This window comes from Citrobacter sp. Cpo065, assembly GCF_030332805.1.
Classification (GTDB): domain Bacteria; phylum Pseudomonadota; class Gammaproteobacteria; order Enterobacterales; family Enterobacteriaceae; genus Citrobacter; species Citrobacter portucalensis.
In genome coordinates this window covers 115,344-157,691 of record NZ_JAOWHC010000032.1, presented here as the reverse complement: position 1 = coordinate 157,691, position 42,348 = coordinate 115,344, and the positions used below count along the sequence as shown (strand labels likewise).

Below are 42,348 nucleotides of genomic sequence, written 5' to 3'. Positions count from 1 at the left end.
CATCCGTAGCTCAGCTGGATAGAGTACTCGGCTACGAACCGAGCGGTCGGAGGTTCGAATCCTCCCGGATGCACCATCTTGTCCCTCTCTCTAAATCATTTCCACATACTCTCTGAACACCCCTCAATTCGCTGTCAGCGACAAAATCAATCAATTACGATAAAATAACGTCTGGTCACTCGGCTTGTGAGAAGACGATGTACGAACGTTATGCGGGTTTGATTTTTGATATGGATGGTACCATCCTGGATACCGAGCCTACGCATCGTAAGGCGTGGCATGAGGTATTGGGGCATTATGGACTACGGTTTGATGAACATGCCATGGTCGCTCTCAATGGTTCCCCAACGTGGCGTATTGCGCAGTCGGTAATTGAATTGAACCATGCCGATCTTGATCCTCATGCACTGGCACGTGAAAAAACCGACAAGGTGAGAAGCATGCTGCTGGATAGCGTCCAGCCTTTGCCGTTGTTTGATGTCGTGAAAGCCTGGCATGGTCGTCGTCCTATGTCGGTAGGTACGGGTAGTGAAAGCGCAATTGCAGAAGCGCTGCTCGCTCACCTTGGTCTGCGTCGCTATTTTGATGCTGTAGTCGCAGCCGATCACGTACAACACCATAAACCGGCTCCTGATACGTTTTTGCTTTGTGCCGAACGTATGGGGGTTGTTCCGGCTCGTTGCGTCGTGTTTGAAGATGCCGATTTTGGAATACAGGCGGCGCATGCCGCGGGAATGGATGCCGTGGATGTCCGGTTATTGTGAGTGATGGACTGTCGCTCCTGTCACTGTTTGCCAGCAGTTTTCTCAGTGCCACGCTATTACCCGGCAATTCTGAAGTTGTTCTGGTTGCTTTGTTGGTTTCCGGGGTCAGTCATCCCTGGGTCTTAGTCTTAACAGCAACAATGGGTAATAGCCTTGGAGGGTTAACTAACGTTATCCTTGGGCGTTTCTTTCCATTGCGTAAAACATCGCGCTGGCAAGAAAAAGCCACAGGCTGGTTGCGGCGCTATGGCGCTGTCACACTATTATTAAGCTGGATGCCGGTTGTGGGGGATTTGCTGTGCCTGTTAGCCGGGTGGATGCGCATCTCGTGGGGCCCAGTTCTCTTTTTCTTATGCCTTGGCAAGGCGCTGCGCTATGTTGTTGTCGCAGCGGTTACGACACAAGGCATTATGTGGTGGCACTAATTGTGTTGTGGGATAGCCTTCAGGGTAACCAATACCATTATGCTAATTAAAACGATTTTGACAGGCGGGAGGTCAATTTGATCCCGGACGTATCACAGGCGCTGGCCTGGCTGGAAAACCATCCTCAGGCGTTAAAGGGGATTCAACGTGGTCTGGAGCGCGAAACGCTGCGTGTTAATGCAGATGGGTCATTAGCAACGACAGGCCATCCTGAGGTGTTAGGCTCAGCGCTAACGCATAAGTGGATAACCACTGACTTTGCCGAAGCATTGCTGGAGTTCATTACTCCACCCGGTGACGACATTGAGAAAATGCTCACGTTCATGCGCGACTTACATCGTTATACCGCCAGAAATCTTGGCGAGGAGCGTATGTGGCCGTTGAGCATGCCTTGCTATATTGCCGAAGGTCAGGATATCGAACTGGCGCAGTATGGTTCGTCGAATACCGGTCGCCTGAAGACGCTGTACCGTGAAGGCCTCAAAAACCGCTATGGCGCGTTGATGCAGACAATCTCGGGCGTACACTACAACTTCTCGCTGCCTATGGCTTTCTGGCAGGCGAAATGCGGTGTAACCGAAGGTGAGGATGCTAAAGAGAAAATCTCCGCGGGCTACTTCCGTCTGATCCGCAACTACTACCGTTTTGGTTGGGTGATTCCGTATTTGTTTGGTGCCTCCCCGGCCATTTGTTCCTCATTCCTGCAAGGAAAACCAACAACTCTGCCGTTTGAAAAAACCGACTGTGGGATGTATTACCTGCCGTACGCAACGTCGCTGCGTCTGAGTGATTTGGGCTATACCAATAAGTCGCAAAGCAATCTCGGAATTACGTTTAACGATTTGCATGAGTATGTGGCAGGATTAAAGCGCGCGATTAAGACGCCTTCCGAGGAGTACGCGGCGATCGGTCTGGAGAAAGACGGTAAGCGTCTGCAAATTAACAGCAATGTTCTGCAGATTGAAAATGAGCTGTATGCGCCTATTCGCCCGAAACGCGTCACTCGTCGTGGAGAAACGCCATCAGATGCGCTTCTGCGTGGCGGTATCGAGTACATCGAAGTACGCTCGCTGGATATCAACCCGTTCTCGCCTATCGGCGTGGACGAGCAGCAGGTGCGCTTCCTCGATCTGTTTATGGTCTGGTGTGCGCTGGCTGATGCCCCGGAAATGAGCAGCGATGAATTGCTGTGTACGCGTAAAAACTGGAATCGCGTGATTCTCGAAGGGCGTAAGCCTGGGCTGACGTTAGGTATTGGCTGTGAAACAGCCCAGTTCCCGCTGCCGAAGGTTGGGAAAGATTTGTTCCGCGATCTGAAACGCGTGGCACAAACGCTGGACAGCATCGATGGGGGAGAGGAGTATCAGAAGGTCTGTGATGAACTGGTTGCCTGTTTTGACAATCCTGAACTGACTTTCTCTGCCCGGATCCTACGGTCTATGATTGATGAAGGCATTGGCGGCACGGGCAAAGCGTTGGGTGAGGCTTACCGAAATCTGCTGCGTGAAGAGCCGTTAGAAATAGTGCAGGAAGCTGAATTTATTGCTGAAACCGAGGCTTCAAAGCGTCGTCAGCAGGAGATCGAAGCGGCTGATACTGAGTCGTTTAGCGTGTGGCTGGAAAAGCACGCTTGATACAAAAGAAAAAGGCCACTCGGGAGTGGCCAAAATTTCATCTCTGAAAACAGGGATGATGATAACAAATGCGCGTCTTTCATATACTCAGACTCGCCCCGGAACAAAGAGTTCAGATTATTTTTAAAAAATTTATCGGAGGTGGCTAAATGCCGTTGTTAGATAGTTTTACTGTCGATCACACCCGGATGGAAGCTCCCGCGGTCCGGGTTGCAAAAACGATGAACACCCCGCATGGCGACGCAATCACCGTGTTTGATCTGCGTTTCTGCATTCCGAACAAAGAAGTGATGCCTGAGAAAGGTATCCATACGCTGGAACACCTGTTTGCAGGTTTTATGCGTAACCACCTTAACGGTAACGGCGTTGAGATTATCGATATCTCTCCGATGGGATGCCGTACCGGCTTCTACATGAGCCTGATTGGTACGCCGGACGAACAGCGCGTAGCCGACGCATGGAAAGCGGCAATGGCGGACGTGCTGAAAGTACAGGATCAGAACCAGATCCCGGAGCTGAACGTTTACCAGTGCGGTACGTATCAGATGCACTCTCTTAGCGAAGCACAGGATATCGCGCGTCATATTTTGGAGCGTGATGTACGCGTGAACAGCAATGAAGAGCTGGCGCTACCAAAAGAGAAACTGCAGGAACTGCATATTTAGTCTTATTGATTAGCTGTTTCAGTATTTAAATTAACCCCGGCTTATGTCCGGGGTTTTTTATTTCTTAATATAATGTGTGTTTATTATATTTGCGGCGAGAATATATTTTAATTTAAATGATGCTTGACCTGTTAAATAATAAAATGTGATCTGGCAAACAGAAAGAGGTGGATAATTAACGATGCCAGAGTGTATTGATCACATAAACTAAAAAACATAAATAATTAATAGAAAAACATAATGGAATGCGCCAGATATCCGGGTAATAACAAGACTCTTTTAATAGCCGGTAGATAGGGTTTTTATCAAATCTTATCTGGTATACATTAAACTTTAGGGATGAAAATGAAGGCTAAATATTTGGCGCTGATGATCGGTGCTTGCTTTTCTCATAACCTTTGGGCAGCAAATAATATCACTATTGAGCAGCGTCTGGCTGAACTGGAGCAACGTGTTGTTAATGCCGAAAAACGGGCATCCGATGCCGAGGCACAAATTCGCTCGCTGAAGCAGCAGCAGGTCGCCGCTACGCCGACGGTGAATGTCCAGTCTGCCGAGCCGATTGCAGCAGGTGAAACTCCGCCTAAGCTGACATTATCTGGCTTCAGCGATATTAAGTTCTATGGCGATGTCGAATTTAATATGGATGCGGCAAGCCGTTCCGGTAGCCTGACATCGATGAGAACATCAGCGAATAAAGATTGGGTACCAGGAACCAATGAACGCTGGGATATTAACGGACGCCTGTTGCTGGGCTTTGATGGCTACCAGCGGCGGGACAACGGTAATTTTGCAGGGTTCTCGGTACAGCCTCTGGCGGACCTGACCGGAAAAATGAACCTCGATGATGCCGTTTTCTTCTTTGGTCGTGAGAATGACTGGAAAATTAAGGTTGGTCGTTTTGAAGCCTACGATATGTTCCCGCTGAATCAGGATACGTTTGTTGAATATTCGGGGAATACAGCGAACGATCTCTACAGTGACGGTTACGGCTACATCTATATGATGAAAGAAGGACGGGGACGTAGCGACAGCGGGGGTAACTTCCTGCTGAGCAAAACCATCGACAACTGGTATTTCGAAGTTAACACATTGCTGGAAAATGGCAGTACGTTATATACCGAGAAGCAGTACCACGGAATGGATTTAACCAACGATAAAAACGTGGCTTACGTCCGTCCGATTATCGCCTGGCAAAATGGGCGTTTTTCAACGGCGATAGCGATGGAAAGTAACGTCGTTAACAACGCCTACGGTTATTACCAAAATGGGACGTGGATCGATCAGTCAGATCGTACGGGCTATGGTTTTACCATGACCTGGAATGGTCAAAAAACGGACCAGGAAGATGGCGCGGTGATTAACCTGAATACCGCCTATATGGATGCGACCGATGAGACAGATTTTACCGCAGGGGTGAATGCGTTGTGGCATCGATTTGAACTGGGTTATATCTATGCGCATAACAAAATCGAAGCCTTCAATGCTACCAATATCGATGCCGTTTGTGAGGACGATTGCTGGATCACCGATCCCGGCAATTATGACATTCACACTATTCATGCCTCATATTTATTCCCCAATGTGATGGATATGAAAAACTTTAACATCTACCTCGGTGCCTATGCTTCATGGGTAGAGGCCAATCCGAATAATGGTGATAACAGCGAAGATGCGCGTTACGGCGGGCGTCTGAGATTCAAATATTACTTCTGATTGTAGGTCTAATAAAAAAGGGATCCGCAGATCCCTTTTATCAGATAGTTAGTGTGCGCCACCGCCGCCGCCGCCCGCACCGAAGGGCGGTTTGGCGAACCACACCAGGCCAAGCAGGACCAGGAAGATCCCCGCCGACATCCAGAAGATTTCGTTAGCGGAAATAATCAGCCCCTGATTGGTGATCTGCTGAGCTATCCAACCTGAAGCCTGCTGGTGCGTCATCCCTAAATCTTGCAGCTTATCGTACATAGCCTGTGCATTTGGGTTGTAGGGGTTAACAGATTCCGTTAGCTGCGCATGATGCAGCGACTCGCGGTTTGTCCACATTGTCGTCGTAATCGATGTGCCAATGGAACCTGCCAGCGTTCGCGTAAAGTTCGACAAGCTGGATGCCGCCGCCAGACGCTCGGGCGGCAAGCCGGACAACGTAATGGTGGTTAGCGGCATAAAGAAGCAGGCTACCGCGAACCCCTGAATAAACTGCGGCCAGGCCGATGCGCCAAAGTCCATACCCGGCTCGAACGTCCACGCACGCCAGTAGAAACAGACGGCGTACATAATAAAACTGAACGTTACCAACCGACGCATATCCAGCTTGTGCGCGAAGCGGCCGATAATCGGAGACAGGATCACCGGAATCACCCCAACCGGCGCTGACGCCAGACCAGCCCAGGTTGCCGTATAGCCGTATACCTCCTGCAACAGCTGCGGCAACAGGACGATTGCGCCGAAGTAAAGCATATAGGCCAGGCTGATACACAGGCAGCCGATGGTAAAGTTGCGCGACTTAAACAGCGAGAGATCGACAATGGGGTGCTCGTCGGTAAGCTCCCAGACGATCAGGAAGCTGATAGCGACAACGGCGACCACCGTCAGGATGATAATCTCCTGCGAGGCGAACCAGTCCAGCTCTTTGCCGCGGTCGAGCATAATCTGCAAACTGCCGATACCGATGACCAGCAGTGCCAGACCAATGGCGTCAATGCGCCGCTGCTCGGTTTTGGTTTCCCGACCGCGCAGGGTTTGCAGTGTCATCAATACCACCACAGCCCCGATTGGCACGTTGATAAAAAATATCCAGCCCCAGTGATAGTTGTCGCTGATATAGCCCCCAAGAATAGGACCACATATCGGGGCAACAATCACCGTCATCGACCATAGCGCGAGGGCGATGGAACGCTTGGCGGGTGGATAGTTATTCAGCAACAGGCTCTGTGACAGCGGAATTAATGGACCGGCGACAATACCCTGGATTACGCGGAAGAAAATCAGCATGTTCAGGCTGGTGGACATCCCGCATGCCCATGACGCAATGACGAAGGCGATAGTTGACCACATAAAGAGTCTTACTTCGCCAAAGCGTTTTGCCAGCCAGCCGGTGATCGGAATAGAGATAGCGTTCGCCACCCCGAATGAGGTGATCACCCAGGTTCCCTGGCTCAGTGAAGAGCCGAGGTTCCCGGCGATAGTGGGGATCGCCACGTTAGCAATGGTGGAGTCCAGCACCTGCATGAATGTCGCCAGGGACAGCGCGATCGTCATAATGACGAGCTGCGCGCCTTCCAGCGGTTTTTGCTGTTGCATCACACGCACCTTTGAATTAGCCCGCGTTGGCCCGCACGATCTCTTCGATCATCTTATTGACCGGAGCAAGGTTGATTTCACGTGCATTACTTTCTGATACCGGCGTGGTACGAACCTGGCTTGCCAGAATTTGTCCGTCACGATTTGAGGTATCTACCGTAACCAGCGTAGACAAACCAATACGTAATGGATGCTGTGCCAGTTGCTGCGCATCCAGTTCGATACGTACCGGCAGACGCTGGACGACTTTGATCCAGTTGCCGGTTGCGTTCTGCGCTGGCAGCAGGGAGAAAGCGCTGCCCGTACCCATATCGAGACCGACAACTTTACCGGTATATTTTACGTCATCGCCGTAAATATCGCTGATAACGGTCGCCGGTTGGCCGATACGCATGTGCGCGAGCTGTGTTTCTTTGAAGTTGGCATCTACCCACAGGTTAGTGGCCGGAACAACCGCCATCAGCGGCGTGGTTGGGCTAATTTGCGCACCAGGCTGTACGGCGCGACGGGATACATAACCGGTCATTGGGCTGACAATTCTGGTACGTTCCAGCGCCAGCCAGGCATTGCGCACTTCGGTGGCAGCCTGTTGCACAGCGGGCTGATCTTCCAGCTTGCTACCCAGAATCATCGCCTGGTTAGCATTATATTGTTGGATCGCGACATCAAGCTGGGCCTGAGCGCTGGCGACGGCATCACGAGCGTGTTGCAGCTCTTCGCGGCCAATCAGGTTGGCATTGCCCAGCGGAACTCGGCGATTAAAGTCGCTTTGTGCCTGCGCCAGTGCGGTTTTCTGCACTTCAATGCTTGCCTGTAACTGCTTGCTGTTGATCATCAACTGGTGCGTCTGACGCACGCTGGAAGCCAGCGCAGTTTTGGCTTTTTCAAATGCCTGCTTTGCGTCTGTCTGGTCGAGGGTGACCAGCACATCGCCTTGTTTTACAAAGTCAGTGTTATCAGCCCAGACTTTCGTCACGCTGCCTGATACCTGAGCCATGATTTGAACCTGGTTCCCTGCCACGTACGCATCGTCTGTCTCTTCGACATGACGAAGTACTAAAAACCAATAAATCCCATATGCCACGGCAATGATAATAAAGAGCAAGGTCAGAAGGAGCAGCATACTTTTACGTTTGCCATTCTTCTTGACCGGTTGCTGCGGGGTTTGAGTCTCCGCATTTGCGCTCATGTTGTTCTCCACGATCTTATTTTTTTCACATCGGCTGAGCCGACCTGTTTATCAGACAGGCCAGCAGTATGCGTGCTGGCCTGTCGGTTTTTTCATTTATAAATCTGGATTTCTGAGCGAGTCAGCGCGTTAGCGCAGCGCTTCTAACACCGCGCCATCCTGCTCCATCTGATCAAGACGGGTCAGAAGTTTACGGGTAATTTGCTCAAGCTGATCTTTTTCGGTGGTGCTAAGAGACGACCAGAGCTGATGCAGGCAGTTATGCTGAGGCGGTAACACCTCTTGCAAAAAAGCATGGCCTTTCTCGGTCAATTGCAGATGCAGACAGCGGCGATCGTTATCGCTTTCACGACGTTCGATCCAGCCACGTTTTTCTAACTCATCCGCAATGCGGGTAGCGTTAGTGCGTGACGAGCCAAGCGCGCAACTCAGTTCAGAAGGCTGAATACTGTGGTTTTCCTGAGACTCCAGCGTAATCAACGCCATAAACAATGTCTCGTTAATCCCTTGAGCTTTCAGCATCTTATTGCGGTTTTCCAGCAACTTACCCTGCATGTGCATACAGAGGCGAGTCAGAAGCACTTCCTGATAAGGGAACTCTTCGTAGCGGCTGGCGCGAAATTTTAGCATTTGTTCAATGGGCGTAAACGAACTATCCATTTGGGTATAACCTCATTAATTTCAGCCGATATAGTAACGACAGTGACAAATAAAGTAAATGTATTATTTCTTTAAAATGATTGTTTTTATCTATAAGCCAACAAGCATTTTCCAGGCTAATCCATAGCCCAGAGCACTCAGTAACGTTGGAATGATGATGCTGCGGGTCTTATAGAAGCTTGCGCCCAGTATGACAAACCCCACCAGCGTAGGCACGAACCGACGAGCGTCGTGCATAACTTCTGGTGCGGTAGACACCACCAGCAGGGCGCAAATAGATGCAATGCCAATAGTGTCGAGTAGTATGCCCGTCGCGCCGCGCTTCGTCGGGCGAACATTGCCTACCCCAAGACGGAGTGGCAAATAGCGAAAACAGTAATTAACGCAGCCGACCAACAGGCCAAGTAGCAGAACCTCATAGCTCATCAGGACCTCCCTGCCAAAATGACTGGATGAGCGCCGTCAGGCATCCGCAGACAATACCTGCAAGGATAGCGGCAGGTATGGAAAACAGCATGACGCCAGCCAGCGCCCCAGCCAGGGAGGCAGTCACGCAGAGCGCTTGTTTACGTTGGAATGACGCGAGCAGGAAGCTCATAAACAGCGCCGGGAGCATGAATCCCAGTGCCGCTTCAACCGCCGGGTAATCCTTGAGTAAACCACTGCCGGAAAACGCGCCGATCACCGTACCAAACACCCAGGAGGCCCAGGAGCACAGTGCGATGCCGATCATCCAGTTTTCACTCCAGCGCCGATTATCCCGGACCAGTTTTGCCGTTGCGGCGGCAAAGACTTCATCGGTAAGGCCAAAAGCCCACAGTGCACTTTTGGGTTTACTCAGTCGCTGGGCTATTCGACTGCGCAGGGAAGGGCCGTACAAAACATGACGGACATCCATGGCCATGACGGTAAGGGCGGCGACCCACAGCGAACTGCCCGCAGCAAGCATGGTGGTAATGACAAACTGGCTGGCTCCCGCATAGATAATGCAGGAGAAAAAGACGCTTTCAACCGGCGTAAAGCCAAGGCGAGTGGCATTGAGACCAAATGCAAAAGCGACCGGAATATAGCTGATGACTATTGGCAGGCTGTCTTTGAATCCTTCCGTTAACGTTGCCGAACAGGATTCAGACTGGGGTACAGGGCTTTCCATAGGGTTATAGGTTTCATTACCGAAATTAATATAACTTGGTTCAATGAGTTATAACCTTAGCAGACTGATGGGCTCCTTAACACCCTGTGGAGCCCAATCAGCGGTAAACATGCGCTATACGCTTAATTTACGGCTTCCTGACGGTGAAAACCTCGCCACCAGACCACCAGGTTGAGTACGGCAACGGTCGTACCCGCCAGACAAACGCCAGCCCACCCGGCATGCTGCCAGGCAGAGGCTGAAATTAGCGAACCTGCCGCTCCGCCAATAAAATAGCTGGTCATGTATCCGGCGGTCAGGCGATTACGCGCATCCGGATGAATGCGATAGATAACCGTCTGGTTGGTGATGTGTACTCCCTGAACGGTGAGGTCCAACACCAGAATACCGATAATCAGCATGGGGACTGAAGTGTGCCCAAACCAAATAGCAAGCCAGGAGAGCAGCAGTAAGAGCAGCCCCATGGTTGTGGTCAGGTGGGATTTACCTTTATCGGCAAAACCGCCCGCAGGACGTGCGCCTAACGCCCCTGCGGCCCCCGCCAGACCGAACAGACCAATCATTCCTTCCGAATAGTTAAACGGCGGCGCGGCGAGCAAAAACGCCATTGAGGTCCACAGAATACTGAAATTGGCAAAAGTCAGGCAGCCCAGCATCGCGCGGGTACGCAGCAATTTATCGTGAATAAACAGGCTGAATACCGAGCCTAACAGCTGAGGATAGTTAAGATGAGTATCGGATTTCATCTTCGGCAGGCCGCGCCACAGCGCAACCGACATCAGCGCCATTAATACTGATGCGACCCAAAATACGGTGCGCCAGCCGCCAAGATTCGCCAGCAATCCCGCCACGGTGCGCGCCAGCAGAATACCTAGCAGCAGGCCGCTCATAATCGTGCCGACAACCTTCCCGCGCTTGTCCGGTGTGGCAAGCGTTGCCGCCAGCGGAACCAAAATCTGTGCCACAACCGAGAACAGCCCGGTCAGAGCGGTGCCGAGAATCAGCATACCCAGCGACTGGCTGCTGGCGGTGATCAGCATGCCGCCAGCCGCGAGCAACGTCATGGAGACAATCAGCATCCGACGTTCAAACATATCGCCGAGCGGCACTAAGAATAGCAGGCCGGCAGCGTAGCCGAGCTGGGCCGCAGTGACGATAAACCCTGCAGTACTGGCAGATAGCGAAAAGTTGCGCGCGATGGTGTCGAGCAGCGGCTGCGCATAATAGTTACTGGCGACGGCGAGGCCGGTGGCAATAGACATTAACAGGATCAGCGAAGGGCTAAGTCCCTGAGTAGTTTTCGTCATTGTTTTCAACTGAGTAATGGGTTGCAGAAAACAATCATAACGGAAGTGATTAAATGTTGCTGATTTGTTGAGTGATGGATTGTGCGATTGGGGGAGGGAGGATCGGCCGGATTAGGTGCATCGCGCCACCATCCGGCATTTATGCGGTTACAGGCCTGATGGCGCTACACTCATCAGGCCTGTGAGTGGATTATTTCTGCGCGGCCAGCGCTTCGTTCACCCAGCCGTCAAACTGCTGCTGGTGGGCTTTGATCCAGCCGTCAACGTGACCCTGTACGTCGGCTTCAGACGCTTTCCCGTCGTGCATCATTGCGTTCTGCGCGTTGATATCCGCCAGCGGCAGCTTCATGATGGCAAACAGTTTCGCCGCAGCCGGGTTTTTCTCCGCCCAGGCTTTATTGGCGACAATATGCATAGTGTTCACCGGGAAGCCGTAGTTGGCGCCGTTTGGCAGTTTGGTATCAATATCTTTCTGCTCGCCTGGCAGGGAAGAGAACGGCACCTGCAGCCAGACCACATCTTTACCAGGTTTCATTACGTCGCTCACCCAGTACGGTGTCCAGGTGTAGTAAAGAATGGGTTTACCTTCTTTGAAGCGGGTAATGGTATCGGCCATCATCGCCGCATAGTTACCGTGGCTGACCTCGACGGTTTTTTCCAGATCGAAAGCTTTGTTCTGGTGGTTGATTACTGCTTCACAGCCCCAGCCCGGTGAACAGCCCATCATATCGGCTTTTCCGTCACCGTTGGTGTCAAAGATTTTGGCGATCTTCGGATCTTTTAACTGGGCGATATTGGTGATTTTATACTGCTCAGCGGTTTTCTTGTCGATCAGATAACCCTGTGCGGCACCCGTAACGAATACCCCCTCGCGATAAAACTTTTTGTCTCCGCCCGCAGCGGCGTACATATCATCATGCAGCGGCTGCCAGTTCACGGCGGTAAAAGTTGCATCGCCAGAGGCAATGGAGGTATAGCCGACGTTGTAGTCAACTTCGCTGGTTTTGTTAACGGTGTAACCCAGTTTCTCCAGCGCACGGGCGACTAACTGCGTCTGGAAGGATTCTTCAGAGATAGTGCTCTGGATTGGCTGTACGGTGATGCCTTTGCCCGGCAGGTCGGCAGCGAAAGCGCTGGTGGAGACAAGGGTGGCAAACGCTGTGGCAATAATTATTTTCTGTCGCATCGTTGTTCCTTATTGCACTTCATCCTTCAAGCTGCCTCTTTGTTGGCTGCACTCATGCACCCCAGTCACGTACTACTTGTACGCTCCTGGGGATACATTCGTTTACCGCCGCGATGCAACTTGAATGATTTTGTGCAAGTTAATGAATTGTAGGCCCGGTAAGCACAGCGCTACCGGGCAACGGGTGAATTACTTCGTGAAAGGGCGAGTGATAAGCCCAACGGGACCGGTGGTGTACCAGCGACGGTTGCCACGACTACGCGAGTCGCGACCGACGGCCTGCGTCAGGCGGTCGAGAATGATAGCGAGGATCACAATCCCAACCCCGCCGACGGTGGCAAGCCCCATATCCAGACGACCGATTCCGCGCAGAACCATCTGGCCCAGTCCGCCGACGGCAATCATCGACGCGATGACGACCATTGAGAGCGCCAGCATCAGCGTCTGGTTAACCCCGGCCATAATGGTGGGCATTGCCAGCGGGAGCTGCACTTTAAACAGCATCTGACGCGGGCTGGCACCAAACGAGCGCGAAGCTTCAATCAGATCGGCTGGCACCTGGTTAATCCCCAGAATAGTCAGACGCACGATTGGCGGCAGGGCGAAGATAATCGTCACCACTACGCCCGGGACGTTACCAATACCAAACAGCATGACAATCGGCACCAGATAGACAAACGCGGGCGTGGTTTGCATGGCGTCCAGCAGCGGGCGAACAATTTTTGCTGCTCGTGGACTGCGCGCCAACCAGATCCCCATCGGCAGACCGATCACCACGCAGAACAGCAGCGCGGTCAACACCAGCGCCAGGGTTATCATGGCCTGCGACCACGCGCCGATGGCACCGATAGCAATCAAGGAAATCAGCGTCGCAACGCCCATCCCCACGCCGGAAATCTGCCAGGCAATCAGCGCGAACAGGATAATCGCCACGGGCGCTGGCATACCTAACAGCAGCTGTTGAAAGCCGTTGAGAATGTAATCCACCGGGACACGAATGCCCTGGAAGACCGGACGGAAATGGGTAACGACCCAGTCGATCCCCTCTGTGACCCAACTGTCAAGCGGGATCAGCGTTTTATGGAACGGATCCATAATATTGAAATGCTCTGGTGCCGGCGCGGGTGCGCTGGTCAGCCAGTCCGCGCCACCACCGTCAGTGGGTGCGCCTGATGGCGTACTCCAGGCATCAGCATTTTGTGCGGTACTGTCGGCCGCTGGTGTGGTGTCCCACGGATTAGTTTGATCAGCCATTGTTTACCCCCTCACGATCTAAAGCCTGTAACAGCATGCGTTTTGAAATGACGCCCACATACTGCTGTTCCTCATCTACAACCGGCACCGCGCACGGGGCCTGACCGACATGAGAAAGCAACTCGCTGAGAGGGGTTTGTGCATCTACGGCTAACGGCTCATCGATCAATGCCGCTTCAATACCTTGCGCCTGACTTAACGCTGTTTTTAATGAGTCGATAGAGACAACGCCAACGAATTTATTGCCGCGTTCGATCACGTAACCATATTCGCGATCTTTGTCCTGCAATAATTGCAGCGCAGAACGTGGACCCACCCCGGGGTTTTTACGAATCAAACCTTCGGGACTACGGCGTGAAATATCTTTCGCGCTAAAGACCTGGCTAATATCGACACCACGGAAGAAGGTGCGTACATAATCATTGGCCGGATTATTCAGGATTTCATCTGGCGTGCCGACCTGGACCACTTCACCGTTTTGCATAATGGCAATTCTGTCGCCAATGCGCATGGCTTCGTCGAGGTCATGCGATATAAAGACCACGGTGCGTTGATGCTTCGCCTGTAGTTTTACCAGTTCATCCTGCATCTCAGTACGAATTAATGGATCGAGGGCTGAGAAGGCCTCATCCATTAATAAGATGTCAGGGTTAATGGCTAATGCGCGGGCGAGGCCTACACGCTGGCGCATGCCTCCGGAAAGTTCATCCGGGTAGCCGTGAGCATAATTCTCCAGACCAACCTGGCGCAGCGCATCTAACGCTTTTTCACGACGTTCATCCGCACCTACGCCGGCTAATTCCATGCCGAATGCCGTATTGTCGAGAACCGTCATGTGCGGCATCAGGGCAAAGGACTGGAACACCATCGCAATCTTTTTTCTGCGCACCTCGCGAAGCTCAGCATCGGATATCCGGGCGATGTCTACGCCGTCAATCAATACCTGCCCGCGGGTGGGTTCAATCAGGCGATTGAGAAGGCGTACCATTGTGGATTTACCCGAACCGGATAATCCCATGATGACAAATATCTCGCCTTCTTCAATGGCCAGACTGGCGTTCTTAACGCCAAGCGATAGCCCCGTTTTATCCAGAATCTGCTCTTTTGAAAGTCCTTTTTCAATATATTTGAAGGCTCTCTGGGGATGCTCTCCAAATATCTTATAGAGATTTTTAACTTCTAATTTAATTGCCATGCAATAGAATGATTCCTGTTATTTGTTTATATCGATATATTACCTGATGGAAATAGTGACCTTTTTCTACCCTAACATACTGAGAATCTGAGACAACCCTGAATTTGGTTGTGGCATGAATATTGCCAAAGGCCAAGTGGCGGGACTTCCCGTGATATAAGGGCTGAGCGCGAATGTGAACGGGTTAATATTTTTTGTAAATGGCAATGAAAAATCGCCTGAATTGCTGGAATGCAGGCGAATAATGCGGCTGATATTGAGTGTAGATCACACAATTATATTTGCACGACAAAAGTGTGATCCTGTTAAAATATCTCCGCGAAAAATGTACGGTATTTCCCGTGAAAATGAGCGCTAGAAATTCCAGTCGTCATCTTCTGTTTCGACCGCTTTTCCCATCACATAAGATGAACCGGAACCCGAGAAGAAATCGTGGTTTTCATCAGCGTTGGGCGACAGCGCGGCAAGGATTGCCGGGTTAACCTCCGCCATTTCAGGCGGAAATAGCGCCTCATATCCCAAATTCATTAATGCCTTATTGGCGTTGTAACAAAGGAAGGCTTTGACGTCATCCACCCAGCCGGTTTCTGCATACAACTCTTCCGTATAACACGCTTCGTTATCATACAATTCCATCAGCAGGTCAAAGGCAAAATTCTTTAACTCCTCGCGTGCGGATTCGGAAATATGCTCCAGACCTTTTTGATATTTATAACCAATGTAATACCCATGAACTGCTTCATCACGAATGATCAGACGAATGAGATCGGCGGTATTGGTCAATTTGCCGCGGCTGGAAAAATACATTGGCAACCAGAAGCCAGAATAGAACAGGAAGGATTCCAGAAACACGCTGGCTATTTTTTTCTTCAACGGTTCGTCGCTGGCGTAATGTGTCAAAACGATCTGCGCTTTGCGCTGAAGTGGGGTATTTTCCTCACTCCAGGCGTAGGCAGCATCCACGTCTTTGGTCTGGCAAAGGGTAGAGAATATAGAGCTGTATGAACGGGCGTGCACCGCCTCCATAAAGCTGATATTCGACAGCACCGCTTCTTCATGCTGCGTTAACGAATCAGCCATTAACGCTGGTGCTCCGGCAACATTCTGAATGGTGTCGAGCAGCGTCAGCCCGGTAAAAACGCGGATTGTTAACTGCTGTTCGGCGGCGTTCAACGTTTGCCAGGCCGGAATGTCATTGGAGAGCGGGACCTTTTCCGGGAGCCAGAAGTTACTGGTCAGACGGTTCCATACCTCAAGATCTTTATCATCCTCAATCTTGTTCCAGTTGATGGCGCTCACGCGGGATAATGTCATTTTCTCCTCCTTACAGCGCGCATGACACGCAGCCTTCGATTTCGGTGCCTTCCAGCGCCAGCTGGCGTAGTCGGATGTAGTACAGGGATTTGATGCCCTTACGCCAGGCGTAAATCTGCGCTTTATTGATATCGCGCGTGGTGGCGGTATCGGGGAAAAAGAGCGTCAGTGAAAGCCCCTGATCGACATGGCGCGTTGCTTCAGCATAAGTATCAATGATTTTTTGTGGGCCGATCTCATAGGCATCCTGATACAAGGCCAAATTCTCATTGGTCATAAACGGGGCAGGGTAGTAAACGCGCCCGGTTTTGCCCTCTTTGCGAATCTCCACTTTCGACACGATCGGGTGAATGCTTGACGTGGCATGATTGATGTAAGAGATAGAACCGGTGGGTGGAACCGCCTGTAAATTCTGGTTATAAATGCCGTAGCGCATCACATCTTCACGCAGCTGTGACCACATCTCGCGCGTCGGCAGCGTAATGCCGCTGGTGGCAAACAGCGTGCGAACCTTGGCGGTTTCTGGCTGCCAGTCGCCCTGCAGATACTGGTTAAAATATTCGCCGCTGGCGTAGCGCGACTGTTTGAATCCGGCAAAGGTTTGACCGCGCTCGCGGGCGATCTTCATTGACGTATTCAGCGCATGCCAGGTGATGGTATAGAAATAGAGATTGGTAAAATCCAGCCCTTCCGGCGAACCGTAGGCGATCCCTTCCCGCGCCAGATACCCGTGCAGATTCATCTGCCCAAGACCAATCGCGTGCGACGCGCTGTTTCCGGCCTCAATCGAGGGCACGCTGCGGATATGGCTCATGTCCGAAACGGCGGTTAAGCCACGAATCGCCGTTTCCACGGTACGACCAAAGTCGGGTGAATCCATGGTATGGGCAATGTTCAACGAGCCGAGATTGCAGGAAATATCGTGCCCGGTCTGCGCGTAATTGAGATTTTCATCGTAGGTGGAGGCACTGTTAACCTGCAAAATCTCCGAGCACAGGTTGCTCATATTGATCCGACCGGCAATCGGATTGGCGCGATTCACCGTATCTTCAAACATGATGTAAGGATAGCCAGACTCAAACTGGATCTCGGCCAGCCGCTGGAAGAAATCGCGGGCGTTAATGAATTTTTTGCGCACACGTTCGTCGGCAACCAGTTCGTCATACCGCTCACTCACGGCGATATCACCGAAAGGTTTGCCGTAAATCCGTTCCACGTCATACGGTGAGAACAGCGCCATTCGGGCATTTTCTTTCGCCAGTTGAAAGGTAACATCCGGGATCACCACGCCAAGCGAGAGCGTTTTGATGCGGATTTTCTCGTCGGCGTTTTCGCGCTTGGTATCGAGAAAACGTAAAATATCCGGATGGTGTGCGTGCAGATACACCGCCCCCGAACCCTGACGTGCCCCGAGTTGATTCGCATAAGAAAACGCATCTTCCAGCATTTTCATTACTGGGATCACCCCAGATGACTGGTTCTCAATACGCTTAATGGGCGCACCTGCCTCGCGCAGGTTGGAGAGTAAAAATGCCACGCCGCCGCCGCGTTTGGAGAGCTGAAGTGCGGAGTTGACCGCCCGACCAATAGACTCCATGTTGTCTTCAATACGCAACAGGAAGCAGGAGACCAGCTCACCGCGTTGCTGTTTGCCGCAGTTTAAAAAGGTTGGTGTGGCGGGCTGAAAGCGCCCGGAGAGCATTTCATCGGTCAGCTGCATCGCGAGCGCTTCATCGCCCTGCGCCAGCGTGAGCGCCACCATCGTGACCCGATCCTCAAAGTCTTCGAGATAGCGCTTACCGTCGAACGTTTTTAGCGTATAGCTGGTGTAGAACTTCCATGCGCCGAGGAACGTCTGGAAACGGAATCCGCTGGCGTGGGCGTGATCGAATAGCTTCAGCACGAACGCGCGATCGTAGCGGGCTAACACGCTGGCATCGTAATAGCCTTCATCCACCAACGTTTCCAGGCGCTCCTGCTGGCTGGCAAACGCCACCGAGTTTGGGCGGACGTGGGCGGCAAAGAAGGCCTCCACGGCCTGATGGTCTTTGTCGAACTGAATGCGCCCGGCTTTATCGTACAGATTCAGCATGGCGTTCAGGGCGTGATAATCCAGCGTTGGCTGCATTACACGTTCTGCGGTTGTCGTTGCCAAAATTCGCTCACTCCTTTTCGAACGTTGTCGATATCGCTTTGGGTGCCCATCAGCTCAAAGCGATAGAGCCACGGCACGCCGCATTTTTGTGAGATGACATCACCCGCGCGACCGTAGGCGTCACCGAAATTACGATTGCCGGAGGCGATCACCCCACGGATTAACGCCCGGTTGTGCGTATCGTTTAAAAAGCGGATCACCTGTCTTGGGACCGCGCCAGCAGTGCCGCCGCCGCCGTAGGACGGCACGATTAATATGTAAGGTTCGTCTACCCGGATCCGCTCGCGTTCGTTAAGCGGAATGCGGATGGCTGGCAGCCCCAGACGCTGCATAAAGCGGTGCGTATTTTCGGAGCTGCTGGAGAAGTAGACGAGCTGACTCATGCGCTGGCCACACGGTGTTCCGGATGCAGACGGTTGATCATGTCCGGGCGAAATCCTGACCAACTGGTTTCACCCGCGACCACGACCGGTAGCTGGCGAAATCCTTGATCGCGCAGGCTATCAGCCAAATCGGGCTGTAAATCGACGTTTACCATCTCAAAGTCAAAACCACGGCTTTCCATTGCCCGTTTGGTGGCGTGGCACTGAACACAGTTATTGCGAGTGTAAATAATAATACGCATGATTCGCATTTCCATTTAAAAATAAAGGATCGGCGCGATAGAGGGCGTCCGGTTGTATGTGTCCTGATAGAAGAGATACTAGATGTAGTTTTAAAAAGATTCAACCATACAAGATATGGGAATTTTAGATTGATGATGAGCGGGGTGATGAGCGTGGCGGGGGAAGTGGTATGTACCATCGCAGGTTGCCGGATGGCGACGCGTCGCGTCTAATCCGGCCTACAGGAAAGTACATCCTGGGCCGGATAAGGCATTTATGTCGCCATCCGGCAGCGCAAAATCACATGCGCATCCCCACCGCCAGACGGTTAAAGCAGTTCATCAGACTAATGGCAAATGTCAGGTCGCTAATTTCTTTCGCGCTGAAATGGTCTAACAGCGGCAGATAAACGTCATCTTCGGCGTGAGTAGTGGCAATCTGGGTGACCGATTCGGCCCACGCCAGCGCCGCACGTTCCTGTTCGCTGAAGTGGTGACTCACCCGCCAGCCTGCCAGTGCGTCCAGTTTGGCCTGCGCAACACCGGATTTGCGCAGCGCTTTACTGTGCATTTCCAGACAAAAGGCGCAGCCGTTGATTTGCGAGACCCGCAGGTAAATCAGTTCCGTCAACGTAGGTTCCAGCGCGCAGTTTTCCAGCGCTTGGCTTGCCTGAACCAGAGCGTTATAGATTTCGGGACTGAGTTCGTAATAGGGCTGGCGTAACATTGTCATGGTATTTCTCCTCGTTTGGATGACCCGCAATGTAGCACTATAATGGACTGCAACAGAGAGCCATATTGTTGCCAAAAAAGCAGACCATAAATGCCACGTTATCAGCAAATCGCCCGTCAGTTAAAAAACGCAATTGAGAAAGGCGAACTCAAGCCTGGTACCAGATTGCCCTCCAGCCGGACCTGGGCCCAGGAGCTGGGAGTATCACGCTCGACGGTGGAAAATGCCTATGCCGAGCTGGTGGCGCAGGGCTGGCTCGCGCGGCGTGGACAGGCAGGAACGTTTGTCAGTGAGCAACTGCGACCAGAAAGGGCGCCTGCATCGCCTGCCATCTTCGCCGGAGAAAATCCCAGACCGCAACTATTTCAGATGGGATTACCCGCACTCGATCTTTTTCCGCGTGAAGTCTGGGCACGGGTGATGGGACGGCGTTTACGCACCCAAACGCGTTTTGATCTGGCGGTGGGCGATGTATGTGGCGAACGGGTGTTACGCCAGGCAATTGTTGATTATCTGCGCGTTTCACGCAGCATAGAATGCCAGCCAGAGCAGATTTTTATCACTTCAGGCTATGCGGCATCAATGACGTTAATCCTGCGCGCTCTGGCGCATCCCGGTGAGGGAATGTGGGTCGAAGATCCCGGTTTTCCGCTGATCCGGCCCGTGGTGGCTCAGGAACGCATTGAGTTGATGCCGGTAGTGGTGGATGCCGATGGTCTGGATGTCAGCGCCGGGATCCGCGACTACCCGCAGGCGCGTTTTGTACTGCTCACTCCCGCTCATCAAAGCCCTCTGGGGGTAGCACTGTCTTTGGACCGTCGCCACCAGTTGCTGGAGTGGGCGACTCGTGCGCAGGCGTGGGTAATCGAAGATGACTATGACAGTGAATTTCGTTACCACGGTAAGCCGTTGCCGCCGCTAAAAAGTCTGGATGCGCCTCAGCGGGTGATTTATGCCGGAACGTTCAGCAAATCGATGTTTCCGGCTTTGCGTACGGCATGGCTGGTGGTGCCTCTGACCCAGGTTGAACGCTTTCGCCAACAAGCGGCGCTAACGGCCTGTAGCGTTCCGGTTCTATGGCAGCAAACGCTGGCGGATTTTATGCGAGACGGCCACTTCTGGCGACACTTAAAACGTATGCGACAGCATTATGCCGAACGACGACAATGGATGGAAAACGCCCTGACCGAACAAGGGTTTAGCGTCATTCCTCAGGAAGGTGGGATTCAACTGGTGATGAGTGTAGACGGAGATGATACTGCGCTGGTGCGCAAAGCGAATCAGGCCGGGTTAGCGGTTCAGGCGCTAAGCCGCTGGCGAATAACGTCAGAAGGAAAGGGGGGAATATTGCTGTCATTTACTAATATCATCTCGGCGGAAATGGCGCAACAGGCGGCCTACCAACTGAGGTTGGCGCTGACATAAATCTGTACGTTACTTAAGATATTCGTCTCATCGTGTTCACTCGTTTATGGACTTTTCTGAAAGCGTTGCTAATGCTGAATCAGGTAAGGTAAGCCCGCAGTAAAAGATAACGAGGAAAATAATATGTATTTACGACCTGATGAGGTGGCGCGCGTACTTGAAAAAGTGGGCTTTACCGTTGATGTAGTGACGCAGAAAACGTACGGCTATCGGCGTGGCGAAAATTATGTGTATGTTAATCGTGAAGCTCGCATGGGGCGTACCGCATTAATTATCCATCCCACGTTGAAAGAGCGTAGCTCTTCGCTGGCGGAACCGGCAACGGATATTAAAACTTGCGATCATTACCAGCAATTCCCGCTGTATTTAGCCGGAGAGACTCATGAGCATTATGGTATTCCGCACGGCTTTAGCTCGCGTATTGCGCTTGAACGTTATCTGAGCGGGCTGTTTGGCGACGTTAATTCTAACTAATAACGCGACTGGCAGTGCCAGTCGCGAAGAAGCGTGTCAGGCTTTAGCCTGATGATAGCTGCTGACCTTAAACAAGCGGCGGCAATAATCAAGAAAGTAGCCATAGACAGCGCCCATCAGCATTGACACCACGATGTTCGAACTTACTGCAGCCGTAATCTGATGCCAGTCTGCGCCAACCGTCAGCAGAATAATCACATACACCGGCGACTGGAAGGTGACATAAGCCAGCACATCCGCCAGATTTTTTGCCCATCCTGCCTGCGTGGCTTTACGGGCCGCGCGCATGAACAAATCACGATACATGCCGTATGGCCACGCGATCAGTATGTTGACAGGGATAGCGACTAATCTGGAATACAGCGACTGTTCGAAGCTCATTCCAGAAAGGAATATTTCGATCAACATGTTCACGACAGAACAATAAACAACCATCGCGAACGTGTCTGCTACTGCATGACGCAAGCGTGACTGCGGAGAGAACATGTTAATGCTCCTTGTAAAAAGGGGAAAAAAGGTTTTGAATACCTTAACTGCTAGTGATTTGTCTTGCTGCTTTCGCGTTTTAATAGGATATCTGCCTGGATAATAACTAGCAACTAGCTGAAAATTTTTATTTATTGTCTTTTTGTCGATAAAATGCTCTGTAATGGTTTGTTTTTTGTTCGTTTTGGTGTTTTCGTTGCTGTGTTAATTAAAATCTTTTTAGATCAAGGAGTTATTGTTGCTTGTTTTTCTGAATTTTTTGCGCTCCTTTTCTGAATGTTGACTGATGTGCATTATGTATACTCGTTGGTTCCACGAGATGCCGTGGCTTGTTTCTTAAGTGACGCGTTGAGATACCTTGCAGGTATATTCAAAGCTGCAATCAGGGTAATAGAATATATTGTCTGGGCGATAGCAGAATGGATGCTATAAATATCAGAGTTGGCTATTTGTTTAATGATAAACGAATAAATTAGACTGGAAATATAATAATTGGTTGCATACAATATTTAGCGTAATACCGTTTTTATGTTTTACGTTAAAGAGGTTTTGTTAATATGAGCTCAATGTTAAAAAACTTAAATAATATCCGCTCGCTGCGTGCAATGGCTCGTGAATTTTCCGTTGATGTACTGGAAGATATGCTTGAAAAATTCAGGGTAGTGACCAAAGAACGGCGCGATGAAGAAGAACAGCTACAGCGCCAACGTGCAGAACAGCAGGCAAAAATTAATGCCTTGCTGGCGCAGATGCAGGCAGACGGGATCAGCCCGGAGGAGCTGCTGAGCATAACACCTGCGACGGCACGTTCAGTTAAAAAACGCGAACCGCGCCCGGCGAAATATCGTTTTATCGATCTCAATGGTGAAACGAAAACATGGACCGGACAAGGTCGCACACCGAAGCCAATTGCCCAGGCGCTGGCTGCCGGTAAATCTCTTGATGACTTTTTGATCTAATTGCGAAGGCGGTGAGGAGATCCTCACCGCTTATTTTCAGCAAACGCCGAAATCACCCTCTTCGGTATATCGCGTGACATCAGCTGCTTTCAGCGTGAATTTATCACCGCTTTCATTACTGGCTTGTACCGCCACAATTTGATCGTCATTGACTTCAACAACCTTCAGTTTTGGACCGCCCATACGCGGTTGAACCAGATCGCCAGGTTTAAACATATTGTTGCGCTCCTTTATTTATCATTTATCGCAGAACTCACCATAGATCACGTCAACCGGCGGGTACAGTGCTGTTTCAATGATTACCGCTTAATGAGTACGTCGGTTCCAGGGCATGATGTCCAGTAATCGCGCCATACCGCAAAAGCCGGTTACGCCAGCGAGTATCAGCCCGGCGCCCACAAAACCGCTCAGCAGGAAGAAGGCGCTGCTAACGCTATAGCCCAGAATAACGCCGAGTAGGGCAAGGCTGCCTGCGGCTATCTGCACCTGACGCATCAGCGGTAACGGTTGTGAACTGTCTTTCGCCACCGGCAACCCCGCGGCTTTCCAGCCGTCAATTCCACCTTCCAGCAACCAGACCTGCGCGGGTGCGGCGATGGCGCTCAGTTTTGTTGCCGCATTTTGTGTACGTTTGCCTGACTGGCAGTGAAAAATCACCTGCTCGGCGCGTAAATTCGCAGGCAGCGATCCCTGCTCAAGCGCGGGTAATGGCGCCAGATGTGCCTCAGGAATATGCTCGTGCAGATACTCGTCAGCATCGCGGATATCAATCAGTTTTGCACCCTGCGCGACCAGTGTCTGCGCCTCGCGTGGGGAAATCGTCCCAATAGTCATGATGGCTCCTTATGGGCAATACAGTGTTTTTAATGTGGCGATCAGCGAATTCACGGCCGTATTTTTAATGGAGTAGAGGATGCGCTGGGCATCGCGCTGGCTTTCTATCAGACCTTCTTCACGCATACGCGCCAGATGCTGGGATGTGGCGGAAGGACTAAGGCCGGTAACACGGGCTAACTCACCCGCGCTGGTACCGGGTGAACCACAGAGCATGCACAAAATCAGCAACCGTTTCGGGTTACTCATCGCTTTTAGCAGGGCGGCAGCCTGTTCAGCGCTGGCCTGGAGTTGTTCAAGTTCAGTCATATGTATTTAAGCATTATCTAAATTAAGTGTATTCTAAAATAAGTAACCAACGTACGCCAGCGTAAAGAGCGTAAAGGAGGGTAAAACAGCCGCGGAATACTGGCAGAGTTGGGTAGAATGGCTACTCTTAGAGATAAAATCTCTTTTTAAACAATGATTAATTTTTGCTTGTAGGGAGTGTGCATGGGTTTCTGGAGAATCGTTTTTACTATTATTCTGCCCCCGCTTGGCGTGCTGCTGGGGAAGGGATTCGGCTGGGCATTTATCCTCAATATCGTTCTGACGCTGCTGGGCTACATTCCTGGTTTGATCCATGCCTTCTGGATACAGACGCGTAATTAATTCCTTTCAACTACGGCGCTTTGGCGCCGTTTTCTTTGTGCCCCTTTCTCCTCTGCTACACTTTTGGGTGTTGATTGTTAATTACCGAGGTGGATATGGGACTCTTCAATTTTGTAAAAGATGCAGGTGAAAAACTGTGGGATGCGGTCACTGGAAACCATGACACAGCCGATCTGGCAAAAAAAGTGCAGGAACACCTGAACAAAACCGGCATCCCTGATGCGGATAAAGTGGACGTGCAAATTAACGAAGGCAAAGCTACTGTTTCTGGTGATGGATTAAGTCAGGAAGCAAAAGAAAAAATTCTGATCGCGATTGGTAATATCTCTGGTATCGCCAGCGTAGATGATCAGGTTAAAACCTCTGCACCCGCGAGCGAAAGCCAGTTTTATACCGTGAAATCTGGGGATACCCTGAGCGCTATTGCCAAACAGGTTTACGGTAATGCCAACCTATATAACCAGATATTTGAAGCGAATAAACCAATGCTAAAAAGCCCGGATAAAATCTATCCTGGGCAGGTTTTACGTATTCCGGAACAGTAATGTTATTCAGGCTTATTGCGTCAGTAATTTACCGGACATAGCCTGTTGAATAATCGGAATCGGCGTCAGCAAGTGCTGGCGCATTAATTCGCTGGCGCACGTGGCATCACGTGCCAGAATCGCTTCGGTCAGCGTCTTGTGCTGATCGTGTTTATCTTCCAGCATTTCAACCGACAGCACCGTTTTACGTAGCCAGATAAACCGGTAGCGCGCCGCCAGAGAGAACAGCCGTTCGCGCATTTGCAGCAGATATTGTGAACCACAGCCAGCGACAATCGCCGAGTGAAATGCCTGATGGCGCTGATCCCACTCGTCGAGCATCTGTTCGCTGGCGTCAATGGCTTCAAGCTTACTGAGCATATGCGCGCGCGCCAGAATTTCAGCTTCCCAGGCGTCGTCGCCGCGTTCAATGGCCAGCGCGACCAGCATGGCTTCCATATTGGCGCGGGCATCGAAAATATCGAGCAACTCCTGCTCTGACATCGGGGCGACACGATACCCTTTCTGATTAACCACTGTCACTAACCGCTCGGCAACTAACTGCGAAAGCGCTTCGCGCAGCGGTCCCACGCCTAGCTCATAGCGGGAGGTTAGCAGACTCATACGCAGTTTTTCATCAGGCTGATACACACCGCGGATGATGTCGTTTTTCAGCCAGCGGTATCCATCAATGGCCGTCGGTTGGGGAATGGCGGTCATGGTCATACTCCTGAAAGGATTTCCCGGCCTGCGCCGGGAACAGGTTTAATGCGTATTTTGCAATGGTGCTTTTTGCCACGATAGCAGTTTTTTCCAGCGTGACATAATGGGCACGGTGCAAATAATTCCTATGGCTAACAACCCGGTAGAGATAACTTCCAGCTGTTGGGCCGGGCGAAACAGCATGACCACCAGCACAAAGATAATAAACGCGATGACCAGCCAGGTAAGCCACGGATAGAGCCACATTTTCAGTTTAATTTCACCGCCTCGCGCCAGCAGGATTTTGCGCATCCGCAGTTGAGAAACGGCAATGACCAGATACACCAGCAGCGCGATGGCACCGGAGCTGTCGATCAGGAATTTAAACACCTTGGCCGGGGCGTAATAGTTGACGATGACGGTGAGGAACGCAGCACCTGTCGACAGTAATACCGCCACATAAGGTGTTTTGCTGCGGTTCGTTTTACCCATAAAGGCGGGGGCATCGCCACGGCGGCTCAGGGAGTAGAGCATACGCGATGACGTATACAGCGCGGAGTTAAGACAGCTGGTCACCGACAGCAAAATGACGCAGTCCATGATCAATTTCGCGTGCGGGATATGCAGTAGCTCCAGCACCGAGCGGTAAGAACCGACTTCTTTCAGGCCCGGCATGTTCCACGGGATCAGCGCCACCACCACAAAAATAGAGCACAGATAGAAGATAGAGATACGCCAGATAACCGAGTTGGTGGCGCGAACGATATGTTTATCCGGGGTATCGGATTCGGCGGCGGCGATGGTAACTATCTCTGCGCCCATAAAGGAGAACATGGTGATTAACATCGCGCTGATCACGGCGCCAAAACCGTTGGGCATAAAGCCGCCCTGATCCCACAGGCGTGAAACTCCGCTAACCTCGGCATAAGGGTAGAAACCGCTAATCGCCGCCGCACCGAGGGTAATAAACGCCAGAATGGCAATCACTTTGCACAGCGCCAGCCAGAACTCGAATTCACCGTAATTTTTAACGCTCAGTAAGTTACTGCCGGTTAACGCCAGCGTGATAACCAGAGAAAACAGCCAGATAGGAATGCCCGGTACCCAGGAGTGCAGAATGATGGCGGCAATATTCGCTTCCAGAGGGATAACTAACACCCAGAACCACCAGTACAACCAGCCGATGGTGTAACCCGCCCACGGGCCAATGGCCTTATCGGCGTAAGTGGAAAAAGAACCGGTATCCGGGGTGGCAACGGCCATTTCGGCCAGCATGCGCATAATCATCACCACCAGCAATCCGGCGAACAGATAGGCTAATAATACTGCGGGACCGGCTTCTGCAATCGCCACACTTGAACCGACGAACAGACTTGCGCCGATTACCCCGGCAATAGACAGCATGGTGACGTGGCGTGATTTCAGCCCGCCCCCTAAATCATGTGATTGTGACACTTGCCCCATCTTTAAACCTCGTTATTGTTATTGACGTCGCTTCCTGCACCTTACCCGTAGGCCCGGTAAGCGTAGCGCCACCGGGCATCACAACATTGCCGGATGGCAGCGCTTGCGCTTTATCCGGCCTACAATTTCCCGTTTTTACTCGGGGGTTTAACCCTGCTTTGCCTCGGCAAAACACTGGGCGATAATGTCCAGCCCCTGGCGGATTTGAGCATCTTCAATGGTCAGCGGGACAAGAATGCGCAGCACGTTGTAGTAAGGTCCGCAGGAGAGCAGGATCAGTCCTTTCTCGCGTGCACGCGCCACCACTTCCGCAGTCAGTTTGGCGTCTGGTTTCGTGTGGTCGCCGTTTTCGAACAGTTCGATAGCAATCATCGCGCCCAGCCCGCGTACGTCGCCAATCTCTCGATGGGTTTCCGCGATAGCCAGCAGGCCTTCGCGCAGGGTTTGTCCCAGCTCGTTGGCTTTTTGCAGAAGATTTTCCTGCTCGAAAATGTTCAGTACCGCCAGCGCGGCGGCGCAGGCAATTGGGTTACCGGCATAGGTACCGCCCAGACCGCCCGGTGGGATTGCGTCCATGACTTCGGCGCGTCCGGTCACGCCCGCCAGCGGGAAGCCGCCGGCGATGGATTTGGCGAAGGTGGTGAGATCGGGCGCAACGCCCATCTGCTCCATGGCAAACAGCGTACCGGTACGGCCCGCACCGCTCTGTACTTCATCGGCAATCAGCATGATCCCGTGTTCGTCACAAATGGCGCGCAGTCGTTGCATAAAGGAAGGAGATGCCGCGTAAAAGCCGCCTTCACCCTGAACCGGTTCAATCACGATGGCGGCGACGTCTTCTGGCGCGGCATCGTTTTTGAAAATGCGATGAATGCTGGCGATAGCATCATCTTCACTGATGCCGTGCAGCGGGCAAGGATAAAGCGCGCGATACACGTGGCCTGGCATCAGCCCCATTCCGGCGGAGTACGGATTGACTTTCCCGGTCAGTGACAGGGTGTAGTGAGTACGACCGTGGTAAGCGCCGCTAAAGGCGATAGTCCCCGTACGCTTGGTGGCGGCGCGGGCGATTTTCACCGCGTTTTCTACCGCTTCAGAACCAGTGGTCACCAGCAGGGTTTTCTTGGCGAAATCACCCGGCACTTTCTTATTCATGATTTCACACAGCTCCAGGTACGGCTCATAGGCCAGCACCTGGAAACAGGTATGGGACAGCTTTTTCAACTGCGCTTCTACCGCAGAGACGATCTGCGGGTGCAGGTGACCGGTGTTCAGCACCGCAATACCGCCAGCAAAGTCGAGGAATTCACGGCCTTCAACGTCCCAGACCCGACAGTTTTCTGCCCGCTCGGCAAAAATAGGGTGGATCTGGCCTACGCCACGGGGAACGGCGTTGCTGCGACGTTGCATAAGTTCTTTGTTGGTGCTCATCAGGTGTTCTCCAGTATTTGTTTTATTAAAGGCCGATGCACATATATTTGATTTCTAAGTAGTCTTCGATGCCGTATTTCGATCCTTCACGGCCAAGACCGGAGGCTTTTATCCCCCCAAACGGGGCGACTTCGTTGGAGATAATGCCGGTGTTAATCCCGACGATGCCGTACTCCAGCGCTTCGCCAACGCGGAAGACGCGGCTTAAATCACGGGCGTAGAAATAGGCGGCCAGACCAAACTCGGTGTCGTTGGCCTGAGCGATGACGTCAGCTTCGTCTTTAAAACGAAACAGCGGAGCCAGCGGGCCGAAGGTTTCTTCTTTGGCGACCTTCGCGTTATCAGGCACATCTACCAGAATGGTGGGCTGGAAGAAGTTACCGCCGAGTGCATGAGGTTTACCGCCCGCGATAATGCGTGCGCCTTTATCCAGAGCGTCGGCGATGTGTTCCTGCACTTTGGCAACCGCTTTCTCGTCGATCAGCGGTCCGGTGGTGACGTCAGGTTGCAGACCATCGCCGAGATGCAGCTTGCTCACCGCCTGCTGGAGTTTTTCGGCAAAACGCTCATACACGCCGCCCTGCACGTACAGGCGATTGGCGCAGACGCAGGTTTGCCCGGCGTTACGGAACTTCGATGCCAGCGCACCTTCCACGGCTTTATCGAGATCGGCATCGTCAAAGACGATAAACGGCGCATTGCCGCCCAGCTCCAGCGATACCTTTTTGATGTCTTTGGCACACTGCTGCATTAACTGACGGCCAATTTCGGTTGAGCCGGTAAATGACAGCTTGCGCACCAGCGGGTTGCCGGTCAGCTCGTTACCAACCGCGCTCGCAGAACCGGTCACCACGCTGAAAACACCAGCAGGGATCCCGGCGCGATTAGCCAGTTCTGCCAGCGCCAGTGCGGAGTAGGGGGTTTGACTGGCGGGTTTAAGCACCATCGTACAGCCTGCTGCCAGCGCCGGACCGGCTTTACGGGTGATCATCGCTGAGGGGAAGTTCCACGGCGTAATCGCGGCGGTAACGCCGATCGGCTGCTTGATGACGATCAGACGCTTATCGGCCTGATGGCCAGGGATCGTATCGCCATAGATGCGTTTGCCCTCTTCGGCAAACCACTCAATAAATGAGGCGGCATAGGTGATTTCGCCTTTGGCCTCCGCCAGCGGTTTACCCTGTTCCAGGGTCATCAGGCGGGCGAGATCATCCTGATGCTCAATCATCAGGTTGAACCAGCGGCGCAGGATATTGGCTCGCTCTTTGGCGGTCAGCGCACGCCAGGCTGGCAGGGCGCGGTTAGCGGCGTTAATCGCTTCGCGGGTTTCATCTGCCCCCATTTTAGGTACGCTACCCAATTGCTGACCGTTGGCGGGATTGGTCACCGCGATGGTCTCGCCGCTGTTGGCGTCACGCCAGTTGCCGTCGATCAGTGCCTGCTGGCGAAATAATGCTGGATCGTTAAGTTGCATGATTGCTTCCTGTCTTAATCGGTTTAACGGGTAAATGCGGCGTGTAATGTCTCCACGCTACGTGCCGCACGCAGCGTGCGTCCGGGGTTACTCTGGTTCTCCAGTAGCGCATGTACTTTGCTGACAATATGTGCGCCGATAGGGATTGCCGACGTTGCTGCCGGAGAAGGGGCGTTACAGGTATGAATTGAGCGTGGCGTGGTGACAAACAGAAAATCGTCGATAAGCTTGCCATCAGGTGACACCGCCTGTGCCCGTACGCCCGCAGGCCACGGCTGCAGATCCTTAAGCGTCAGGCTCGGGCAGTACTTTTGTACCAGCCGCAGATAACCGCTTTTGCACAGCGAATTCTTCATTTCACCAAGCCCTGAGCGCAGGTTGTTTTGCAGCACGCGGCGAATACCAGAAGAGCCGAGGATCTCCAGCGTATCGCTGAGCGAGAAGTCACGTTTACGATAGCCTTCACGTTTAAATGCCAGTACCGCGTTGGGGCCGACGGTGACGCTGCCGTCAATCATCCGGGTCAGATGAACGCCGAGAAAAGGCATCGCCGGGTCGGGGATGGGGTAGATCAAATGGTTAACTATCTGATTATGTTCTGGCGCCAGGCGGAAATATTCGCCCCGGAACGGACAGATGATAAAGCCAGGTTCAACGCCGAGCATTTTTACCAGTCGGTCCGCCATCAGGCCAGAACAGCTAATCAGCGTCGCGCCTTCATATTCCTGGCCCTGACGGGTACGGACAATTACACCCGCAGCATGCTCTTTCAGCGCGCTGACCTCGGCGTTGTAAATAATCTCACCGCCTTTGGCCTGGAAAATCTTCGCCATCGCGGCGGTGACTTCGCGGTAGCTGACAATCCCGCTCGACGGGACAAAAATGCCGCCCAGTCCGGTGATATTGGGTTCACGCTCGCGAAGTTCCTGCGCATTCAGCCATTCGCGCTCCAGACCGTTAGCGGCGGTGCGATCCCAAAGCGCGCGCATGCGCTCCATTTCCAGAGCGGAGGTGGCAACCAGCATTTTTCCGCAGACGTCGTAGCGGATGCCGTTTTGGTCGCAAAAGGCTTTTGTGGCGCGATTTCCGGCCAGGCAAAATTGTGCCTTCAGGCTGCCGGGGGTGTAATAGACCCCGGCATGAATGACGCCGCTGTTGTGGCCCGTTTGGTGGCAGGCCGGGCCGGACTCTTTTTCCAGTAGCGCGATTTTGGCGTCCGGATAGACATCAATCAGTTGCATGGCGGTCGACATGCCGATAATGCCGCCGCCAATAATCACAAAATCATACATCCGCTTTTCCTTCGCGCTTACTGATGGGTCTGGTAGTGGTTGGTCGCGTACGCAAAATAACCACGCTGGCGCATCAGTTCGCGGCGCAAGTCCGGATGCGAAGTGAAACGATCGCGCCCGTGCAGCCAGAACAGGTTGTTGATCAGCAGGAATTTACCTACTGAAACCGGAACGGAAATAATGTTCTTGCTGGTTTCCAGCGCATCGGACAGGTCGCTCAGCCAGACGCCTTCTTCATAGTCTTTTGGCTGGACGAACTGGTCGATGTAGCGCATTACCGGGCGGCCCTGCTGGTCAACGTCAAATACCGGATGGAACACTTCCTGACTGACGTTTTTGCTTGGCGGTGCGGCAAAGCGCATGGCGCGACGTGCCAGAGGATGGGTAAAGTACTGCTCCAGATGCTCCCAGTCGTCGAGGTGCAGCAGCAGCGAGTTACCGCCGGTCATGTTCTGCTCGTCGATCTTCATCATCAGCACGTAATCGGTGATTTCTTCGAGGTAGGTTCCGTCGTTGTGCAATTCCATTACTCGGTGAGGCTGGCGCAGATAGCTGTCTGAGTTATCGACGTTTTTCACCACAAAACGTGCGTAATATTGACCGCTCATCGCATCAAAATTAGAGCGTCCGATGAGGTGCGCTACCGCCGTTGCCAGCTTGACCATCTCTTCCGCCTGCGCCACGTCGTCTACGCCAACGGCATTGATCAGCAGTGCGCCTTCGGCACGATCGAGCAGGGTTTTCAGCAGCAGGGGCTGTAACTGATTGCCGCACAGGTCGTCGAGGATCTTGCCCACTTTGAAGCGCAAGAAGGATTTGTATTCCAGCGCCTGAACCGGCCACTGCGCGACGGCCTGCAGAAATTGCTCAGTGGTCTCAGCAGAAAAAGTCAGCTCCAGCAGGCGTGGGGATTGGGCTGACGGTTTCAGCGTGAAACCGCTGTAGTGCTGGGCTGGATCTTCAGCGTTCGGTTTTACGGCAGTCAGTGCGTTCATCAAATCGTTCCTCTCAGTAGATTGTCAGGGAGATATGGCGCAGCTCGTTTCGTAGCCATAAATTAAAAATATCTACATTTTTGAAAAACGCGCACAGAATGAGCTTGTTTGTTTATTATTTGTGATCAAAAACAACAAATATTTAACATTATGAAGGGTGTGGGTTAATGCGAGGGAAAAGATAAAGTATTTTAAAACAGTGAGTTAATCACGCTGCCGTTGGTGATGTGTCAACGGCAGCGGCAAAGTCAGTAACCGACTTTATAAATACGCCCGGTTTGGATGCCTTCCACACTGCGGCGGTAGGCGTTGGCGACGGTGGTGGCGGGCACGCTTTCAAAGCCCGGGAAGAAACTGTCGTAAGCTTCGGCGGACTCACTCAGCACGGTCGGACTTATCAGGTTAATGCGTTGACCATGGCCTAGTTCACAGGCCGCGGCGCGAACAAACCCTTCCAGCCCGGCATTGATCGTTGCGGCGTTTGTCCCCTGGGCGATGGGCTCGTGGGCGATAATGCCGCTAATTAACGTTATCGAGCCGCCATCATTCAGGAAATGCTGCCCGGTTAATGCCAGTCGTATCTGGCCTAATAGCTTATCCTGAAGCCCCTGATTAAAGTCCTGGTCGGTCATGGTCGACAGCGGTCCAAAGAACAGATTACCGGTGGCGGAAACGATCGCATCTACCCGACCGACTTTTTCAAACAAGGCCTCGACACTCTCCTGCGAGGTGATATCGACCTGGTAATCACCCTGAGTGCGACCCACGCGGACCACCTCATGTTTACGGCTCAATGCTTGCGTAACTGCGCGACCCACTGTACCACTGGCACCAATAATGACGATTTTCATAACCACCTCCGCAATAGTGTGAGCCGCTATTCTTTAATGAAAATGAAATCAGATAAACTGGCTAAAAGTTAGATGATTACTAACCAGGGGTTTGTAATATGGATAAACTGCGCGGCATGGAAACGTTTGTCGCCGTGGTGGAGAGTGGGAGCTTTACTTCTGCGGCGACGAGGCTCGAGATGTCTGCGGTGATGGTGGGAAAATATATCACCCAACTGGAAGCGCAGCTCGGCACGCGTTTGCTGGAGCGCAATACGCGCCGCCAGAGTCTGACCGATGCCGGACGCGTCTATTTTGAAGAAGCCCGTCGTGTGCTGGAGCAGGTATCGATAGCCGAACGTTCGGTAGAGCGTCTGCGGCTGGCACCTGCGGGGACGCTGCGCATTAGCGCGCCCACTTCTTTTGGCGCTTGCGTGATCTCGCCGCTGGCCGCTGCGTTTTTACAGACCTGGCCAGAGGTGCGCATTGAACTGGATCTCACCAACCGGATGGTTGATCTGGTGAATGAAGGTGTCGATCTGGCGATCCGCATTGGCGATATCCATCAGACAGACGTGGTGGCGAAATACCTGTGTCCCTACCGTATGGCAATTTGTGCTTCGCCAGATTATCTTGCCCGTCATGGCACCCCCCGGACACCCGTGGATCTGGTGGATCATCTGTGCCTGTCCCATACCGTGTGGACGGCTCGCAACGAGTGGATACTGCCTGGCGTGACGGGGGAGGTCAGATGGAAGCGCGATGCGATCCTGCGCTGTAACGATGGTCATGGCCTGCGTATGGCAGCGGTAGCGGGGGCTGGGCTGTTATTGCAACCTGAGGTGCTGCTGGCGCAAGAACTGGCTACGGGGAAATTGATTCGGATCCTGGAAGGGTTTACGCCGCAGCCGCGGCCAATTCATTTGCTGTGGCGACAGGATTTGCGTCCGTTGCCTAAGCTGACACGGTTTGTTGAACATGTGCTGGAAGGAACGCAGGGGCTGCGCGGAAAATAAAAATGCCGGATGGCGTTGCGCTTATCCGGCCTACAACCGAGCCAAATTGTAGGCCGGATAGGGCGCAATAGCGCCGCCATCCGGCAATTTGTTAGCCGATATCCACCTGCGGTTTGCTGTTGCGTTTACGGATCATGCGCAGCACCGGCGGGACCACGATAACCAGTACCGCCATCACCAGCAGCACTTTCGCCACGCCGCTGGCCCACAGAATATCCATACTGCCGTTACTGATAGACAACGCCCGGCGCAGGTTCTGCTCCAGCATTTCCCCGAGAACGAAGCCCAGAATCAATGGCGACATTGGGAAGTGCATTTTACGCAGGATGTAGCCCAGCACGCCGAGGGCGACCATCAATACCAAATCGAAGGTGGTGCTGTGAACGGCGTACACGCCAACCGCGGAAACTGCCGCGATAGCCGGTACCAAAAACCACAGCGGGATGGTCAGCATGCGGGTAAACAGACCGATCAGTGGAATGTTCATCACCAGCAGCATTACGTTAGCAATCAGCAGCGCTGCAATCAGCCCCCAAACGATATCCGGCTGCTCGGTAAACATGGCTGGACCCGGGGTGATGTTGTACAGCGTTAGCGCGCCCATCATCACCGCCGTGGTACCGGAGCCCGGCACGCCGAGCGTCAGCATCGGAATAAAAGAGCCGCAGGCCGAGGCGTTGTTGGCGGCTTCTGGCGCCGCAACGCCGCGAATATCCCCCTTGCCAAAGCTGTCGCTGTTGCCGCTGAGCTTTTTCTCGGTCATGTAGGTGATGGCACTGGCAATGGTGGCGCCAGCGCCAGGCAGAACGCCGACGAAAAAGCCAATCACTGATGAACGCAGGGTGGCCCCTACGCACTGTGCGCCTTCTTTGGCGTTGAACAACATGCGGCCCGTTTTACGCACCAGCGTCTGGCCACTGCTGGTATGTTCCAGCATTAACAATATTTCAGAGACAGAGAACAGCCCAATCACCACCACGATAAACTGCACACCGTCAGAGAGATGGACACTGTCAAAAGTAAAGCGATAAACCCCGGTGTTGGCGTCTACGCCGACGGTCGCAAGTCCGAGACCGATAAGCGCTGCCAGAAATGATTTCAGCGGATTTTGCGCCATCATGCTGCCGAGACAGGCAATGGCGAAAACCATTAAGGCAAAGTATTCCGCTGGACCGAAAGCCAGCGACCATTGGGCTAACGCCGGGGCAAACAGAATGATGCCGCCGATGGCGATAAGCGAACCAAAGAAAGAGCTGACCGCCGAGATAGAGAGCGCCACGCCACCACGTCCTTGCTGCGCCATCGGGTAACCATCCAGCGCGGTCATAATCGCCGCCGCATCGCCGGGAACATTCAACAGGATGGAGGAGATGCGCCCGCCATATTCACAGCCTATGTAGACTGTAGCCAGCAGGATCAGCGCGGATTCTGCGGGCAGATGCAAAGCAAAGGCCAGCGGCAGCAGGATCGCCACGCCGTTGATCGGCCCAAGGCCGGGCAGCAAACCCACAATGGTGCCGACAAAACAGCCTATCAAGGCGATGACCAGGTTTTCCGGTGTCATTGCCACCGCGAAACCCTGAGAAAGATAAATCCAGGTATCCATCGTTTCTCCGTTAACCCAGCCAGGCGCCGAGTGGTAAGGTGACGTCAAGCAGTCGGTCAAAGGCATACCACAGCAGAATGCCGAGCACCGCGCCGGAAATACCCGCAGCCGGGATGGTTGCACCGAACAGCATGCCAATCACCACGGTGAGAATGGCGGTGGCGATGGGAAAACCGAGCCACTCAAAACCCCAGGCGTACATCAACAGAACAATGACCATCGTCAGCAGCTTTTGCAGCACGTGGCGACGGGGCCAACTGATGGTGTCCGGATGGCGCAACAGCAGCGCCACGGCACAGACCAACATCAGACCGATAATGCCAAGCGGGAAGGGACGCGGCCCTACGGGTTCATAGCTGTATTCGCTGCTGATTTGCCAGGCCACGAACAGCCCGGCTATGCAGAGCAACAGCCAGATACCTGCGAAAATACGATCGCTCATCATCTTTGCCTCTGCGTTTACTTCGCCAGACCGAAGGCTTTCGCCTGCTCACGATAATCCGTGACCTGCTTTTTCACGTAGTCGTCGAGCTGTTTGCCACTCATGTTGAATTCAAACAGGCCGCGCAGATCGCGCTGCTTTTTAAACTCATCGGTCTGCTGGAGTTTGTTAAAGGCATCAACCCACCACTGATACTCGGCGTCGCTGACTTTTGGCCCAACGTAGAAGCCACGAATGATAGGCCACACGAGGTCATAACCCTGCTCTTTGGCGGTTGGCACGTTGGCTAACTGTCCCGGCAGGCGTTCATCAGAGAACACCGCGAGCACGCGGATTTTGTCGCCGCTGAGGTAAGGCACCATCTCACTGAGATCGCCGGAAACCACCTGCACGTGATTGCCCATCAGTGCGGTAACCGGCTCGCCACCGCCTTCAAAGGCCACATAGCGCATCTTGTGTGGATCGACATTGGCTTTTTGCGCCAGCAGCGCCGACTTCATCCAGTCCTGGCTACCGATAGAGGCACCTGCACCAATGACCACGCTGTTAGGGTCTTTTTCCATTGCCGTCAGCAGATCTTTCAGCGTTTTCCACGGTGAGTCCTGGCGCACGGCAATCATGCCGTAGTCGGTACCCACACTTGCCAGCCAGCGGACATCATCCACGCCGTAGCGACCAAACTTGCCCTGTGACAGGTTCAGCAGTGAGCCGCCGGAGAAGGCCACTACGGTTCCCGCTTCAGCCGGGCGTTGAGCGACGATCGCGTTATAGGCCACGGCACCAACGCCACCGGGCATGTAGGTGACGCGCATCGGTTTTTCGATAGCGCCGGTTTCCATCATGCTCACCTGAATCAACTTACAGGTGAGATCGAAACCGCCGCCGGGTTTAGCAGGGGCGATACATTCAGTGCGCGATGGCGCTTGTTCCGCCAGTACAGAGGTACTCATCAATAAAATGCTTGCAGTAAGGGTACGAAGTAACTGTTTTTTCATTGTTTATCCTCACGCCGGAAAACCGGATTTTCGGGTACGGAAGAAGATTTTTGTGATTATGTGAGCCGATGTGTAGCAGTTCGGTTGCGTGATTGTTAAAACATTAACCTTTCAATTCCCTTTCAATGCGGCAGAAACTTTACAGGATGTGATATGCGTCTCTTATTAGCGGAAGATAACCGTGAGTTAGCTCACTGGCTGGAGAAAGCGCTGGTGCAAAACGGTTTTGCCGTTGACTGCGTGTTTGATGGCCTGGCAGCCGACCATCTTTTACATAGCGAAACGTATGCGCTGGCGGTGCTGGACATCAATATGCCGGGGCTGGATGGTCTGGAAGTCGTTCAGCGGCTGCGCAAACGCGGGCAGACGCTTCCTGTCCTGCTGCTGACGGCGCGTAGCGCGGTGGCCGATAGGGTGAAAGGGTTGAACGTCGGAGCCGATGATTATCTGGCAAAGCCGTTTGAAATCGAGGAACTGGATGCCCGGCTGCGGGCCTTGCTGCGTCGCAGTGCGGGACAGGTGCAAGGCATACAGCAACTGGGGGAGCTGGCGTTTCACGATGAAGGCTATTTTCTGTTGCAGGGGCAGCCGTTGGCGCTCACGCCACGTGAACAGGCGCTGTTGACGGTGCTGATGTACCGTCGGTTGCGGCCGGTTTCACGTCAGCAGTTGTTTGAGCAGGTCTTCAGCCTGAGTGATGAGGTTAGTCCCGAAAGCATTGAGCTGTATATCCATCGTTTGCGCAAAAAGCTACAGGGAAGCGATGTGCGTATTGCTACGCTGCGCGGTCTGGGCTATGTGCTGGAGCGTAGCGATGAAGTGGGTTAAACCCCAATCGTTGTACCTGCAACTGCTGATGTTTCTGGGCTTGCCGCTAATGTTGCTGTGGGGGCTGTCGGCATTTAACAGCTATGTCAGTGCGCTACAGGCGGCGACCCAGGCGTATGACCGCACGCTCCTTTCATCCGCCAGGACCGTTTCCGAGCGGCTGGTGGTGCGCAATAAACAGCTGGAAGTGAACGTGCCATGGGTGGTGCTGGACAGCTTTGAATTGAATATGAATGACCGACTGTACTACAAAGTGGTTGATCCGGCGGGGAAGGTTATCTCTGGTTATGACGATTTACCGGCGATGCCGCCAGCTACCTCGCGCACGCGGCTTTATCCGGCGCTGGCATGGTTTTATCACACTGAATATCGCGGTGAGGCAATCCGCGTGGCACGTCTTCTGCAGCCCGTCAACGAAGGCGGCATTGTCGGCATGGCGGAGATTTATGTTGCCGAAACGCTGCAATCGCGGCGTTATCTGGCGCGACAGCTGCTGTTTTCCTCGTGGGTTTCGCAAGGGCTGCTGGTGCTACTGACTCTGGTGCTGGTTGGCTGGCTGCTGCGCCGGGTGCTACGCCCGATGCGCCAGCTTTCATCGCTGATGGTGCGTCGTGAGCCAGGCTTGCTGACACCGCTGCCGGAACTGCTGCCATGGTCGGAAACCCGTCTGCTGATTGTGGCTTTCAACCGTTATCTGGACCGACTTCGCGGTCTGATCTCTCGTCAGGAGCGCTTCAGCGCGGATGCTTCCCATCAGCTCAAAACGCCGTTGGCGGTACTGAAAACTCAGGCATCGGTGGCTCTCGCCAGCACCGAACCGCGGCAATGGTATGAGAGTTTACAAGCCATGAGTAGCACGCTCGATAATACCATTCAACTGACGGAGAGGCTGTTGCAGTTGTCTGCGGTGAAGCGCAAGGAGCAGGGGGAAAGGCATTTCTCGCCGGTTAATCTGTATGAGGTGGTGCAAACCAGCTGTTTTACCCGACTGGCGCAGTCGCGTAGTAAAGGGATCGATCTGGGCTATGAAGGGGAACAGGACGCGGTGTGGGTCGAGGGAGATGAAGTGCTGCTCGGTGAACTGTGTGGGAATCTGCTGGATAACGCACTGAAATACACGCCGTCACAGGGGATGGTGACCGCCCGACTGCAACGAGAAGGAGAGGCCGTGGTGCTGGTGGTCGAAGATAGCGGACCGGGCATAGATGAGCAGATGGTTCATCAGGCTCTGCTACCGTTTCATCGTCTTGATAACGTAGGCAATGTCCCAGGCGCCGGGATCGGCCTGGCGCTGGTCAATGATATTGCTCGCCTGCATCGCACGCATCCTCAGCTAACGCGTAGTGAGACATTAGGTGGGCTGAGGGTTCAGGTACGCTTTTTAAGCGTTACCGTATGAGGTATTCATGGTGATGATATTTGTTGTTTAATTATAATAAAAAGTAATTAATTGTATTATTAATATCATTTGAAATGTTGTCTTAAGGCAGCTGTTTTTATTTTAATTACTGTATTAAACAGCATCTCTAAGGTGATTCAACGTCACTAAAACAATACTTTTGTGCAATTTATCATACATAAAACACTTTTTCATAGACCATGGGATGTTATCTGTCAATAGCGAAAATGTTGTTAAAGGTTATCTTTTTTGCTGAGGTAGATAAAACTTCTATTGATATCATCTGCATTAAAATCATATAGATACGATTTCACTGGGGAGTATTGTCACAGTAATGAGTATTATTTTTTACATTTACTGACAATGTACCATTGCGTTTTTTAGACTTGTGATATAATTAGCAACATGAAATGAGAAAAAAACAATTAAAGATCAATAAATAATGGGCTGAGATATGCTTAAAAAATCGCTAAAGATTAGCAGCCAAGGATATCCAGTCTTTTTAAAACTGGTCGATTTCATTGTTATCAATGTGACGTTAATTTTTAGCGCCCATCTGCTGGGTTTGGTGCCCTTTAACACCATTGCCATTTTGAGTCTTCTCTTCTCAATCTTTTTCTTGCTGTTTGCTGAATACATTAAAATGTACCAGCAAAAGATTAAGACGATCGGTTTACGTAATCAAAAGCGCTTGGTTTTTTGTACGCTGCTGGCGATTTTTTTTAACGAACTGGTCAGTATGACGGTGGCTGAACCTGAGTCACTGGGCTACTTAGACAGACTGCCTTCCCCTTTTTATTCAGCCATTATTTACTGGTACTTCATTCCATTACCTTTTCTTTACTACATTCGTTTTTTTATTTTTAAGTATTCAACGAAAAAGAGTATCCGTGTGGCGATTATTGGTCTGACCGACAATGGTCTGGCCGCAGAAACCGCGCTAATGAATGAATACGCCAATATCACATTAGATCTGGTCTTTTATGATGAGCGCGCCTTATCTCGCTGTGGCGATGTCGTTGATAAGGTTAAAAGCCCCTTTCGTGGTCCGGTGATCAATCTGGTCGAGGAAGCCAAGAAGGGAAACATAGACGAAATCTATATTGCTTTACCGATGGTTGCTTTACATCGCATTCGTCACTTTTTGGCCATGATGTCAGACACCACCGTAGATACCTATATTGTCCCTGACTTTTATACCTACAGTAACAACATGTCCAAGTTACGCTCCATCCACAATCTGCAAACTATCGGTATCTTTAGTTCACCGTTCGAAGGGGCGGGCTCGTTTATTAAGCGGGCGGAAGATTTGGTTCTTGGCAGCATCATTATGGTGATGATTTCCTCCCTGATGCTGGCGATTGCCATTGGTATCAAACTCACGTCCCGTGGGCCGGTTTTTTTCAAACAGGACCGCTATGGCTTGAGTGGGCAAAAAATTAAGGTCTGGAAGTTTCGTTCTATGCGCGTCATGGAGAATTCCGATACGGTTATTCAGGCCACTAAAAACGATCCGCGGGTAACCAAATTCGGGAGCTTTTTGCGCCGCACTTCGCTGGATGAACTTCCTCAATTTATTAACGTTTTACAGGGAAGTATGTCGATTGTCGGTCCCAGACCTCATGCGGTTACGCATAATGAGCAGTACCGCAAACAGGTCGAAAATTACATGATTCGCCATAAAGTTAAGCCAGGGATCACTGGGCTTGCGCAGATCAACGGATTCCGCGGGGAGATCGATGCGCTTTATAAGATGGAAAAAAGGGTTCAGTACGATATTGAGTACATTCAAAACTGGTCGTTATGGCTGGATATAAAAATTATTATTAAAACTATTTTCAAAGGATTTGTCGGTAAGAATGCATACTAAATTACTCGTTATTACCGGAATCGTGATATCGCAGTCCGCATGGGCTGATTTAACACCGAAATCACACATTGGCTTTGCGGGGATAGACTTCCAGGGCAAGGTCGCTGTGGACTATGGTTATAATGATAACGTGTCTTATCAGCCACATAGCAGCGATGCTATCGGTTCCTCGTTTCAGAGTGCGGCGCCCGTTCTGAGTATGATTGGAGAGCGTGGTCAGGATAAGTATTTGCTGATGTACTCTGGGGATTATCGTAACTACTCAAGCGATTCTGCTGATAACTACAACGATCATTTTTTCCGTTTTAACGGTGCCTGGCGTTATGGACTCAAGCATGGCTTAACCCTCAATCTGGAGGATTCGCTTGGGCATGAATCCCGCGGTCGTGACATCACCGAGGGTTTTCTACCGAGTCAGTTCGAGCAGTATGGGATTAAATCTCCGCTGACGACGAAATTTATCAATAGTGAATTACGCTACAGCTACGGTGCGCCTGATGGTCGCGGCAAAGCGGAACTGGCGTTGTTATACAAAAAACTGACTTTCGGTAACACCTCTGATGTTCGGGACAGCAGTGAGGACTTCTACAATTATATTCAGGAACAGGAATGGCATGAAAATAGCCTGATAGCGGAAGTTTTTGACCAATACTCATCCAGAACGCGATTTCGCTATAGCTTTATTACTAACCAGCGTCGTTATGATAACAACTCAGAAAAAGACACTAATGAGTATTATTTGCTGTATGGCCTGAAGTCGCAGTTGACGGGGAAAACCAATGTCGACATGAATATTTCATGGTTGTATAAAACATTTGAAAACAACGCAAACTCGCATGATTTTAATGGTCTAAACTGGGACATAAAAGCGGAGTGGAAGCCGTTACAGCAGTCTGTTTTCACGGCCCACTCTGCGCAAAGCATTAAAGACCCATCGGAAGTTGGGGGATATATTTTAGTGACCCAGTATGGCCTTTCTTACCAGCATTTCTGGTTAGGTACTCGTTTTTCTACTTTATTGGACTACTCATTCACTTCGGAAGACTATAAAAAACAGAACAAGGATCGGCATGATAAAGATGGCGTGTTTAGCGTCACCATGAGCTATGA

The 42,348-nt window shown here is 52.1% G+C and carries 43 protein-coding genes (1 of these 43 cut by a window edge); 15 read left to right on the top strand and 28 right to left on the bottom strand.

Annotated elements, in window-relative coordinates; genetic code table 11:
- The first annotated feature begins 197 nt into the window (after positions 1-197).
- The 5 genes from yqaB to OGY68_RS14635 all read left to right on the top strand — a co-directional run bounded on the left by yqaB (position 198) and on the right by OGY68_RS14635 (position 5,204).
- Positions 198-764, top strand: a complete 567-nt coding sequence (gene yqaB, locus OGY68_RS14655) for a fructose-1-phosphate/6-phosphogluconate phosphatase (protein WP_057068123.1) — start codon at positions 198-200, stop codon at positions 762-764.
- Positions 761-1,189 (top strand): YqaA family protein, encoded by a 429-nt coding sequence (locus tag OGY68_RS14650; protein WP_003825961.1) that lies wholly within the window; start codon positions 761-763, stop codon positions 1,187-1,189. The genes yqaB and OGY68_RS14650 overlap by 4 nt, the downstream gene beginning before the upstream one ends.
- Before the next feature lie 77 nt (positions 1,190-1,266).
- The gene (gene gshA / locus OGY68_RS14645; protein ID WP_057068125.1) at positions 1,267-2,823 is read left to right on the top strand and encodes a glutamate--cysteine ligase; all 1,557 of its coding nucleotides are present in this window, start codon (positions 1,267-1,269) and stop codon (positions 2,821-2,823) included.
- Between the two features lie 149 nt (positions 2,824-2,972).
- Positions 2,973-3,488 carry an S-ribosylhomocysteine lyase gene (gene luxS / locus OGY68_RS14640; RefSeq protein ID WP_003037312.1) on the top strand — a complete coding sequence of 172 codons (516 nt, stop codon included), beginning with the start codon at positions 2,973-2,975 and terminating at the stop codon, positions 3,486-3,488.
- Between the two features lie 345 nt (positions 3,489-3,833).
- Complete coding sequence (locus OGY68_RS14635) at positions 3,834-5,204, top strand: carbohydrate porin (RefSeq protein ID WP_057067666.1); 1,371 nt, start codon at positions 3,834-3,836, stop codon at positions 5,202-5,204.
- 48 nt (positions 5,205-5,252) lie between these two features.
- Here OGY68_RS14635 and emrB read toward each other — a convergent pair whose 3' ends face one another.
- From emrB to OGY68_RS14565, 14 genes are all read right to left on the bottom strand, one after another.
- The gene (gene emrB / locus OGY68_RS14630) at positions 5,253-6,791 is read right to left on the bottom strand and encodes a multidrug efflux MFS transporter permease subunit EmrB (protein ID WP_003825966.1); all 1,539 of its coding nucleotides are present in this window, start codon (positions 6,789-6,791) and stop codon (positions 5,253-5,255) included.
- 16 nt (positions 6,792-6,807) lie between these two features.
- Positions 6,808-7,980 carry a multidrug efflux MFS transporter periplasmic adaptor subunit EmrA gene (emrA, locus tag OGY68_RS14625; protein WP_003825968.1) on the bottom strand — a complete coding sequence of 391 codons (1,173 nt, stop codon included), beginning with the start codon at positions 7,978-7,980 and terminating at the stop codon, positions 6,808-6,810.
- Positions 7,981-8,109: 129 nt separating this feature from the next.
- The gene (gene emrR / locus OGY68_RS14620; RefSeq protein ID WP_003037300.1) at positions 8,110-8,640 is read right to left on the bottom strand and encodes a multidrug efflux transporter EmrAB transcriptional repressor EmrR; all 531 of its coding nucleotides are present in this window, start codon (positions 8,638-8,640) and stop codon (positions 8,110-8,112) included.
- A gap of 90 nt (positions 8,641-8,730) precedes the next feature.
- Complete coding sequence (gene ygaH / locus OGY68_RS14615; RefSeq protein WP_003825969.1) at positions 8,731-9,066, bottom strand: L-valine transporter subunit YgaH; 336 nt, start codon at positions 9,064-9,066, stop codon at positions 8,731-8,733.
- Positions 9,056-9,793, bottom strand: coding sequence for an AzlC family ABC transporter permease (locus OGY68_RS14610; protein WP_003825971.1), 738 nt, complete (start codon positions 9,791-9,793; stop codon positions 9,056-9,058). Before OGY68_RS14610 ends, ygaH begins: the two co-directional genes overlap by 11 nt.
- A 122-nt stretch (positions 9,794-9,915) precedes the next feature.
- Positions 9,916-11,100: an MFS transporter gene (locus tag OGY68_RS14605; RefSeq protein WP_057067663.1), complete on the bottom strand. Its 1,185-nt coding sequence runs from the start codon at positions 11,098-11,100 to the stop codon at positions 9,916-9,918.
- Between the two features lie 190 nt (positions 11,101-11,290).
- On the bottom strand, positions 11,291-12,286 hold the full coding sequence (proX, locus tag OGY68_RS14600; RefSeq protein WP_057067662.1) for a glycine betaine/L-proline ABC transporter substrate-binding protein ProX: 996 nt from the start codon (positions 12,284-12,286) through the stop codon (positions 11,291-11,293).
- A gap of 189 nt (positions 12,287-12,475) precedes the next feature.
- Positions 12,476-13,540 carry a glycine betaine/L-proline ABC transporter permease ProW gene (gene proW / locus OGY68_RS14595; protein ID WP_057067661.1) on the bottom strand — a complete coding sequence of 355 codons (1,065 nt, stop codon included), beginning with the start codon at positions 13,538-13,540 and terminating at the stop codon, positions 12,476-12,478.
- Positions 13,533-14,735, bottom strand: a complete 1,203-nt coding sequence (gene proV, locus OGY68_RS14590; RefSeq protein ID WP_003825980.1) for a glycine betaine/L-proline ABC transporter ATP-binding protein ProV — start codon at positions 14,733-14,735, stop codon at positions 13,533-13,535. Before proV ends, proW begins: the two co-directional genes overlap by 8 nt.
- A gap of 354 nt (positions 14,736-15,089) precedes the next feature.
- Positions 15,090-16,049: a class 1b ribonucleoside-diphosphate reductase subunit beta gene (nrdF, locus tag OGY68_RS14585; protein ID WP_057067660.1), complete on the bottom strand. Its 960-nt coding sequence runs from the start codon at positions 16,047-16,049 to the stop codon at positions 15,090-15,092.
- Positions 16,050-16,059: 10 nt separating this feature from the next.
- A complete protein-coding gene (gene nrdE / locus OGY68_RS14580) occupies positions 16,060-18,204 on the bottom strand; it encodes a class 1b ribonucleoside-diphosphate reductase subunit alpha (RefSeq protein WP_057067659.1) in 2,145 nt (714 codons plus the stop codon).
- On the bottom strand, positions 18,177-18,587 hold the full coding sequence (nrdI, locus tag OGY68_RS14575; protein WP_003825987.1) for a class Ib ribonucleoside-diphosphate reductase assembly flavoprotein NrdI: 411 nt from the start codon (positions 18,585-18,587) through the stop codon (positions 18,177-18,179). The genes nrdE and nrdI overlap by 28 nt, the downstream gene beginning before the upstream one ends.
- Complete coding sequence (nrdH, locus tag OGY68_RS14570) at positions 18,584-18,829, bottom strand: glutaredoxin-like protein NrdH (protein WP_048236625.1); 246 nt, start codon at positions 18,827-18,829, stop codon at positions 18,584-18,586. The genes nrdI and nrdH overlap by 4 nt, the downstream gene beginning before the upstream one ends.
- A 280-nt stretch (positions 18,830-19,109) precedes the next feature.
- A complete protein-coding gene (locus OGY68_RS14565) occupies positions 19,110-19,541 on the bottom strand; it encodes a carboxymuconolactone decarboxylase family protein (protein ID WP_003825991.1) in 432 nt (143 codons plus the stop codon).
- A 90-nt stretch (positions 19,542-19,631) separates the two neighbouring features.
- Here OGY68_RS14565 and pdxR point away from each other — a divergent pair, with 90 nt between their 5' ends.
- Positions 19,632-20,966, top strand: a complete 1,335-nt coding sequence (gene pdxR / locus OGY68_RS14560; protein WP_286617150.1) for a MocR-like pyridoxine biosynthesis transcription factor PdxR — start codon at positions 19,632-19,634, stop codon at positions 20,964-20,966.
- A gap of 123 nt (positions 20,967-21,089) precedes the next feature.
- Positions 21,090-21,440: a DUF2002 family protein gene (locus OGY68_RS14555; protein ID WP_003037262.1), complete on the top strand. Its 351-nt coding sequence runs from the start codon at positions 21,090-21,092 to the stop codon at positions 21,438-21,440.
- 36 nt (positions 21,441-21,476) lie between these two features.
- Here OGY68_RS14555 and alaE read toward each other — a convergent pair whose 3' ends face one another.
- Entirely contained in the window at positions 21,477-21,926 is a 450-nt protein-coding gene (alaE, locus tag OGY68_RS14550; RefSeq protein WP_003037259.1) for an L-alanine exporter AlaE, read from the bottom strand.
- A 557-nt stretch (positions 21,927-22,483) separates the two neighbouring features.
- Here alaE and stpA point away from each other — a divergent pair.
- The gene (gene stpA / locus OGY68_RS14545) at positions 22,484-22,885 is read left to right on the top strand and encodes a DNA-binding protein StpA (RefSeq protein WP_032944695.1); all 402 of its coding nucleotides are present in this window, start codon (positions 22,484-22,486) and stop codon (positions 22,883-22,885) included.
- A gap of 36 nt (positions 22,886-22,921) precedes the next feature.
- Here the strand turns inward: stpA and OGY68_RS14540 are convergent, their stop codons facing one another.
- The 3 genes from OGY68_RS14540 to OGY68_RS14530 form a co-directional block, all read right to left on the bottom strand.
- Positions 22,922-23,101 carry a GDFGVC terminal motif YodC-like protein gene (locus OGY68_RS14540; protein WP_003825999.1) on the bottom strand — a complete coding sequence of 60 codons (180 nt, stop codon included), beginning with the start codon at positions 23,099-23,101 and terminating at the stop codon, positions 22,922-22,924.
- Positions 23,102-23,191: 90 nt separating this feature from the next.
- Positions 23,192-23,719 carry a rhodanese family protein gene (locus OGY68_RS14535; protein WP_032944694.1) on the bottom strand — a complete coding sequence of 176 codons (528 nt, stop codon included), beginning with the start codon at positions 23,717-23,719 and terminating at the stop codon, positions 23,192-23,194.
- A gap of 9 nt (positions 23,720-23,728) precedes the next feature.
- Complete coding sequence (locus OGY68_RS14530) at positions 23,729-24,028, bottom strand: ArsR/SmtB family transcription factor (protein WP_057067657.1); 300 nt, start codon at positions 24,026-24,028, stop codon at positions 23,729-23,731.
- Between the two features lie 183 nt (positions 24,029-24,211).
- Here OGY68_RS14530 and OGY68_RS14525 point away from each other — a divergent pair, with 183 nt between their 5' ends.
- Together OGY68_RS14525 and lysM are read left to right on the top strand one after the other, a co-directional pair.
- The gene (locus tag OGY68_RS14525) at positions 24,212-24,370 is read left to right on the top strand and encodes a YqaE/Pmp3 family membrane protein (protein WP_003037242.1); all 159 of its coding nucleotides are present in this window, start codon (positions 24,212-24,214) and stop codon (positions 24,368-24,370) included.
- Between the two features lie 95 nt (positions 24,371-24,465).
- Positions 24,466-24,915: a peptidoglycan-binding protein LysM gene (gene lysM, locus OGY68_RS14520; protein ID WP_003037241.1), complete on the top strand. Its 450-nt coding sequence runs from the start codon at positions 24,466-24,468 to the stop codon at positions 24,913-24,915.
- Between the two features lie 12 nt (positions 24,916-24,927).
- Here lysM and csiR read toward each other — a convergent pair whose 3' ends face one another.
- From csiR to OGY68_RS14485, 7 genes are all read right to left on the bottom strand, one after another.
- Entirely contained in the window at positions 24,928-25,614 is a 687-nt protein-coding gene (csiR, locus tag OGY68_RS14515) for a DNA-binding transcriptional regulator CsiR (RefSeq protein ID WP_032944692.1), read from the bottom strand.
- A 45-nt stretch (positions 25,615-25,659) separates the two neighbouring features.
- On the bottom strand, positions 25,660-27,060 hold the full coding sequence (gabP, locus tag OGY68_RS14510; RefSeq protein WP_048225221.1) for a GABA permease: 1,401 nt from the start codon (positions 27,058-27,060) through the stop codon (positions 25,660-25,662).
- A 147-nt stretch (positions 27,061-27,207) separates the two neighbouring features.
- A complete protein-coding gene (gabT, locus tag OGY68_RS14505) occupies positions 27,208-28,491 on the bottom strand; it encodes a 4-aminobutyrate--2-oxoglutarate transaminase (protein WP_008785600.1) in 1,284 nt (427 codons plus the stop codon).
- A 25-nt stretch (positions 28,492-28,516) separates the two neighbouring features.
- Positions 28,517-29,965 (bottom strand): NADP-dependent succinate-semialdehyde dehydrogenase, encoded by a 1,449-nt coding sequence (gene gabD, locus OGY68_RS14500; protein WP_286617148.1) that lies wholly within the window; start codon positions 29,963-29,965, stop codon positions 28,517-28,519.
- Positions 29,966-29,988: 23 nt separating this feature from the next.
- Entirely contained in the window at positions 29,989-31,257 is a 1,269-nt protein-coding gene (gene lhgD, locus OGY68_RS14495) for an L-2-hydroxyglutarate dehydrogenase (RefSeq protein WP_032944687.1), read from the bottom strand.
- A 17-nt stretch (positions 31,258-31,274) separates the two neighbouring features.
- Positions 31,275-32,252 (bottom strand): glutarate dioxygenase GlaH, encoded by a 978-nt coding sequence (glaH, locus tag OGY68_RS14490; RefSeq protein WP_048215707.1) that lies wholly within the window; start codon positions 32,250-32,252, stop codon positions 31,275-31,277.
- 248 nt (positions 32,253-32,500) lie between these two features.
- Positions 32,501-33,103, bottom strand: coding sequence for a short chain dehydrogenase (locus tag OGY68_RS14485; protein WP_008785596.1), 603 nt, complete (start codon positions 33,101-33,103; stop codon positions 32,501-32,503).
- 98 nt (positions 33,104-33,201) lie between these two features.
- Between OGY68_RS14485 and OGY68_RS14480 the strand changes: the two genes are divergently transcribed.
- A complete protein-coding gene (locus OGY68_RS14480; protein WP_048215709.1) occupies positions 33,202-34,098 on the top strand; it encodes a LysR substrate-binding domain-containing protein in 897 nt (298 codons plus the stop codon).
- Between the two features lie 91 nt (positions 34,099-34,189).
- On the opposite strand, the gene OGY68_RS14475 is transcribed toward OGY68_RS14480, so the two are convergent.
- The 3 genes from OGY68_RS14475 to OGY68_RS14465 are packed head-to-tail and all read right to left on the bottom strand — an operon-like array spanning position 34,190 to position 37,141.
- Entirely contained in the window at positions 34,190-35,704 is a 1,515-nt protein-coding gene (locus OGY68_RS14475) for a tripartite tricarboxylate transporter permease (protein ID WP_003826025.1), read from the bottom strand.
- 10 nt (positions 35,705-35,714) lie between these two features.
- Positions 35,715-36,149 (bottom strand): tripartite tricarboxylate transporter TctB family protein, encoded by a 435-nt coding sequence (locus OGY68_RS14470; RefSeq protein WP_100247225.1) that lies wholly within the window; start codon positions 36,147-36,149, stop codon positions 35,715-35,717.
- Positions 36,150-36,163: 14 nt separating this feature from the next.
- On the bottom strand, positions 36,164-37,141 hold the full coding sequence (locus OGY68_RS14465; RefSeq protein WP_003826029.1) for a Bug family tripartite tricarboxylate transporter substrate binding protein: 978 nt from the start codon (positions 37,139-37,141) through the stop codon (positions 36,164-36,166).
- Positions 37,142-37,294: 153 nt separating this feature from the next.
- Between OGY68_RS14465 and tctD the strand changes: the two genes are divergently transcribed.
- The 4 genes from tctD to OGY68_RS14445 form a co-directional block, all read left to right on the top strand.
- A complete protein-coding gene (gene tctD / locus OGY68_RS14460) occupies positions 37,295-37,969 on the top strand; it encodes a transcriptional regulator TctD (protein ID WP_003826032.1) in 675 nt (224 codons plus the stop codon).
- Positions 37,956-39,368 carry a sensor histidine kinase gene (locus tag OGY68_RS14455; RefSeq protein WP_057067654.1) on the top strand — a complete coding sequence of 471 codons (1,413 nt, stop codon included), beginning with the start codon at positions 37,956-37,958 and terminating at the stop codon, positions 39,366-39,368. Before tctD ends, OGY68_RS14455 begins: the two co-directional genes overlap by 14 nt.
- 454 nt (positions 39,369-39,822) lie before the next feature.
- Positions 39,823-41,238: an undecaprenyl-phosphate glucose phosphotransferase gene (locus OGY68_RS14450; protein WP_286617146.1), complete on the top strand. Its 1,416-nt coding sequence runs from the start codon at positions 39,823-39,825 to the stop codon at positions 41,236-41,238.
- Positions 41,228-42,348, top strand: partial view of an outer membrane beta-barrel protein gene (locus tag OGY68_RS14445; protein WP_057067653.1) — the 5' portion only. 166 nt of this gene lie beyond the right edge of the window; 1,121 of the gene's 1,287 nt are visible here — the first part of the coding sequence; the start codon lies at positions 41,228-41,230; the stop codon falls past the right edge of the window. Before OGY68_RS14450 ends, OGY68_RS14445 begins: the two co-directional genes overlap by 11 nt.

Bases quoted from the DNA above. Each gene is read 5' to 3' on its own strand.
- lysM (WP_003037241.1), top strand. From the start codon at position 24,466: ATGGGACTCTTCAATTTTGTAAAAGATGCAGGTGAAAAACTGTGGGAT.
- yqaB (WP_057068123.1), top strand. From the start codon at position 198: ATGTACGAACGTTATGCGGGTTTGATTTTTGATATGGATGGTACCATC.
- emrA (WP_003825968.1), bottom strand. From the start codon at position 7,980: ATGAGCGCAAATGCGGAGACTCAAACCCCGCAGCAACCGGTCAAGAAG.
- emrR (WP_003037300.1), bottom strand. From the start codon at position 8,640: ATGGATAGTTCGTTTACGCCCATTGAACAAATGCTAAAATTTCGCGCC.
- OGY68_RS14465 (WP_003826029.1), bottom strand. From the start codon at position 37,141: ATGAAAAAACAGTTACTTCGTACCCTTACTGCAAGCATTTTATTGATG.
- OGY68_RS14450 (WP_286617146.1), top strand. From the start codon at position 39,823: ATGCTTAAAAAATCGCTAAAGATTAGCAGCCAAGGATATCCAGTCTTT.
- proV (WP_003825980.1), bottom strand. From the start codon at position 14,735: ATGGCAATTAAATTAGAAGTTAAAAATCTCTATAAGATATTTGGAGAG.
- OGY68_RS14535 (WP_032944694.1), bottom strand. From the start codon at position 23,719: ATGACTATTGGGACGATTTCCCCACGCGAGGCGCAGACACTGGTCGCG.
- pdxR (WP_286617150.1), top strand. From the start codon at position 19,632: ATGCCACGTTATCAGCAAATCGCCCGTCAGTTAAAAAACGCAATTGAG.
- stpA (WP_032944695.1), top strand. From the start codon at position 22,484: ATGAGCTCAATGTTAAAAAACTTAAATAATATCCGCTCGCTGCGTGCA.
- glaH (WP_048215707.1), bottom strand. From the start codon at position 32,252: ATGAACGCACTGACTGCCGTAAAACCGAACGCTGAAGATCCAGCCCAG.
- proX (WP_057067662.1), bottom strand. From the start codon at position 12,286: ATGCGACAGAAAATAATTATTGCCACAGCGTTTGCCACCCTTGTCTCC.
- OGY68_RS14455 (WP_057067654.1), top strand. From the start codon at position 37,956: ATGAAGTGGGTTAAACCCCAATCGTTGTACCTGCAACTGCTGATGTTT.
- OGY68_RS14525 (WP_003037242.1), top strand. From the start codon at position 24,212: ATGGGTTTCTGGAGAATCGTTTTTACTATTATTCTGCCCCCGCTTGGC.
- nrdH (WP_048236625.1), bottom strand. From the start codon at position 18,829: ATGCGTATTATTATTTACACTCGCAATAACTGTGTTCAGTGCCACGCC.
- tctD (WP_003826032.1), top strand. From the start codon at position 37,295: ATGCGTCTCTTATTAGCGGAAGATAACCGTGAGTTAGCTCACTGGCTG.
- OGY68_RS14485 (WP_008785596.1), bottom strand. From the start codon at position 33,103: ATGAAAATCGTCATTATTGGTGCCAGTGGTACAGTGGGTCGCGCAGTT.
- gabT (WP_008785600.1), bottom strand. From the start codon at position 28,491: ATGAGCACCAACAAAGAACTTATGCAACGTCGCAGCAACGCCGTTCCC.
- nrdI (WP_003825987.1), bottom strand. From the start codon at position 18,587: ATGAGTCAGCTCGTCTACTTCTCCAGCAGCTCCGAAAATACGCACCGC.
- ygaH (WP_003825969.1), bottom strand. From the start codon at position 9,066: ATGAGCTATGAGGTTCTGCTACTTGGCCTGTTGGTCGGCTGCGTTAAT.
- proW (WP_057067661.1), bottom strand. From the start codon at position 13,540: ATGGCTGATCAAACTAATCCGTGGGACACCACACCAGCGGCCGACAGT.
- OGY68_RS14470 (WP_100247225.1), bottom strand. From the start codon at position 36,149: ATGATGAGCGATCGTATTTTCGCAGGTATCTGGCTGTTGCTCTGCATA.
- lhgD (WP_032944687.1), bottom strand. From the start codon at position 31,257: ATGTATGATTTTGTGATTATTGGCGGCGGCATTATCGGCATGTCGACC.
- OGY68_RS14555 (WP_003037262.1), top strand. From the start codon at position 21,090: ATGTATTTACGACCTGATGAGGTGGCGCGCGTACTTGAAAAAGTGGGC.
- emrB (WP_003825966.1), bottom strand. From the start codon at position 6,791: ATGCAACAGCAAAAACCGCTGGAAGGCGCGCAGCTCGTCATTATGACG.
- luxS (WP_003037312.1), top strand. From the start codon at position 2,973: ATGCCGTTGTTAGATAGTTTTACTGTCGATCACACCCGGATGGAAGCT.
- OGY68_RS14635 (WP_057067666.1), top strand. From the start codon at position 3,834: ATGAAGGCTAAATATTTGGCGCTGATGATCGGTGCTTGCTTTTCTCAT.
- OGY68_RS14540 (WP_003825999.1), bottom strand. From the start codon at position 23,101: ATGTTTAAACCTGGCGATCTGGTTCAACCGCGTATGGGCGGTCCAAAA.
- gabD (WP_286617148.1), bottom strand. From the start codon at position 29,965: ATGCAACTTAACGATCCAGCATTATTTCGCCAGCAGGCACTGATCGAC.
- OGY68_RS14610 (WP_003825971.1), bottom strand. From the start codon at position 9,793: ATGGAAAGCCCTGTACCCCAGTCTGAATCCTGTTCGGCAACGTTAACG.
- OGY68_RS14605 (WP_057067663.1), bottom strand. From the start codon at position 11,100: ATGACGAAAACTACTCAGGGACTTAGCCCTTCGCTGATCCTGTTAATG.
- OGY68_RS14565 (WP_003825991.1), bottom strand. From the start codon at position 19,541: ATGACAATGTTACGCCAGCCCTATTACGAACTCAGTCCCGAAATCTAT.
- nrdF (WP_057067660.1), bottom strand. From the start codon at position 16,049: ATGACATTATCCCGCGTGAGCGCCATCAACTGGAACAAGATTGAGGAT.
- alaE (WP_003037259.1), bottom strand. From the start codon at position 21,926: ATGTTCTCTCCGCAGTCACGCTTGCGTCATGCAGTAGCAGACACGTTC.
- OGY68_RS14480 (WP_048215709.1), top strand. From the start codon at position 33,202: ATGGATAAACTGCGCGGCATGGAAACGTTTGTCGCCGTGGTGGAGAGT.
- OGY68_RS14530 (WP_057067657.1), bottom strand. From the start codon at position 24,028: ATGACTGAACTTGAACAACTCCAGGCCAGCGCTGAACAGGCTGCCGCC.
- csiR (WP_032944692.1), bottom strand. From the start codon at position 25,614: ATGACCGCCATTCCCCAACCGACGGCCATTGATGGATACCGCTGGCTG.
- OGY68_RS14475 (WP_003826025.1), bottom strand. From the start codon at position 35,704: ATGGATACCTGGATTTATCTTTCTCAGGGTTTCGCGGTGGCAATGACA.
- gabP (WP_048225221.1), bottom strand. From the start codon at position 27,060: ATGGGGCAAGTGTCACAATCACATGATTTAGGGGGCGGGCTGAAATCA.